The sequence below is a fragment of the Cupriavidus sp. genome (assembly GCF_057315035.1).
In genome coordinates this window covers 1-42434 of sequence record NZ_DBHKYV010000059.1, presented here as the reverse complement: position 1 = coordinate 42434, position 42434 = coordinate 1, and the positions used below count along the sequence as shown (strand labels likewise).

Sequence of the window (42434 nt, the reverse complement as noted above, 5' to 3'; positions counted from 1 at the left end):
CTCCCCCGCCCCTCTCCCGCCATGCGGGAGAGGGGAGAAGACCGTCGGTGTTCACGCGACTCGACAACTCAGTCGTCGTAGTTGGGCGGCAGTTCGGGGAACAGGATTTCGGTAAAGCCGAAGCGCGTGAAATCCTTGATTCGCATCGGGTACAACACGCCGATCAGGTGATCGCATTCGTGCTGCACCACGCGCGCGTGAAATCCATCGGCCACGCGCTCGATCGGGTTGCCCATCATGTCGAAGCCCGCGTACCTGAGCTTGGTATGGCGCGGCACCACGCCGCGCAGGCCCGGCACCGACAGGCAGCCCTCCCAGCCTTCTTCCATCTCATCCGACAACGGTTCCAGCACCGGGTTGATCAGCACGGTCTTCGGCACGGTCGGGGCATCCGGATAACGCGGATTGCGATCGAAGCCGAAGATCACCACCTGCAGGTCCACACCAATCTGCGGCGCGGCCAGGCCGGCGCCATTGGCATGCTCCATGGTGTCGAACATGTCGTCGATCAGCAGGCGCAGTTCGGGCGTATTGAACTGCGTCACGGGCCGCGCCTTCTGCAGCAGGCGCGCATCCCCCATTTTCAGAATCTCGCGAATCATTGCGCGTCTCCGTTTGCGGCCGCACCGGCATCAGCCAGCAGCTTGAGCATGCCGTCCTCGTCCAGCACCGGCACACCCAGCGTCTGGGCCTTTTCCAGCTTGCTGCCTGCTTCGGCGCCGGCCACCACATAGTCGGTTTTCTTCGACACCGACCCTGCCACCTTGGCCCCGGCGGCCTCGAGCTTTTCCTTCGCATCCTCGCGCGACAACGTCGGCAGCGTACCGGTCAGCACCACGGTCTTGCCGGCCAGCGGCAACGGCGCACGTGCCGTGGGCTCGGTTTCCGTCCAGTGTACGCCTGCGGCGCGCAGCTGTTCGATGACCTCCACGTTGTGCGCTTCGGCCAGGAAATTGGCAATGGATTGGGCCACCACGGGGCCGACGTCGTTGACTTCCAGCAAAGCAGCCTCATCAGCGGCCAGCAGGTTATCGAGCTTGCCGAAATGCCTGGCCAGGTCCTTGGCCGTGGCCTCCCCAACGTGGCGAATACCCAGCGAGAAGATAAAGCGGTTCAGCGTGGTCTCGCGCGATTTTTCGATTGCCGCCACCACGTTGGCGGCCGACTTGTCGGCCATGCGGTCCAGCGCGGCCAGCTTGGCCACGCCAAGCTTGTAGAGATCGGCCGGGGTATGCACGATGCCGTGGTCGACCAGTTGCTCCACCACCTTGTCGCCCAGGCCTTCGATATCCATGGCGCGGCGTTGCGCGAAATGCAGCAACGCCTGCTTGCGTTGCGCCGCGCAGATCAGCCCGCCGGTACAGCGTGCAATGGCTTCACCTTCCAGACGTTCCACATGCGACCCGCATACCGGACAAACCGTCGGCATCACGAATGCGCGGGCATCGGCGGGACGGCGCTCCAGCACCACGGCCACCACTTCCGGAATCACGTCGCCGGCGCGACGCACGATCACCGTGTCGCCGATATGCACGTCCTTGCGGCGGATCTCATCCTCGTTGTGCAGCGTGGCATTGGTAACGGTCACACCGCCGACGAACACGGGCGCCAGTCGCGCCACGGGCGTGATGGCCCCGGTGCGGCCAACCTGCACCTCGATGTCCTCGACCGTAGTGGTCATTTCCTGCGCCGGGAACTTATGTGCCAAGGCAAAGCGCGGTGCGCGCGAGACAAAACCAAGCTGTTCCTGTTCGGGAATCGCGTTGACCTTGTAGACCACGCCATCGATGTCATACGGCAACTGGTCTCGCCGCTCGCCAATCTCGCGGTAGAACGACAACAGTCCTTGCGCGCCCTTCACCACGCGACGCTCGTTGCATACCGGCAGGCCCAACTTGGCAAAGCCATCCAGCATCACGCCATGCGTGGGCGGACGATCCGCACCCTGCAGTTCGCCAAGGCCGTAGGCAAAGAACGATAGCGGACGCTTGGCCGTGATGCGCGGATCGAGTTGGCGCAAGCTGCCGGCGGCCGCGTTGCGCGGATTGACAAAGGTCTTCTCGTCGGCCTGCGCCTGGCGTTCGTTGAGGCGATCGAAATCGGCGCGATACATGAACACCTCGCCGCGCACTTCGAGCACGGCCGGAGCCTGGCCGCGCAACTTCAGTGGAATGGCCTTGATGGTCCGCACATTGGCGGTGACATCCTCACCGGTTTCGCCATCGCCGCGCGTGGCGGCCTGTACCAGCTTGCCGTCTTCGTATCGCAGCGACATGGCCAGGCCATCGAACTTCAGCTCGCAGGAATACTCGACCGCGTTATCCGCGGCTTCGGCGGCACTGAACAGGTCGTCGGCAGGCGCAGCGGCCGCGGTGCGGCCCAGCCCCTGCGCGCAACGACGGTCGAAGCTGACCACATCCTCGTCTTCAAAGCCGTTGTTGAGCGACAGCATCGGCACGCGATGGCGCACCGTATCGAACGCCGACAGCGGTGCCCCGCCCACACGCTGCGTGGGGGAATCATCGGTCAGCAGTTCGGGATGCTCGGTTTCCAGCGCCTGGAGTTCGCTGAACATCGCGTCGTAATCCGCATCGGGAATCGTCGGCGCATCGAGCACGTAGTACTGGTAGCTATGGCGTTCCAGTTCGTTGCGCAGCCATTGCACGCGTTCCGCGGGCGACGCATCGGCCGGCAATGCGGCGGCCGGCGCGGCAGCCGGAGCCGGCGCGCCGTGTTGCTTGGCGGTCATGACTGGCTCCGGTTACAGGCTGAACAGGCGGACAGCCACTGGCGATCCGGCCGGCATGCCACGCGCTTCAAGCTTTTCGTAAAGCTTTTCGAGGTGGTTGAAGATCGCCACGAATGACGCTTCGGTCAGCGGACGCAGATTGTCGTCCACCAGTTGCGCGCCCATGCGCTGCGCCAGGCTGTAGCCATACTCGCAGACGGTCTTGAACGGCTTGATCGACTGCGGCGCTTGCGGTACGTCCAGCAGCAGCGTGATCTGGCGGCCCGCGTTCAACGTCAGGTCATCGCGCAGGAAGTTCGTTTCGCCAAACTGCAGCGTGAACAACGGCTTTTGCACGCCGTCGGCACCCGGTTCGTAGCGGATGAAACGCGTACCGTCGCGCGAGAGTACCAGCCCGTCCTGCGTGGCCACGGTCTGCACATAGGCGGCGGACCATGGCGCGCCATCGGAGATCACATTGACGCCAAGTTGCACGTCGGCGCCAGCGGCAAAGCCGTCGAGCTCACGCGCATTGGCAACCGTTTCCGTCATGTCGGGCAAGTCGGCCGAAGCATCGAGCGATTCGGCCAGCGCTTCCACGGCATTGACGAACTCGGAAAACTCGAGCGCGTTGAGTGGGCCACTGCGGTTGGCCAGTTGCACGGCTACCTGCAGATCTTCGTACTGATGGCCGGCGGTCACGGCTTCCCAGGCATTGGTTTCCGCGCGCAAACCCTCGATATGCACCTGCTTCGTGCCCGCGCGCCGCAGGCGGCCCGTCAGCGGCAGGATACGGTCGCCCGAGGCCTTGCGTTCCAGATGCATCGGCACGATGCAGTCGATCAGCGGATCGATCACGGCCGCTGCCGGCTGGCCGTCCATGACGTTGGATTCGGCTGCGGGCGGCGCCTTCGGGGCAGGCTGCGGAGCAGCCGTGCTGGCGGCCTCCGCATGCGCGTCGGCTTCGGCATGCGCCATGGCGGGTGCCGCGGCAACCGCAACCTCGTCGGCCACGATTTCGTCGGCATCGGCGGTACTTGCGGCGGCATGCGCCGCCGCCGTGGCGGTGGCCACGTCAGACGGACTGTCCGTCTCGTCGTGCATCACGCCCTTGCCAGCCTCGCCAAGCGTGGGCTCGCGCCGCGCAATATGCTCGGGCGGTGGCGTTTCCTTGAGCTTGGCCTGCGTCTCGGGCTGGATGGTCTTGCCCACCACGGGCTCGCGCATCGGCGGCAGGTCGTCCTCCGGCATCAGCGGCCGCACGCGGCGCGCCTTGTGGATCTGCCAGCGGTTATAGGCCACCAGCAACAGGAGCAATACAACACCAGCGATGATCAGTGCGTTCTGCAGTTCCATCTTAAGCGGCCTCCGCCATCGATACGGCTGCATCCATGTCCACCGCCACGATCCGCGAGACGCCCTGTTCCTGCATCGTCACGCCAATCAGCTGATGGGCCATCTCCATCGCAATCTTGTTGTGGGAAATAAACACAAACTGCGTCTTGTCCGACATGCGCGCCACCATATTGGCGTATCGCTCCGTATTGGCGTCGTCCAGCGGCGCGTCCACCTCGTCCAGCAAGCAGAACGGTGCCGGGTTCAGCTGGAACATCGCGAACACCAGCGCAATCGCGGTCAGCGCCTTCTCGCCACCGGACAACAAGTGAATGGTCGAATTCTTCTTGCCTGGCGGCTGCGCCATCACCTGCACACCGGCATCGAGGATTTCCTCGCCGGTCATGATCAGCCGTGCCTGCCCGCCGCCAAACAACGACGGGAACAGCTCGCCGAAATGATAGTTGACCTGGTCGAACGTGCCTTGCAGCAGCGCACGCGTTTCCTGGTCGATCTTGGCGATCGCATCTTCAAGCGTATTGATGGCATCGGTCAGGTCGGCCGACTGCGCATCAAGGAACGTCTTGCGCTCGCGTGCCGCGGCCAGTTCGTCCAGTGCGGCCATGTTGACCGGACCCAGCGCGTTGATCGCATTGTTCAGGCGCGTGACTTCGCCTTGCAGGTACGATGGCTTCAGGTCGGCGGTCAGCTTCTCGGCCAACGCGGCTTCATCCACTTCGGCCGTCGTCAGTTGCTCGGTGAACTGTTCCTGGTTCAGGCGTGCGGCCTGCTCCTTGAGCTGGCACTCGGTGATACGGTCGCGCAGCGGCTGCAGGCTGCGCTCGGCGGCCAGGCGCTGTTCGTCGAACTGGCGTAGTTGGGCCGACAGCGCATCGAGTTCGATACGCGCCGCGGACAGCTTCTGCTCTTTCTCGGCGCGCACTTCCAGCGCTTCATGCAGGCCGGTATTGGCGGTCTGCTCGTTGATGGTTTCAAGCTCGGCGCGCGCATTTTCCAGCGATTCGGCAATGCGTTCGCTCTGGTCGGCTGCCATCTGGATATTGCGGCGCAGCTCGTCGATACGTCCGGCGAGGTTGCGCTCGGCAAACACCGCTTCCTGCGAGGCACGTTCAAGATCGCGCAGCTGCTGGCGCGCGCCAGTCAGTTTGGCATCCATGGCATCGAAAGCCATCTGCTGATCTTCGTGCGATGCCTGCAGCTCGGCCAGCTGGGTATCGTGAAGTTCGAAGCTGGCTTCGGATTCGGCACGAATGGCGCGTTGCTCGTCGATCTGCGCATCGATCTCGGACAGTTCCTCACGGATCTGGTTGCTACGGGCCGAGAATCGTTCCATGGCCTGCGACAGCTTGAGCACATCCATCTGCAGCGTGTGCACGCGGCGCGTGGCCTGTTCGGCGCGGGCGCGGGCTTCGATCAGCTGGGTGCTGGCGTGCGTGTACGCTGTTTCGGCGCGTACCGACTGCGACTTCGCCTCGTCGGACAGCAGCATCTGCGCACGCGACTGTTTCTGCAGGTTCTCGATTTCCTGCTCGCGCGCCAGCATGCCGGCCTGTTCGGAATCGGCCGCGTAGATCTGGATGGCATTGCGGCCCACCAGATGGCCTTCGGCCACCACGAACTGGCCGCCTTCAGGCAGCGTAGTGCGGGCGGCCAGCGCCTGCGACATATCGGTGGCCGTATAGATATCGGCCAGCCAGTCCTGCATCACCGCACGGATGCCGGGCTCGGTGATCTGTACCAGCGACATCAGCGGACGCAGTCCCGCCGGGGCTTCTACCGGACGCGCGGCGGGCGGCGGCGTGTAGAACGCGAGCTTGGCCGGCGGGGCGTCGGACAGGAAGGCCTTGACCCAGTCGAGGTTCGACACCTCGAGTGCCGCAAGCTTTTCGCGCAGCACCGATTCCAGCGCGTTTTCCCAGCCCGGCTCGATGTGGACCTTTTTCCAGAGACGCGGCAGTTCGGCCAGCCCATGGCGTTCCAGCCACGGCTGCACCTTGCCATCGGTCTGGACACTTTCCTGCAACTGGCGCAGCGCGGTCAGGCGCGCTTCCAGCGAGGCGATTGCGGACGCTTCGCCCTGCACGCGCTCCTGCGCAGTACGGCGCTCGGCATCCAGGCGTGGCACGGCCTCTTCGCTGTCCATCAGCACGGCCTGGGCTTCCTCGAGCGTGGCTTCCTGCTCGGCCAGATCCATGCGCAGCTCTTCGAGCCGCACCTCGTCAGGGCGATCGAGCCCCTTTTCCTCGCCCTGCAGGCGTTCCTTGCGCTGCTCCAGCTGCTGCAGCATCTGGTTGGCATTGCGCTGGTGCGCGGCCTCTAGCTTCAGTGCCTGCTCGGCCTGCATGATGCCGCCACGCTGGTCGTTCAGCATTTGCTGGGCATCGCGCCATTGCGCTTCGAGCGTCGGCAGCTCATCGCTCTTTTGCGCCACGGTGTCCTGCGACTCGATCGTGCGCGCTTCGGCGAGCGCCAGGTTTTCCTCGGCCTCGGCCAGTTCCTCGTTAGCCTGGTCGGCCTTGCCCTGCCATTGCTCGCGTTGCGTGGTCAGTGCGGCAACCTGGGCCTGCAGGCGATTGCGCGATTCCACCACGTAGCGGATCTCGGCTTCGAGCTTGCTGACCTCGGCATTGGCTTCGTACAACGCACCCTGCGCGACGTGCATGCCGTCGGATGCGGCATAGTGTGCCGCGCGCATCGTTTCGAGCTCGGCTTCCACATGGCGCAACTGCGCGGTCTGGGCTTCGAGGTCGATCTGTGCCTGGTCGATGGCCCGCGCGTGGCGTTCCTGCTCGGTCTGGGCTTCACGCTTGCGCAGCAGCCACAACAGGTGCTGCTTTTCCTCGCCATCGGCCTGCAGTGCCTTGAAGCGCTGCGCCACCTCGGCCTGGCCTTCGAGCTTTTCGAGATTGGTGCCCAGTTCGCGCAGGATGTCTTCCACGCGCGTCAGGTTTTCGCGCGTGTCGCCCAGGCGATTCTCGGTTTCGCGGCGGCGCTCCTTGTACTTCGACACACCGGCGGCTTCTTCCAGGAAGATGCGCATGTCATCGGGCTTGGCCTCGATGATCCGCGAGATCATGCCCTGCCCGATGATCGCGTATGCACGCGGCCCCAGGCCGGTGCCCAGGAAGATGTCCTGGATGTCCTTGCGGCGTACCGCCTGGTTGTTGATGTAGTACGACGAGGTGCCATCGCGCGTCAGCACGCGCTTGACGGCCACTTCGGCGTATTGGCTCCATTGGCCGGCGGCGCGGCCTTCGGCATTGTCGAACACCAGTTCCACGCTGGCCCGTCCAGCCTGCTTGCGCGCGGTCGAGCCGTTGAAGATCACGTCCTGCATGGATTCACCGCGCAGTTCCGACGCACGTGACTCGCCAAGCACCCAACGCACCGCATCGATGATGTTGGATTTACCGCAGCCGTTGGGACCTACGATGCCGACCAGCTGGCCAGGCACTTGAAAATTGGTGGGATCGACGAAGGACTTGAAGCCCGCCAGTTTGATCGATGACAGTCGCACGTTGTCGTGTGGTTTGGGCGATACGCAATTGGAAATGTCGGGCCAATGCCGGAGCACACGGCCAAGCGTGACGCCCGCGCCGCAAACTACCCCCGGTGCCCGGTAGATTGGGGCTAATCATACCATCGCCAATCCGCTCTCCGGCCGCTTTATCGACCGTTGCACGCACCACGAAGCGGTCCGTGACGGCTCCCGAAAAGCCTTGTACTTCCGTAAGTTGCATGCATTGCTGCAAGCACTTTCTAGCCAGGATTCGCGTTTCTGGAAACCATCGGCCCGGCGAATCCGCAAGAAACTTCTTAGGGTAAGTGCTAGTCTCTGACAATGCCTGCGTGATCCCGGAGGCCTCTCCGGCAAGCGCTCTCGCCGCCGCTCCGCCATGATCGGGCGTGTACCCGGGCAAAGCGGCCAGTCTGAAGCCATTGCAGCAGCCTGGAGGAACCAGCATGACCCCAACGCAACCGGCCGAACGGCCGGCTGACCTGCCGTGGTCGGTATCCGAGATCGACTACGAGGCCATCGACGTTGACCGTGTGCGCGATAATCGCACCCTGTTCTACTTGCTCGCCGCCGCATCGTTCATTGAAAGCGGCTCCGATACCTACGCGGGCAACCTTGCCGCCTACTACGCGGACATTCCCGAAGCCGCCGCCTGGTTGTCCCACCACTGGGAAACCGAGGAACTGCAGCACGGCCTGGCGCTGCGCCGCTATGTGGCGCATGTCTGGCCCGGGTTCGACTGGGAGCGGGGCTACCGGCGTTTCTTCGAGGATTACGGCAAAACCTGCTCGATCGACAATTTCGAACGTTCGCAGGCGCTGGAAATGGCCGCCCGCTGCGTGGTGGAAACCGGTACCGCCACCTACTATCGCGCACTGGAGCAGGCCAGCGACGAGCCGGTGTTGCGCGACCTGACCCGCCGCATTGCCAACGACGAGGTTCGCCACTACAAGCACTTCTACCGCTATTTCAATACGCTGTGCGACCGCGAACAGTTGGGCCGCACCCGGGTGCTGGGCGCACTGGCGCGTCGTCTGCTGGAAATCAAGAACGAGGACGCCGAAATTGCGCTGCGCAATGTGCTGCGCATCGAACAGGACCGCGAGGACGTGCCGGAACACGAGGTGCGCGCCCTGAATTCGCGCTGCAGCGCCGTGGTGCGGCGGCATTTGCCGATCGAAATGACGGTCAGGATGCTGCTGCGGCCACTGCACCTGCATGCCCGGTTCGAGAGCTTCGTGCGCCGCCCGATCGTGGCCATGGTGTCGCGCGTGATGCTGTATTGACCTGCTGCATGGGCCGCCGCCGGCAACCCGGCTGCCAGGCACCCGGTGGTACGCGGCATTCCTTTATAATGCTGCGTTTCAACCGCCCCGCCGCCTGCCACCGTGAATCCGCGCCTCGACCTGCTCCAGACCTACCCTTTCGAGAAACTGCGCGTGCTGGTGGCCGACGTGAAACCCGCCGACAAGCCGGCGATCAGCTTCGGCATTGGCGAACCCAAGCACCCGACACCCCAGTTCATCAAGGATGCGATGACCGCATCGCTGTCCGGACTGGCCGTCTATCCGGCCACGGCCGGCACCGACGCGCTGCGCCAGTGCATCGCCGGCTGGCTCGAGCGCCGCTACCATCTGCCGCGCGTCGATGCCGCCACCGAGGTGCTGCCGGTCAGCGGGTCGCGCGAGGCGCTGTTTGCCTTTGCGCAAACCGTGGTGGACCCCAGCAAGCCCGATCCGCTGGTGTTGTGCCCGAATCCGTTCTACCAGATCTATGAAGGCGCGGCGCTGCTGGCCGGCGCGCGTCCGGTCTTCGCCAACAGCGATCCGGCTCGCAATTTCGCACCGGCCTTCGACCAGATCGATGCCGATGTCTGGCCCCGCGTGCAACTGCTCTATGTCTGCTCGCCGGGCAATCCCACCGGTGCCGTGCTGTCGCTGGAAGACTGGAAGCAGTTGTTCGAACTGTCGGACCGCTACGGTTTCGTGATCGCCTCCGACGAGTGCTATTCCGAGATCTATTTCGACGAGGCCACCCCGCCGCTGGGCGCGCTGGAAGCCGCCCATCAGTTGGGCCGGGGCTTCGAGCGCCTGGTGATGTTCTCGAGCCTGTCCAAGCGCTCCAATGTGCCGGGCCTGCGTTCAGGTTTCGTGGCCGGCGACGCCGCGATCCTCAAGAAATTCCTGCTATACCGGACCTACCACGGCGCCGCGCTGAACCCGGCCGTGCAGGCCGCCAGCGTTGCCGCGTGGAGCGATGAAGCCCATGTGCGCGAGAACCGCTCGGCGTACGTAACCAAGTTCGCCGCGGTCACGCCGATGCTGGCCGAAGTACTCGATGTGGCGCTGCCCGATGCGGCGTTCTACCTGTGGGCCGATGTTTCACGCACCGGCCTGACCGATACCGAGTTCGCCGTGCGCCTGCTGGCCGAGCAGAACGTGGCCGTACTGCCGGGTAGCTACCTGGCGCGCGACGCCCATGGCATGAATCCGGGCAAGAACCGCGTGCGCATGGCGTTGGTGGCCACCCCCGACGAATGCCTGGAGGGCGCGCGCCGGATTGTTGAATTCTGCAAGTCGCTGGGCTGAACCGGCGCATCGCATCACCCTGTTTCACCGATCGAACGTCCCGGTGCCCGGGCGCACGCTTCCGGCACCGCATTCACAAACATCACCACTGAGAACACCATCATGACGCAAGCACTGCAAGCCCTGATCGACCAGGCATGGGAAGACCGCACCAGCCTGTCGCCGAAGTCCGCGCCGAACGATATCCGCGAAGCCGTGGCCAACGTGATCTCGCAACTCGACGCCGGTTCGCTGCGCGTGGCCGAGAAGCAAGGCAAGGAATGGATCGTCAACCAGTGGGTCAAGAAGGCCGTGCTGCTGTCGTTCCGCCTCGAAGACAATGCGCCGATGAGCGCCGGCGGTTTCGCCCAGTTCTACGACAAGGTGCCGACCAAGTTCGCCAACTGGAGCGGTGACGACTTCGCCAAGGCCGGTTTCCGCGTGGTGCCGCCCGCCGTTGCCCGTCGCGGTTCCTTTATCGCGAAGAACGCCGTGCTGATGCCGTCGTACGTGAACATCGGCGCCTATGTGGATGAAGGCACGATGGTCGACACCTGGGCCACCGTCGGTTCGTGCGCACAGATCGGCAAGAACGTGCACCTGTCCGGTGGCGTGGGCATCGGCGGCGTGCTGGAGCCGCTGCAGGCCAACCCGGTCATTATCGAAGACAACTGCTTTATCGGCGCGCGCTCGGAAGTGGTGGAAGGCGTGATCGTCGAAGAGAACTCGGTGATCTCGATGGGCGTGTACCTGGGCCAGTCGACCAAGATCTACGATCGTGAAACGGGCGAGATCCACTACGGTCGCGTGCCGGCCGGTTCGGTGGTGGTGGCCGGCAACCTGCCGTCCAAGGATGGCAAGTACAGCCTGTACTGCGCCGTGATCGTGAAGAAGGTGGACGCGCAAACCCGCGCCAAGACCAGCCTCAACGACCTGCTGCGCGACTGATCCACGGTAGTCACGCCGCACGTGCCGCCGGGCCAGCCCCGGCGGCGTGAAGCAACGCCCAATGCCATCCCTCCGCAAGCGACTCATGGCCCTCGACCCCGCCACCGTCAGCACCGTGCTCTCCCTGCTGCCCACCATTCTCGATCAGGCCAACAAGACCATCGAGAAGCTCAAGAAAGGCAAGCGCAAGGACGACGGCGCACCGTCTGACGCCGCGGAAGCGCGCGATCCGGCCGCACGCATCGCGGAGCTGGAGGCCACTGCCATGCAGCAGGCCGAAGCGGTCAAGCTGCTGGCCGAGCAACATGCGATCACGATCGAGGCCTTGCGCCGCGAGGCTGCGCGCCTGGACCGCCGCCTGCGCCTGATGACCGGCGTGGCCATGGCCGGCGTGGCGCTGGGCCTGGGCGGACTGGTGATCGCGCTCAACCTGCTGTTCCGTTAACCGTCGTCTTTTCTTCGTTCCGCGCCACCATGACCGTCCTGCTCTACGGCATTCCCAATTGCGACACCGTCAAGAAGGCCCGTACCTGGCTGGAATCGAACGGCGTCGCCTACACGTTCCACGATTTCAAGAAACAAGGCGTCGACGAGACGCTGCTGCTTGCGTGGCTCAAGCATGTGCCGCTTGCCACGCTACTCAACAAGAAGGGCACTACCTACCGCGCGCTGTCCGACGCGGACAAGGCGAAATCCGAGAGCGAAGCGGGAGCCATTGCGTTGATGCAAACCAGCCCGTCGCTGATCAAGCGCCCCGTGCTGGACCGCAACGGCAAGGTCAGCGTGGGGTTTTCCGCTGATGCCTACGCCTCGCTGTTCTAAAAGAATCCTGCAATACCCTGCCCCATGAATCCGACCCTTGCCCTGACCGAAGACCTGATGCGCCGCCGCTCGGTCACCCCTGCCGACGAAGGCTGCCAGGCCGTGCTGGAAACGCGCCTCAAGGCGCTTGGCTTTACCTGCGAGAACATCGTCAGCGGGCCCGACAGCTTCCGCGTGACCAACCTGTGGGCGGTCAAGCGCGGCACGCAGGGCACCGCGGGCAAGCTGCTGGCCTTTGCCGGCCATACCGATGTGGTACCCACCGGCCCGGTCGAGCAATGGTCGTCGGACCCGTTCGAACCCACGCACCGCGACGGCAAGCTCTATGGCCGTGGCGCGGCCGACATGAAGACGTCGATCGCCGGCTTCGTGGTGGCCTGCGAGGAATTCATCGCCCAGCATCCCGCTCACGCCAATTCGATCGCATTCCTGATTACCAGCGACGAGGAAGGCCCCGCACATGACGGCACCGTCAAGGTCGTGGAAGCGCTGAAGGCTCGCGGCGAACGTCTCGACTACTGCGTGATCGGCGAACCGACTTCGGTGGACACGCTTGGCGACATGGTCAAGAACGGCCGTCGTGGCTCGCTGTCGGGCAAGCTTACGATCAAGGGCGTGCAGGGCCATATCGCCTATCCGCACCTGGCGCGCAACCCGATCCACCAGGCGGCGCCTGCATTGACTGCGCTGGTCAACGAGACGTGGGACCAGGGCAACGAGTACTTCCCGCCCACGACATGGCAAATGTCGAATATCCACGCGGGCACCGGTGCCACCAACGTGATTCCGGGCCATGTGACCATCGACTTCAATTTCCGCTTCTCGACGGCCAGCACGCCCGACGGCCTGAAGGCGCGCGTGCATGCCATCCTGGACCAGCACGGCCTGGAATACACGCTGGACTGGACGCTCGGCGGCGAGCCGTTCCTGACGCCGCGCGGCGACCTGTCCGACGCACTGTCAGCCGCGATTGCTGCAGAGACCGGCGTGACCACCGAACTGTCGACCACGGGCGGTACGTCCGACGGCCGTTTCATCGCGAAAATCTGCCCGCAGGTCATCGAATTCGGCCCTCCGAATGCCAGCATCCACAAGATCGACGAGAACGTGGAAGTGCGCTTTATCGAGCCGCTGAAGAATGTTTACCGTGGCGTGCTCGAACGCCTGATCGCCTGATTTGCCGGAGCACCCGCGAGCCATGCCTACTCCCTCCCCCCTGAAGACCGTCCGCGACCTGCTGCGCCTGGCTGTTTCGCGTTTTACCGCGGCCCGGCTGTCGTTCGGACATGGCAGCGCCAACGCGTATGACGAGGCAGCCTATCTGGTGCTGCATACGCTGAGCCTGCCGCTCGACACGCTGGACCCATTCCTCGACGCCCGCCTGCTGCCCGAGGAAGTCGACGCCGTGCTCAAGGTCATCGATCGCCGCGTGACCGAACGCGTGCCGGCGGCCTACATCACGCATGAAGCGTTCATGCATGGCCTGCGCTTCTACGTGGATTCGCGCGTCATCGTACCGCGCAGCTTTATCGGCGAACTGTTGCAGGAAGGCCTGGAGCCGTGGCTCGGAGACATCGCGCAGATTGGCCCGGTACTGGAACTGTGCACCGGCTCTGGCTGCCTGCCGATCATTGCTGCGCACGTCTGGCCGAACGCGAAGATCGACGCCGTGGACATCTCGCCCGATGCGCTGGCCGTGGCGCGCCGCAATGTGGCCGACTACAAGATGGAGAATCGCATCGCGCTGCATGAAGGCGATCTCTATGCGCCCCTGCCCTCGGACGCGCGCTACGACGTGATCCTGACCAATCCGCCCTACGTCAACGAGCAGTCGATGCGCGAACTGCCGGCCGAGTACCTGGCCGAACCGCGCATCGCACTGGCCGGTGGCGACGACGGCATGGACATCGTGCGACGGATCATCGCGGGCGCGAAGAAACGCCTCAACCCGGGCGGCGTGCTGGTGGTGGAAATCGGCAACGAACACGACAACGTCGAAGCCGCATTCCCCGACCTCGACATCGTGTGGCTGTCGGTCAGCGCCGGTGATGACCAGGTGTTCCTGGTTACTTATGACGCCCTGCCCGACTGAGGCTAGTATCGCCCGAAGGCCTTCCGCCTAGGCATAGAGAAAGCGCGCCGTGGACCAGACCGGCGCGCTTTTTTCATGACGGCATTGCTGAGTTGCTACATGCCTCCGGGCCCCACCGAGTAGATCGTCCCGTTGGACGATACCTGGTAGTAATCGGCCCCTACGCCGACCCAGTGATGCCCCTTCTTCGGGGCGGGCAGGTTGTAGTCCTTGTACTTGTCGATCACGTATTGCCGGTCACGGAATTCCGTGGGCAGCTTGTCACCCTTTTGCCATGTCTTCGGCGAGTACGGCGATTGGGCGCCCATCGGCGACGCGCCCGACGGGCCTCCAGGCGCCATGGCGTCGGGGCGTTGTTGCTGCATGCCGCGCGGCGGCGGACCGCCACGGGCCGGGGGCATTGGTGTTGCGGACGGCGGCATGGCTCCGGCTTGACCCGGGGCAGGCATGGGGGTAGGACCCGAGGGTTGCATCTGACCCGGCATCGGTTGCTGCTGGGCCTGAGCAAACGGAACGGCAAAGATACCGGCGGCGACCAGGACGGCGGGTATTAACGTCTTCGTTTTCATCGTGATCTCCTCACAGATGGAATACGTCAGACTGCCCGCGAACCGGACAGTCCCAACCAAGCTTAGTAGCAAATGCAGGGCCTGCAGGCGCCGATATGCGCAGAGCATCCTTGCATGGGCGATTTTCCCCAATGAATTCAGCAAGTTGCCGGGCAAGTTCGGGCCTCGGCACGCGCGTCGCAATAAGCATTTCGAGCTATCTCACCCGGTAGTTTTGGCATGCATGCCGTGTAGCAACTTCCGGTTGAGCCGTGCTGCGGCGCGCCACAACTTTTTCTTGCGGCGTCCGGAAATGTCGCCTAGAAATTGGTCTGACCGCTTGACCATTTGTCCGCTGCCTGCCTTGGATTGCCCATGCCGCTTCAGCAGATCGAACCGCGTCGCCTATATCGCCAGATTGCCGACCAGCTACGCCGGCTGATCGAAAGCGGCGAATTTCCCGTTGGCGCACGCTTGCCACCCGAGCGCGATCTCGCCGCGCAACTGGGCGTATCGCGCCCATCGGTGCGCGAAGCGCTGATCGCACTTGAAGTCGAGGGCCTCGTGGAGGTGCGCATGGGGTCCGGCATCTACGCCTGCGCAGCCGATGCCACGCGCATGGCCACGCTGGCCGGCAGCATCATGGCGGCACCGCCGCTCGATGTCATCCGCGCGCGCCAGACCATTGAAGGCGAAATGGCCGCCAATGCCGCCCGCCACTGCAGCCCTGCCCTGCTTGCCGCGCTTGCCGAGTCGATCGTGTTGATGGAAACGGAAGCCGGTGGCGGCAATATTCCGGTGCGCGGCGATCGCGCGTTTCACCTGCGCATTGCCGAGGTATCCGAGAACGCGGTGCTGCAACGTCTGGTTGCAGAGCTGTTCGACGAACGCCACAACCCGCTGTTCGCCCAGTTCGGCAACCACTTCGAGAACGCCGAGAGCTGGGCCGCGGCAATTGCCGAACATCGGGCCGTCGTGGATGCCATTGCCTCGGGCTCGCCCGATGCCGCGCGTACCGCCATGTGCGACCACCTCGAACTGTCCCACAACCGCTTCTATGCGGCATGGCCCGGCAATACGAAAGACGTGAAAATTCTGAGCGAGGAATCGTGATGTCCCTGACCTGCCATATCCACGCGAGCGAAGACCTGCGGTTCACCGAGATCGAGCCGATCGCCCCCGGCCCGCACCACGTGCTGGTGCGCCTCGGCGCCGCCGGTATCTGCGGATCGGACCTGCATTACTACTTCCATGGCAAGGTCGGCGCGTTCGTGATCCGGGAACCGCTGACGCCCGGGCATGAAGCCTCGGGCATTGTTGAAACGGTAGGCAGTGCTGTCACGCGAGTAGCGCCGGGCATGAAGGTAGCCATCAACCCGTCGCATGCCTGCGGCCAGTGCGACTATTGCCGGGCCGGGCGCGACAATCTGTGCCGCAACATGCGTTTCCTGGGTAGCGCCAGCGTCTTCCCTCATGTGCAAGGCATGTTCCGCCAGCATTTCCTGATGCATGAGCAGCAACTGACCCCGGTCGATGCTGATATCTCGCTGGGCGAACTCGCGTTTGCCGAACCGCTTTCCGTGGCCTTGCACGGCGTGAATCGCGCGGGCGAACTGCTTGGCAAGACCGTGCTGGTCACCGGCGGCGGCACGATCGGCAGCCTGACCGTGATGGCCGCGCGGCTGGCCGGCGCCGCGCGGATCATTGTCTGCGACATCGCCGAACGGCCGCTTGAAGTCGCACGTTCGGTCGGTGCCGACGAGACCATCCTGACCACACAGGTAGCGGCCAGCGAATTGCAGGATATTGCCGATGTCAGCCTCGAAGCTGCCGGCAGCGCTGCCGCGCTGGGCACCTGCCTCGGGGCCACACGCCGTGGTGGCCGCATCGTGCAGGTGGGCACGCTGCCCGCTGAAGGCCTGCATTTCCCGGCCAACAGCATCATGGCGCGTGAACTCGACTACGTTGGTGCGTTCCGCTTCGGCCGCGAGTTCGACTGGTCGGTGCAGTACCTGACCAGCCGCCGGCTCGATGTGCGGCCATTGCTGTCCGCACAGTTGCCGCTGGCGCAAGCCGTGGAGGCATTCCACCTGGCGGCTGACAAATCCCGCAGTACCAAGGTGCAGTTGACTGGCTGAGGTTTGCCTCGCGCCGACCGGTCACCCCGAAAAAGGCCGGCGGCATTTCCACCGAAGAAAGGAGACACCCATGATGCAACATCGTCGGCAGTTCTCGCGCGTGCTCGGTGCGGCCCTGCTGTTGGCCGCCGCCACGCTGTCCACGCCCACCCTGGCCCAGCAGGCGCCAATCAAACTCAAGTGGGCACATGTCTATGAAACGTCCGAACCATTCCACAAATGGTCGGTATGGGCCGCGGACGAGATCAAGAAGCGCAGTAACGGCAAGTACCAGATCGACGTATTCCCCGCCTCGCAACTGGGCAAGGAGAACGATATCAACCAGGGCCTGGCAATGGGCACGGTGGACATGATCATCTCGGGCTCGAGCTTCGCGGCCAAGTCGTTCCCGCGCATCGGCGTGACCTACTACCCGTACACGTTCCGCAGCCCCGCACATCTGCTGGCCTATACCAAGAGCGATATCTACAAGGAACTGACCGCCGGATACGAGCAGAAGACCGGCAACCATATCGTGGCCACCACGTACTACGGTACGCGCCAGTCCACGTCGAACAAGGCCTTCTCGCACTGCACCGAGATGAAGGGTCTCAAGATGCGCGTGCCTGACGTGCCCGCCTACCTGGCCATGCCGCGAGCATGCGGCGTCAATACGTCGCCGATTGCATTTGCCGAGGTCTACCTGGCATTGCAGAACGGCACGGTCGAGGCGCAGGAAAATCCGCTGACGACGATCGAGGCAAAGAAGTTCTACGAGGTACAGAAGTACATCGTGCTGACCGGCCATATCGTCGACCACCTGAACACGATCGTCTCCGGCACGCTCTGGAAGAAGCTGTCCGAACCGGAGCGGAAGATGTTCACCGAGGTCACGCAGGAGGCCGCCGCCAAGGCCACTGCCGATGTCGAGGCGCGCGAAAAGGAACTCGTGGCCGTGTTCAAGCAGAAAGGCATCACGGTGACGGAGGTCAGCATCCCCGAGTATCGCGACGCCGTGCTCAAGAACGTGAGCGTCGAATCGCAGGGCTATCGCAAGGCCGACTGGGAAAAGATCCAGGCCGTGCAGTGATATGACCACTGACGTTCCGCTCCCCTCTCCCGCAGGCGGGAGAGGGGAGCAAACCAACGGAGATTCCGATGGAAATGCGTTCCCAAACCATGCATGGCGATGCCCGCGACACCGAAGGCGCCCCGCACATGACCTCCGTCGAAGAAATCGTCCACACCTTCGAGGAAGCCGACGCGCAGCCGGTTGACCTGTCGGGCTACGCCGCCGAAGACTGGTTCACGCTGGGCCTGTTCTGGGTCATGACGTTCCTGGTTTTCCTGCAGTTCTTCACGCGCTATGTCATGAATGACTCGCTCGCGTGGACCGAGGAACTGGCTACCTATTGCCTGATCGGCGTGGTGTTTATCGGCGCCTCGATGTGCGTGCGCAAAAGCCGCCATATCCAGGTGGACCTGCTCTACCGCTACCTGCCGCATGGCCCGGCGCGGGTGCTGTCGACGCTGGTCGATATCCTGCGCACCGCGTTCCTGGCCTACGCGGCGTGGCTGGTCTGGCGTTATATCGGCATCGTCGGCGACGAGCCGATGACCACCATCGAATGGAACAAGAGCCACGTGTACTGGATCACGCTGGCCGGCTTCGCATTGATGACCGCACGCTCGCTACAGGTAACGTGGCAGAACTGGCGCAATGGTTACTCGATCCTGGAACGCCCCGAAGCGTTCGAATCGTTCGACGACTGAGGAGCAGCGCGCATGTGGATCCTGATTGCATCGTTTCTACTGTTGATGCTGGTGGGCATGCCGGTAGCCGTGTCGATGGCGCTGGCGTCGCTGTTCTATATCTGGGCCAGCGGCTCCGTGCCCGACGTGATCCTGGCGCAGCGCATGATTGCCGGCGTGGAAAGCTTTCCGTTGCTGGCCGTGCCGTTCTTCATCCTGGCCGGCAACCTGATGAACGTGGCGGGCATTACCGGACGCATCTACAACTTCGCGGTGGCACTGGTCGGCTGGATGCGTGGCGGCCTGGGCCACGTCAACATCATCGGCTCGGTGATCTTCTCCGGCATGAGCGGTACGGCCATCGCCGATGCGGCCGGACTGGGCACCATCGAGATCAAGGCGATGAAGGACCACGGCTATGAGACCGAGTTCGCGGTCGGTGTCACGGCCGCGTCAGCTACGCTGGGCCCGATCATTCCGCCGTCGCTGCCATTCGTGATCTACGGCATGATGGCCAATGTGTCGATCGGCTCGCTGTTCCTGGCCGGCATCGTGCCCGGGCTGGTGCTGACGCTGTTCATGATGGCCACCGTGGCGTGGATCGCGCACCGGCGGGGCTGGGGTGGCGATACCGCGTTCTCGTGGAAGCTGCTGGGCGCGGCCACCGTGGAAATCATGGTCGTACTGGCCTTCCCGCTTGGTATCTGGCTGGCTGTAGAAGCCGGTGTATCCACCAATATGGCCGCGATGATCGCGCTGGTGGTATTGCTGGCGCTGGACTGGTACTTCGATTTCTCGGCCGTGATGGCGCTGATGGCGCCGGTGATCCTGATCGGCGGCATGACGCTGGGCTGGTTCACCCCGACCGAAGCCGCGGTGGCGGCCGTGATCTGGGCGTTGTTCCTGGGCCTGGTGCGCTACCGGTCGATGACGATGCGCGCACTGGCGCGCGCCACGCTCGATACCGTCGAGACCACTGCATCGGTGCTTTTCATCGTCACGGCCGCATCGATCTTCGCGTGGTTGCTGACCACCAGCCAGGCCGCGCAGGCGCTGAGCGATGCAATCCTGGGCTTCACGCACAACAAGTGGGTGTTCCTGCTGCTGGCCAATGTGCTGATCCTGATTGTCGGCTGCTTTATCGACACCACCGCCGCCATCACGATCCTGGTACCGATCCTGCTGCCGATCGTGCTCAAGCTCGGCATCGACCCGATCCACTTCGGGCTGGTCATGACGCTGAACCTGATGATCGGACTACTGCACCCGCCGCTGGGCATGGTGCTGTTCGTGCTGGCGCGCGTGGCCAAACTGTCGGTGGAACGCACCACGGTGGCCATCCTGCCGTGGCTGATACCGCTGTTCCTGACGCTGATTGCCATTACCTACGTGCCACAGATCACGCTGTGGCTGCCACAACTGGTGGGATCGAAATGACCACCGTCACGACTATCGCGACTATCGCGACGATCGAGATGACCACGCCAACCAAGGAGCCATTCATGTCGCAACGACTTGCCGGCAAGATCGCACTGGTCACGGCAGCCGGCCAGGGTATCGGCCGCGCTACCACCGAAGCCTTCCTGCGTGAAGGCGCACGGGTGATCGCCTGCGATATCAACGCAGAGACGCTCGCGGAACTCGCGACGCTGCCCCATTGCACGACCCGGCGGCTCGACGTGACCGATGGCGCCGCCGTCGAGACGGCCGCGCGCGAGATCGGCCGCATCGACATCCTGTTCAATGGTGCCGGCTTCGTGCATCACGGCACGATCCTTGAATGCGACGATGCAGCGTTCGACTTCTCGATGAACCTCAACGTGCGCGCGATGTACCGCATGATGCGCGCCTTCCTGCCCGCCATGCTCGATGCGGGACGTGGCTCGATCATCAACATGGCATCGGTGGCCGGCAGCATCAAGGGCGCGCCGAACCGCTTTGTCTATGGTGCGAGCAAGGCGGCCGTGATCGGCATGACCAAGGCCGTGGCGGCGGACTTCATCACGCGCGGGATTCGTTGCAACGCGATCTGCCCCGGCACCGTGGAGTCGCCCTCGCTGCGGCAGCGCATCGGCAACCAGGCCAGTGCCAGCGGCAAGTCGCTGGCGCAGGTGGAGGCCGATTTTGTCGCGCGCCAGCCGATGGGCCGCATCGGCACCGCCTCCGAGATTGCCGCGCTGGCCGTCTATCTGGCGTCCGACGAATCGGCGTTCACCACCGGCACCGCGCAGGTCATTGACGGTGGCTGGTCCAACTGACACCCGGAGGCGCGCATGCCAGCCGCACCCGCCGTTATCCGCATTCATCCCGACGACGATATCGTGATCGCGTGCCGCCAGTTGCTGCCCGGCACCGTGCTGCATCAGGAAGGCGTGACCGTGGCCAGCATGGTGCCGCCCGGCCACAAGGTGGCGGTGCATGCGATTGCCAGCGGCGCGCCGGTGCGCCGCTACAACCAGATCATCGGCTTTGCCAGGCAGGACATCGCACCGGGCCAGCATGTGCATACGCACAACCTGGCCATGGGCGACTTTGCGCGCGACTATGCGGCTGGCAGCGATGCCCGTATCACGCCCAAGGCCAACGCGCTTGCCACGTTCGATGGCATCGTGCGGGCCGATGGCCGTATCGCCACGCGCAACTATATTGGCATCCTGACCTCGGTGAACTGCTCGGCCACGGTGGCGCGCGCCATTGCCGATCAATTCCGGCGCGATATCCATCCGGAGGCGCTGGCACCGTATCTCAACGTCGATGGCGTGGTCGCGCTGACGCACGGCGCCGGTTGCGCCACCGACAGCGAGGGCGAAAACCTGCGCGTGCTGCGCCGTACGCTGGCCGGCTATGCACGCCACCCGAACTTTGCCGCGGTACTGGTGGTTGGCCTGGGCTGCGAAACCAACCAGATCGATGCGCTGCTGGCCGAGCCCGGCCTGTCCTCGCTGGCCGATGGCCCGCGCTTCCACAGCTTCAATATCCAGGACACCGGCGGCACCGCAAAGACCGTGGCGCGCGGCGCGGGCGTGGTGCGGGCGCTGCTCGACGACGCCAATCGGGTGACACGCGAGCCGGTATCGGCCAGCCATCTCGTGGTCGGCCTGCAATGCGGCGGCTCGGATGGCTATTCGGGCATTACCGCCAATCCGGCACTTGGCGCGGCGGTGGACCTGCTCGTCGCACAGGGCGGTACCGCGATCCTGTCCGAAACGCCCGAGATCTATGGTGCCGAACACCTGCTCACGCGGCGTGCCGTATCGCCGGCGGTGGCCGAACGCCTGATTGCACGGATCCGCTGGTGGGAGGACTACACCGCGCGCAACGCGGGCAGCATGGACAACAACCCGTCGGCCGGCAACAAGGCCGGTGGCCTGACCACGATCCTCGAAAAGTCGCTCGGGGCCGTGGCCAAGAGCGGCACGACCAACCTGGTCGAAGTCTATGAGTTTGCCGAACCGGTGCGCGCGCATGGGCTGGTGTTCATGGATACGCCGGGCTATGACCCAGTATCGGCCACCGGGCAGGTGGCGGGCGGCGCAAACCTGATCTGCTTTACCACGGGGCGCGGTTCGGCTTATGGCTGCGCACCGTCGCCGTCGCTGAAGCTGTCGACCAACAATGCGCTCTGGCAACGGCAAACCGAGGATATCGATATCAACTGCGGCGACATTCTCGACGGCGCGGCAACGGTCGCCGAGAAAGGCGCCGCGATCTTCCGGCTGATGCTCGACACGGCGTCGGGCCGCAAGACGCGCAGCGAGATCCACGGCTACGGCCAGAACGAGTTCGTGCCCTGGGCGCTGGGTGCCGTCATGTAGTACCGAATGTCCCGTCATTACGCTTGCCTTCTGGAGACCCTGCATGAAGATCACCAACGCGCGCGTCATCGTCTGCAGTCCCGGGCGCAATTTCGTCACGCTCAAGATCGAGACCGACGAGGGGCTGACCGGCATTGGCGACGCCACGCTCAATGGCCGCGAACTGGCCGTGGCCAGCTACCTCGAAGATCACGTGATGCCGTGCCTGATCGGGCGCGACGCGCACCAGATCGAGGACATCTGGCAATACCTGTACCGCGGTGCCTACTGGCGGCGCGGCCCGGTCACGATGAGCGCGATTGCCGCGGTCGATACCGCGTTATGGGACATCAAGGCCAAGGCCGCCAACCTGCCGCTCTACCAGTTGCTAGGCGGCAAGAGCCGCACCGGCGTGATGGTCTACGGCCACGCCAACGGCAGCGACATCGCCCATACCGTGGAAGAAGTGCTGCGCTACAAGGAGCTGGGCTACAAGGCGATCCGCGCGCAATCGGGGGTACCGGGCCTGAACAAGGTCTATGGCGTATCGCGCGACCGGCTGTTCTACGAACCGGCCGATGCCAACCTGCCGAGCGAACACGACTGGAGCACCGAGCGCTACCTGGACCATACCCCGAAACTGTTCGACAAGGTGCGCGATGCCGTGGGTCCCGACATCCACCTGCTGCACGATGTGCATCACCGCCTGACGCCAATCGAGGCCGGCCGGCTGGGCAAGTCGCTGGAACCGTTCCGCCTGTTCTGGATGGAAGACGCCACCCCGGCCGAAGACCAGCGCGCCTTCCGGCTGATCCGCCAGCATACGGTCACGCCGCTGGCCGTGGGCGAGATCTTCAACAGCATCTGGGACTGCAAGACGCTGATCGAGGAGCAGCTGATCGACTATATCCGTGCCACCGTGGTCCACGCGGGCGGCATTACCCATCTGCGCCGGATTGCCGACTTCGCGGCCATGCACCAGGTGCGCACCGGCTGCCATGGCGCCACGGACCTGTCGCCGGCCTGCATGGGCGCGGCGCTCCATTTCGACCTCTGGGTACCAAATTTCGGCATCCAGGAATACATGCGCCATACTGAGGAGACCGACGCCGTTTTCCCGCATGCCTACTCGTTCCAGGATGGCATGCTGTATCCGGGTGACGCGCCGGGCCACGGCGTCGACATCGACGAGAAGCTTGCGGCAAGGTATCCGTACCAGCGCGCCTACCTGCCCGTGAACCGGCTCGCACATGATGGCACGCTGTGGCATTGGTGAAACGCCCGGCCAGGAGACAAGCATGAGCGATATCGAACAACTGCCACGGCTGAATCCGTCACACCTTCGCGCGCTACCCGCCTCCGTACGCCAGCCAACCTATCCACGCGAGCGTCTGCGCGCCGGCATCGTTCACCTCGGTATCGGCGCATTCCATCGCGGCCATCAGGCCGAGATCACCGAGGCGGCCATCGAGGCTGGCGGCGAGGATGGCCTGCAATGGGGCATTATCGGCGTGTCCTTGCGACGACCGGATACGCGCGATGCCCTGAAACCGCAGGACGGCCTCTATACGCTGTCCCTGCGCAGTGCATCAGATGAGTCGCTACAGGTCATTGGTGCGGTGCTCGACGTGCTGGTGGCCGAGGAAAACCCCGAGGTCGTGCTGGACCGGATTGCCCATCGGGACACCCGTATCATCAGCCTGACCGTGACCGAGAAAGGCTATTGCCACGACCCGGCCACCGGCGAATTGAACCGCGCCGAACGCGAAATCGTCGAGGATCTGTCCGGTGCCACCCATCCAGTCACGGCAATCGGCTACCTGGCGCGCGGCCTGCAACGCCGCATGGAACGCGGACTGGGGCCGGTCACGCTGGTATCGTGCGACAACCTCGCCAGCAATGGCGATACCCTGCGCCGCGTGCTGCTGGCGTTCTGCGCGGAAATCGATCCGGCATTGCAGCACTGGGTGGATACGCGCTGCACCTTCCCGAACACCATGGTTGATCGCATCGTGCCGCGGACCACGGTCGACGACGTGGCGCGTGTATCCACCGCACTGGGCCTGTACGACGCGTGGCCGGTGGTCGGCGAGCCGTTCTTCCAGTGGGTCATCGAAGACCGCTTTGCGGCCGGGCGGCCGCGCTGGGAAGCTGGCGGCGCGCAGTTCGTCGAGCAAGCCAAGCCATTCGAGGTGCTCAAGCACCGGTTTGTCAACGGCAGCCAGTCGATGATGGCGTATCTGGGCGTTCTGGCCGGCTGGCCCACCACCGACCGCGTGATTGCCCAGCCCGCCGTGCATACGTTCATCTCCGAGACGATGGCACGCGAAACGCAGCCGACGCTGCCCGCGCTGCCCGGGCTCGACGTGGATGCCTATCGCGCCAGCCTGCTGCCGCGCTTCACCAACCCGGCGCTGGGCCACCGCACGCGCCAGATCGCGATGGATGGTTCGCAGAAGATTCCGCAACGGCTGCTGGCCCCGATCCGCGACCGCATCGCGGCCGGCCAGCCATTCCCGCGCCTGGCGCTCGGCGTGGCCGCGTGGCTGCATTTCCTGCGCGGCTACGATGAGGCGGGCAATGCGTTTGCGATCGAGGATCCACTCGCGCAACCGCTGGCCGCGGTCATGGCAGAGGCCGCGCGTCATACCGAAAAGCTGTTCGATGCCCTCGCGCGCGAACGGGAGCGCGTGCGCATCATTGCCGGCTATGCCCCGGTGTTTGGCGACCTGGCGCAGTCGCAGGTGTTTGTCGACGCCGTGGCCTTGCAGCTCGAAACGCTGTGCGCCCACGGCGTGACCGGTGCGCTCACGCGCGTGAACAGCGCATAAGCCGCAGGCCCTGGCCTGACGCCAGCGCACGCGACGCATGCGCTGGCGTCATGGCCACATGCGCAGATTTCGTTTCTCGTGTCACGACGACGCCCCTAACATCGGCCAGAGCCTGCCAGCAATGGGCTGGCCAGTGTGTGGTGCCAAAGGGAGAGAGAGACATGCAAGCCAGCGCCCCCGCCTATGCGGACACGGGACCCCGGATCGGGGCCAGTCAACGCCGCCGCGCCATCATCGCCACGGTGATCGGCAATGGCCTCGAATGGTTCGACTTCACGGTGTACAGCTTCTTCGCCGTGATCATCGCCAAACTGTTCTTTCCCACCGGCAACGAACTGTCTTCACTGCTGCTGGCGGTGGCCACGTTCGGCGTGGGCTTCTTCATGCGGCCCGTGGGCGGCATCATCCTGGGCGTCTATGCCGACCGCGTGGGCCGCAAGGCGGCACTGTCGCTGACCATCCTGCTGATGGCCGCCGGTACCACGCTGATCGGCATTGCACCCACCTATGACCAGATCGGCGTGTTCGCGCCGCTGCTGATCGTGATTGCGCGCCTGATGCAGGGCTTCTCCGCCGGTGGCGAGATGGGCGGTGCCACCGCCTTCCTGACCGAATATGCACCCGAGCAACAGCGGGCCTACTATTCGAGCTGGATCCAGGCCAGCATCGGCGTAGCCGTGCTGCTGGGCGCCGCGGTCGGTACCTTCGTGACCTCCACGCTGAGCCCGGAGGCCCTCAACAGCTGGGGCTGGCGACTGCCGTTCCTGATCGGCATGATCATCGGCCCGGTCGGCTTCTATATCCGTCATAACCTCGAAGAGACGCCGACCTTCCAGGCCACCACCGACAAGACCGATTCCCCGCTGACCGAAGTGCTGCGCGACTATCCGCGCCAGACCGCGGCCAGCTTCTCGATGGTGATCCTGTGGACGGTCTGCACCTACGTGCTGCTGTTCTACATGCCGACCTATGCCGTGAAGGTGCTCAAGGTGCCGCAGTCCACCGGCTTCGTCGCCGGCATGGCCGGTGGCATGGCGATCATGGTGTTTGCCCCGATCGTCGGCATGATGGCCGACCGTTTTGGCCGCCGCGGCCTGCTGTCGGGCGCCGCCGTGCTGATCTTCGTGCTGGCGTGGCCGATGTTCGCGTATATCAACCACGCGCCGGGGCTGGCCTCGCTGCTGGTGTTCCAGATCGTGTTCGGGGTGCTGATCGCCGCCTATACGGGCCCGATCCTGGCTGCCTTCTCGGAACTGTTCCCGGCCAAGGTGCTGTCGACGGGCCTGTCGGTGGCGTACAACCTGGCCGTGACGATCTTCGGTGGTTTCGCGTCGTTCTTCATCACCTGGCTGATTGCCAGCACCGGCAGCACGATGGCGCCCGCCATCTACGTGATGATCGCCGCCGCCATCAGTTTCTGTGGCACGCGCCTGGTGCGCGAGCCCGCCTATCTGCAAAAGAAGTAAGCCACGATGACCCAGATTCTGCTTCAGGGCGGCAACGTCCTTGACCCGGTACGCGGTACGCTGTTGCCGCGCCATGATGTGCTGATCGACGGCGAGCGTATCGTCGAAGTGTCGGGCACGCCTATCCATGCCCCGCAGGCACGCGTAGTCGATGTAACCGGCAAGACCGTGATGCCGGGCCTGATCGACCTGCACGTGCATGTGCTGGCATCGCTGGCCAACCTGGGCCTGAACGCGGTGCAGCCCAATGTACTGGTGGCGTTCCGCGCCATGCCGATCATGTGCGGCATGCTTGAACGCGGCTTCACCACCGTACGCGATGCCGGCGGTGCGGACTGGGGCCTGTCGCAGGCCGTGGCCACGGGCCTGATTCCCGGACCGCGCATCTTCCCATCGGGCAAGGCGCTGTCGCAGACCGGCGGCCATGGCGACTTCCGCCCGCGCTCCGATACGCTGGAGCCCTGCTCGTGCGCGTTCCGTGCCGGTGCAATCGCACGCGTGGCCGATGGCGTGGATGCGGTACGCCTGGCCGTACGCGAGGAAATCCAGAAAGGTGCCACGCAGATCAAGATCATGGCGTCGGGCGGCGTGGCATCGCCGACCGACCCGATCGGCAACACCCAGTACAGCGAGGACGAGATCCGGGCGATCGTGGCCGAAGCCGAGGCCGCACAGACCTACGTGATGGCTCACGCCTACACGGGCCGCGCAATCACGCGGGCGATTCGCTGCGGCGTGCGGACCATCGAACACGGCAATCTCGTCGATGCCGCAGCGGCACGCGTGATGCGCGAGCATGGCGCCTATGTGGTGCCGACGCTGATCACGTATGACGCGCTGGCCCGCGATGGTGCGCGCCTGGGCCTGCCCGCCGATTCCGTTGCCAAGATCGAGACGGTTCGCCAGGCCGGTCGCGATTCGCTGGCCATCTATGCCGAGGCTGGCGTACCGATGGGCTTCGGCTCCGATCTGCTGGGCGAGATGCACCAGTACCAGTCCGAGGAATTCCTGATCCGTGCCGAACTGCTCGGCAATGTGGAAGCGGTGCGCTCGGCCACCTCGATCGCGGCGGAAATCCTGCAGCGTGAAGGCGAACTGGGTGTGATCAAGGCCGGTGCGATTGCCGACGTGGTGGTGGTCGATGGCGATCCGCTCACCGATATCGGCGTGCTCGCGGGGCCGGATGCGCGCATTACCATGGTGATGCAGGCGGGACGGATTCATAACGACAACGCGTAACCGTGTTTTTCTCCCCTCTCCCGCATGGCGGGAGAGGGGCCGGGGGAGAGGGCAAACGCGTCAATCAACCAATCTCCTTTGGCACCGCTCTTGCATCTATCATTGGCATCAACTCCCCGCCAATGATTCACACCGATGCGCATCACCCCGCTTCCCCCCCTGCCCTGCCTGGTCGCCTTCGAAGCGGCGATGCGCCATGGCAGCTTTACCCGGGCCGCCACCGAGCTCCATCTCACGCAGAGCGCAATCAGCCGGCAAATCGCGCAGCTTGAACGATTCCTGGGCAAGAAGCTGTTTATCCGCGAGCCGCGAGCGTTGCGGCTAACCGTCAGTGGCCAGCAGTATGCGGAACAGATCCAGCGCCTGCTGGTCAGCTGCGCCGAAGCCACCGAAGATGTGATGAAGCGCAAGGGCCGGGTCGAACTGACCGTGGCCTGCTCCTCGGGCGTGGCGGTGCTTTGGCTGACGCCGCGCCTGGCCGCGTTTCGCGCGCGGCATCCCGACTTCCGCGTACGGCTGGTCGTCAATGACAGCCTGGCGTCGCTGTCAGGCACCGATTTCGATATCGGGCTCTACTACCTCAGGGAAGGCGCGCCGAGCGGCATGGCGGCACAGCGGCTCTATGACGAAGAGGTTTTTCCGGTCTGCGCGCCGTCCTATCTCGATGGCCGCGAACTCAGCGTGGCCGCGATGCCGAAAGAATCGTTGCTGGTGCTCGAAGACGCGCAGCGCATCTGGATGTCGTGGCCGGCATGGTTTGCGCGCAATGGCTTGCGCGAGTCGCGCTTCGAGCGCGAGCTCGTGGCCAATACCTATCCGGTCCTGGTGCAGATGGCCATCGAAGGCCAGGGCATCGTGCTGGCATGGCGCCATATGATCGACCGTTGCCTGGCGGCGGGCCTGCTGGTGCGCGCCTGCCAGGCCAGCGCCTCGCTGGGCGGCGGGTACTACGCGGTATGGCCGCGCGATCGCGCCGAGCCGGCGGCAGCGCGCGCATTCCGTCAATGGCTGATCGAGGAAAGCGGCGCCGACGCCTGAACTAGACCGCCAGCGCCTTGCGCACCGCGTCGGTCACCTGGGCGACCACACCTTCGCGCCAGTCGTCGGCATCGCCATAGAACGCCGTCCACATGGCTTGCCGGATCAACGCACGCTGGTTTTCATCGGCATCGGGATGGATATGCAGCCAGTGGTCGCCACGCAGCGCATCGAGCACCTCGGTCAGCGGCAAGGTGCCGAATTCGAGCGCAATGCCCGCGTAGTCGATTGACGGCAAGGTCTGCGGCACGGCCAGCCACGCCAGTCCGGTCAGGTTGGCCGAGGTCGACGAGCCATCGTAGATCGACGTCACGCTGCTGCCCCAGATCGCGCGTGTCAGACCAAGTTGGCTGGCCTGGTTCGGCCCCATGTAGATCGGTTCCCCGTACCCCCAGGGCCCGAGTCCGGTATGGACATCGACCCAGCGCAGCACGCCGCGCCCAGCGCCAAAGCGCGCCAGGATGCGGCGCAAGGTGTAATTGCTCCAGGTTGCCTTCTGGCCACCGAAGAACATGCCGGCGCGGTCCTGGTATTGCCCGGCGCTGACCGCCGCCTGATACCAGTCCATGCCCTTCTGGGCCACGGTCTTCATCAGTTCCGCGTGCTCTTCGCACGACGGTGGCCACTGCGACGGCAGCAGCAGCGGCGCCACTTCCGCATACGCTGGATTCAGCGGCAACGGCTGGTCGAAATCCATGAAGTTGCGATTCAGGTCGACGTTGTCCTCGTTGACCCGCCGCAGGTAAGAGAAGCCGTAGGGATTCACGGCATGCACCAGCATCAGCGCAAATCCGGCGCGCCGGCAATCGGCGTGTAGCGCGGTATCGGCCAGCATCGCCACCTGCGCACCCGAGCCGCAGAAACCCTCGGCGCCATGTGTGCCCGATGTCACCAGCAGCACGCGCTGAGCGTCGGCGGCGCCGATCCATGCAACATCCATGGCCAGCGTCTCGCCTTCAAGGCCAACTTGGGTAGGATGGGGAAATTCAGTCAGCGTGGCACCGCACGAACGTGCGGCATCTAGAAACTTCTGGCGCGCTTCGGCATAGCTACGCGCAAAGTACCGGACGGAAAGGCTGGCAGGCATGGCGGCATGGGCCTGGGCCGAGTGGGGATGCCCTCAATGTAACGCCAATCCGGCATCGAGCGCCACCACCGCCTAGAACCGCCCGCCGGATTCGGCTTCGTCGGGCCATGCCGAACGGAACGCATGCGGATGCATGACAATCCCGGCAGCCTCGATCTGCGCGGCGGACAGCACCAGATGTCTGGCCAGCCAGTCATGCAGGCTGCGCAGGAAACGTATGCGGTCCACCCGATTGGACGCTGCGATCAGCCATTCCAGCTTGACATGCGCGGTGTAGACGTCGAGCAGGTTCAGGCTCTTGAGCTTGGGCGGTGTGGTGGCACTGCGCTCGATTGCCAGCACGCGCTGGACCTGCGCATGCGTCAGCGGGCGTCCCGCGGCAATCTGCTGGTACAGGTCGTCCAGTGCGGGAAACCGCACGGTCGGCTGCACGCGTGGCACGCTGGCCACCTTCTCCATGCGCAATACGACGTAGCAGGTCGCTGCGTTGCGCCGTTCCAGTTCCAGTTCCGCGGCAGTCGGCTTGCGGCGTGGCAAGGTATCGAACTGCACATCGGCAAGCTTCACGGCATCGCGCGCGGTGTAGTCGGGGATCTGGTCGAGCATGCCCGGCACGGCCAGCGTGGCGCGTGCGCATTCGAGGCCAAACGGATATTCCTGGCCATCGGGGCCACGCAGGATCCATGCGTGGCCTTCCGGAAAGCCATGATGCCGCCCGCCCTTGCTGCTGCGCGCGTGGCAGCGCGTGGTGGACGGATCGGCAAAGTCCTTGCGAACGGGGATCCAGCTCCCGTGCATGGGTGAAGTCATGGATGTGGCAGATGCAAATGGGGAATCGGCCGCCATTGTCCCATTGTTTGCCTACCTCTCCCCAACTTCTACTTGAGCATGAACGACATTGCCGAGCAGCAGTTCAGCATGCGCACCGCGGCCTGTACGGTCGGTGCGGTAAAACATAGCGTCACGCCGTCCACACGTTCGAACGTGGGCCATTGGCAGAACAGGTCGGCGTGCGCCGTGGTCTGCGTCTGCAAACGGCACGTTACCGGACCGGAAAGTTCGAAGCAGCGCGCCTGTGGATGTGCGATGGCATCGCGCGTGGCGGCTTCCGCGGCACTGGCAATCGCCTCGCACGCAGCGGCTGGCGACAGCGTCGTACCGCTGCCCTGCCCGCCGGCGGTCTTGGTCTGGACGTAGCGCACCCACGGCATCAGCGGCTGCGTCTCGGCAACGAACACGTCGTCGCCGCTGGCCATCAGCACCGGCACATCGAACTCGCCGGCCAGCGCCGCGTAGATGCCGGCTTCGCCCAGTTCCATTCCATTGAGCCAGACGCGCGCAAACGCGCCGCTGTTGATCGTGTGCGCCAGCACGCCGCGACTTTGCGCGCGGCCGTGGTAGCCGATCATGAACACACCGTCGCAGTCCTGTTCGACGCCCGCCACCATGCTCAGGTAGCGCGGCTTGCCCAGCACCAGTTGGGCGCGCGGGTCGATGCGGTCGGGCAGCAGGTTGCGGAAGCCGCCATGCGAATCGTTGACCAGCACCTCGCTGGCGCCGCCGGCAAACGCGCCTTGCACGGCCGCGTTGGCCTCGGCCGTCATCCAGGCGCGGGCGCGTTCATATTCGCCGTTGCCGGCTCGGGTCTGCTCGGCATGGAACACGCCGGCCACGCCCTCGATATCTGCGGAAATCAGGATCTTCATGCGGTCAGGTCTTGCAGTACTTCACGCAGCGCGCTGCGGCGGTGGCCATCACGGCCATGCACGGTCGTGGCATGCCACAGTGCGTGGACGATGGCCTGCTCGACACTGTCCGCGGCAGCACGGAATAGCGGATCGAGCTTCGATTCATGCATCATCGGCAAAGCCGGCATTGGCGCGTCGGCCAGGTGCGGCACGGTATAGGCAGTGGAGAATGCCAGCACGATATCGCCCGAGCCATGGCCGTAGACCGAGCCGGTGCGCGCCAGCCCGGTGCCGGCACGCAATGACAGCCGGCGCAACTGGCGTGCATCGAGCGGGGCATCGGTCGCCACGATCATGATGATCGAGCCCTTCTCGGCTTCGGCAGCCTGTTTCAGGCGTGCGTCCAGCTCGGCGCCAAGCGGCCGGCCGGCAAGGATCAGCGATTCGGGCGTACCGAAGTTCGACAATACCAGCGCACCGACCGTATAACTGCCAGCCACGCGCGAGGCGGTGCCGATGCCGCCCTTGACGCCGAACGACGACATGCCACGCCCCGCCCCGACGGCACCCTGTGCAACTTCCGCACCGGCGGCCGCCAGCGCGGCATCGTAATGCTGGGCGTGCACGGCCATTGCCTGGATATCGTTCAGGTAGCCGTCATTGCATTCGAACACCAGCGGATTGACGGTGGGCCACTGCCGGCCGATCTCGGGATTCCCTGCAATCGCGGCACGGATCTGCGCCTGGGCAAGTGCGCCAACCGAGAACGTGTTGGTCAGCGCGATCGGTGTTTCCAGCACCCCGAGTTCTTCGACCTGCACCAGACCGATGCTCTTGCCAAAGCCATTGAGCACGGTCGCGGCGGCAGGCACCTTGTCCAGGTAGACATTGCCCGCATGCGGACGGATCACCGTCACGCCGGTCTGGCAGTCACCATCGGCCAGCGTGCAGTGCCCCACCGTAACGCCGGCCACATCGGTAATCGCATTGCGCGCGCCGGCCGGCAGCACGCCAACGACAGGAGCCTCGGCCAGCATCAGCGACGGTCGATCTTCGGGTCCAGCGCGTCGCGCAGGCCGTCGCCAAGCAGGTTGAACGCCAGGACGGTCAGGAAGATTGCCAGGCTCGGGAAAATGGCCACGTGCGGTGCGGTCACCATGTCCGCGCGCGCTTCATTGAGCATCGCGCCCCACTCGGGCGTGGGCGGTTGCGCGCCAAGGCCCAGGAACGACAGGCCAGCGGCGGTAATGATCGACGTGCCGATCCGCATCGAGAAATAGACCACGATCGACGACACGGTACCCGGCAGGATATGGCGCGTCAGGATGGTCCAGTCCGATGCGCCGATGCTGCGTGCCGCCTCCACATAGGTCAGGCCCTTCAGCATCAGCGTGTTGCCGCGTACCAGGCGCGCAAACGCGGGCACGCTGAACACCGCCACCGCGAAGATCACGTTGACCATGCCGTTGCCGAGAATGGCCACGATGGCGATGGCCAGCAGGATGCCCGGGAACGCGAACAGCACGTCGCAGATACGCGTGACGATGCGATCCCACCAGCCTTCGTAATAGCCGGCCATCAGACCCAGCACGGTGCCGATGATGGCACCAATGATGACCGAGAAGAAACCGGCGGCCAGCGAGATACGCGTGCCAGCCAGGATGCGGCTGAAGATGTCGCGGCCCAGCGAGTCGACGCCCATCCAGTGCGCCATCGACGGTCCGGCATTGAGCGCGTCATAGTCGAAGAAATTCTCGGGGTCGTACGGCACGATATGCGGCGCCAGGATGGCAACCAGCACCAGCAACAGTACGAATGCACCAGCGGCCAGCGCCAGATGCTGCTTGCGGAACTTGCGCCAGAATTCGGTCCAGGGCGTGCGCACGGCCTCGGGAGTCGCGGTCGATGCTGCGGCGGCGGACGTGGAAAGCTCTGTCATGTCGGCCTCCTTACTTGTAACGGATGGTGGGGTTGATCACGGTGTAGAGCATGTCCACCACCAGGTTGATCATGATGAATTCGAGCGAGAACAGCAGCACTTCGGCCTGGATCACGGGGTAGTCGCGCATCTCGACGGCGTCCACCAGCAGGCGGCCCAGCCCCGGCCAGTTGAAGACCTTCTCCACCAGGATCGAACCACCCAGCAGGAAACCGAACTGCAGGCCCATCATCGTCACCACGGGGATCATCGCGTTGCGCAGCGTGTGCTTGATCACCACCACGGTTTCGCGCACGCCCTTGGCGCGCGCGGTGCGCACGAAATCTTCCTGCAGCACCTCGATAAACGAGGCACGCGTAAAGCGCGCCATCACGGCGGCCACGGCCGCACCCAGCGTCAGCGACGGCAGGATGTAGTGCTTCCAGCTATCGGCGCCAATCGACGGCAGCCAGCCCAGCTGGACCGAGAATACTTCCATCAGCAGCATGCCCAGCGCGAAAGCCGGAAACGAGATGCCGGACACGGCCAGCGTCATGCCCAGGCGGTCGGGCCATTTGTTACGCCACACGGCGGAGCTGATGCCGATGGCCATGCCGAATATCACGGCCCAGACCATCGACGACACCGTCAGGTACAGCGTGGGCAGGAAGCGCTCGCCAATTTCCTCGGAAACCGGGCGCTTGGAGCGCAGCGAAGTACCAAACTCTCCACGGAGCGCATTGGTGAAGAAATGCACGAACTGCTCGTGCATCGGGCGGTCCAGCCCAAGATCCTTGCGCACCAGGTCCACGGTAGCCGAATCGGCTTCCGGGCCCGCGGCCAGCCGCGCCGGATCGCCGGGCAGCAGATGGACGAAGAGAAACACCAACACTGCCACGATCAGCATCGTCGGTATCACGCCCAGAACTCGTTTGAGGAAGTAATTCAGCATCCTGACACCAGAAAAACCAGAAAACAGAAATCGAGACCGGCGGCCGCCCGCCCTTTCACCCCGCATGCACGGGCGGGCGGCCTCACGGCTTACCGCTTGTATTTACAGCTTGTTATGGGAACTGCCTTACCGCGACTGCTACCACTTCACTGCTCCCCTCTCCCGCGAGCGGGAGAGGGGTTGGGGGCGAGGGCGTGAGGTTCAAATTGCGACTTGTCTCAGCTTGAAACCTTTACCCTCTCCCCCGCCCCTCTCCCGCAGGCGGGAGAGGGGAGAAAACCGACAGCTTTTTACAGCCTTACTGCTTGATGTCGATCTCGTCGAAGTTGAACGAGCCGTCGGGCATCACGTAGGCACCGGTCAGGCGCTTCGAGCGTGCATATACGATCTTCTCGGTCACCAGGAACGCCCACGGAGCATCCTTCCAGATGCGTTCCTGCGCGTCCTTGTACAGCTTCGACTTCTCTGCGCGATCGGTCGTGCGCAGCGCGCCGGCGATATCGGCATCGACCTGATCGTTCTTGTAGTACGCGGTGTTCAGCAGCTTCGGCGGCATCGATTCGGAAGCCAGCAGCGGGCGCAGCGCCCAGTCCGACTCACCGGTCGACGACGACCAGCCCACGTAGTACATGCGCACGCCAGCGTCCTCGGGCTTCTGCACCGACTCCACACGCTCCACGCGCTGGCCGGCTTCCAGTGCCTGCACCTGGGCCTTGATGCCCACCTGCTGCAGCTGCTGCTGCACGAACTGGATCACCTTTTGCGCGGTCGTGTGGTTATAGGCCGACCACAGCGTGGTTTCGAAACCGTTCGGGTAGCCGGCTTCCTTGAGCAGCTCGCGTGCCTTGGCCGGGTCATACGGCCACGGGCCCAGCTTCTCGGCGTAGTCCACGCCCTTCGGCACCACGCCCTCGGCCGGAATCGCATGGCCGGCGAACGCCACCTTGATCAGCGCTTCCTTGTTGATCGCGTAGTTGATGGCCTGGCGCACCTTCGGGTCATTGAACGGCTTGACCATGGTGTTGAAAGACAGGTAGCGCTGAATGATCGACGGCGAGTCGATCAGGTCCACCTTGGGGCTGGCCTTGAGCACGGCAGCCTGCTCGAACGGAATGCTGAACGCAAAGTCGGCCTCGCCGGTCTGCATCACGGCCGAACGCGTGTTGTTGTCCACCACCGGCTTCCACGTGATGGTGTCGATCTTCGGATAGCCGGTCTTCCAGTAGCCGGCAAACTTCTTGCCCTTCAGGTAGTCGGTCTGCTTCCATTCGACGAACTCGAACGGACCGGTGCCCACCGGGTGGAAGGCGATCTCCTTGCCGTATTTCTTGAGCGCGGTCGGGCTGATCATCACGGCCGACGGGTGGGCCAACACGTTGATGAACGGCGAGAACGGCTCCTTGAGCGTGACGCGCGCGGTGTACGGATCCACCACTTCGGTCTTGGCCACGCGGTTGAACAGCGTGTAGCGCTTGAGCTTGTTGGCCGGGTCGGTCACGCGGTCGAAGTTGGCCTTGACGGCCGTGGCGTCGAACGTGGTGCCGTCGTGGAACTTGATGTTCTTCTTGAGCTTGAACGTGTAGACCAGGCCGTCCTTGCTCACGTCATAGCTTTCGGCCAGTACGTTGACAAGCTTCAGGTCCTTGTCGAAACCGAACAGGCCCTGGTAGAACGACTTGGTGGCCGCCTGCGACAGCGTGTCGTTCGCATCGTACGGGTCCAGCGTGGTGAACGTGGAATACACGGCCATCACCGCCTCCTTGGCGGCAAAGGCCGGCGCGGCCGCCAGCATACCCATGGCGCCCACTGCGGCAGCACCGGCCATCAGCCGGAAAGAAACCTTCGACATCTCTTTTTCTCCTCTCGGGAAATTCAAGGACTTCAAGACAACAACATCAGTAGGCACCGCCAATGGCGTGCCGGGCTACGTAATGACCATGCGCACCGCTACCTGCGACCGCCACCAGCGGCTGCACCACCGGTTCGTCGCCGACCGCGCGGATCGGGCTCGGGATTTCATCGGACAACGGCTCGCGCTTCACGTGGCGACGCGCCGGGTCGGCAATCGGCACCGCGGACATCAGCTTCTTTGTGTACGGGTGCTGCGGATTCTCGAAGATGGCGCGACGCGGACCAATCTCGACGATCTGGCCCAGGTACATCACGGCCACGCGGTGACTCACGCGTTCCACCACGGCCATGTCATGCGAGATAAACAGGAACGCCACGCCGAGTTCGCGCTGCAGATCGAGCATCAGGTTGACGATCTGGGCCTGGATCGATACGTCCAGCGCCGACACCGATTCGTCGGCCACCACCACCTTGGGATTCAGCGCCAGCGCACGCGCGATGCAGATCCGCTGGCGTTGCCCACCCGAGAACTCGTGCGGATAGCGCGATGCATGCGCGGGGGTCAGGCCAACCTTTTCGAGCAGCCAGGCCACGCGCGCTTCGGCCTCCTTGCCGCTGGCCACCTTGTGCACCAGCAGCGGTTCCATGATCGAGTAGCCCACCGGCACGCGCGGATCGAGCGAGGCGAACGGATCCTGGAAAATGAACTGGATATTGCGGCGCAGTGCCTGCAGCGCCGGGCCCTGCATCTTGCTGATGTTCTGGCCCGCGAATTCGATGGTCCCGCTTTGCGCATCGACCAGCCGCAGCAGCGAGCGTCCCGTGGTGGACTTGCCGCAACCCGACTCGCCCACCAGTGCCAGCGTTTCGCCGGGATACAGATCGAAGCTGACCTGCTCCACCGCATGCACGCGGCGCGTGACCTTGCCGAACAGGCCGCCCGGCACGTCGAAACGCGTGACCAGGTCGCGCACGCGCAGGATCGGCGCGGCATCGGCCGGCACGGTGTCCTGCGGCAGTTCCTTGACCGGCGCGGCCGCGTCGTTGGCCTGCACCAGCGGGAAGCGCGACGGCAGGTCGGTACCCGACATCGCACCGAGCTTCGGCACCGCCGACAGCAAGGCCCGGGTGTAAGGGTGCGCGGGCGCGTGGAACACGTCGTCGGACGTGCCCTCTTCCACTTTCTCGCCGCGGTACATCACGAGCACACGGTTGGCCACCTCGGCCACCACGCCCATGTCGTGCGTGATAAAGACCACACCCATGTCCATTTCGGACTGCAGGTTGCGGATCAGTTGCAGGATCTCGGCCTGGATCGTGACATCGAGCGCGGTCGTCGGTTCGTCGGCAATCAGCAGCGCCGGCTTGCACGACAACGCCATGGCGATCATTACGCGCTGGCGCATGCCACCCGACAACTGGTGCGGGAAGCGGTCCAGCACACGACGCGCCTCGGGAATACGCACCAGTTCGAGCATGCGCAGGGCTTCGGCACGCGCGGCGGCCTTGCTCTTGCCCTGGTGCAGGCGGATCGATTCCGCGATCTGCTCGCCGACCGGGAACACCGGATTCAGCGAGGTCATCGGTTCCTGGAAGATCATCGCCACATCGGCGCCGCGTACGGTGCGCAGCGTCGATTCCGGGGCCTTGGCCAGATCCAGCACCTCGCCGCCACGACGACGCAACAGCATGCTGCCGCTGGCAATCTTGCCGCCGCCGTGTTCCACCAGGCGCATCAGCGCCAGCGACGTCACGGACTTGCCCGAACCCGATTCACCCACCACGGCCAGCGTCTCGCCACGATCGACGTGGAACGACAGGTTGCGCACCGCTTCGACCGTCCGTTCGGACGTGGCGAAGCGGACCGTTACGTTGTCCACCGCCACCACGCGCTCGGGTGGCAGCACAATGCCCTGCTTTGAAACTGTAGTCGCCATATCAGCCGTAGATCCAGACGTTGACCGGGGCGCCCACGCGGGCCACGCCGCGATACATGCCTTCGGTGTTGAACGGCAACGTGACGTTGCCCGCGCGATCGACCGCGATCAGGCCACCGCGGCCATGAATGGCCGTCAGCTTCTCCATGACCACGCGCCGCGCAGATTCCTCGAGCGTCAGCCCCGCATAGCGCATCTGGGCCGATACGTCGAAAGCCGCCACGGTGCGGATGAACATTTCGCCGGTGCCGGTGGCCGATACGGCCGCCACGTCGTCGGCATAGCAACCGGCGCCCAGCACCGGCGTATCGCCCACGCGGCCCACCTGCTTGTTGGTGACGCCGCCGGTGGACGTTGCCGCCGCCAGGTTGCCGTGGATGTCGCACGCCACGGCGCCGACCGTGCCGAACTTGGTGTCGGCATCGAGCGGATCCGCACCCTCGGACTGGACGGCCTTGGCCGCCAGCGCTGCCGCATCGTGATCGAGCAAGGCCATGCCGGCCGTGGCACGCGCCCGTTGCCATTGGTCGTGGCGCGCCTGCGTGAAGTAGTATTCCGGCGCCACGAGTTCCAGGCCTTGGGCTGCGGCAAACGCCTCGGCACCGTCGCCCGCGAACAGCACGTGTTCGCTATGTTCGAGCACCGCGCGCGCGGCCAGCACCGGATTGCGCAGCCGCTTGACGCAGGCCACCGCGCCGGCATTCAGCGTGGCGCCATCCATCACCGATGCATCGAGCTCGTAGGTGCCGGCGTGCGTCAGCACCGCGCCCCTGCCAGCGTTGAACAGTGGACATTCCTCGAGCAGGCGCACCGCTTCGGTCACCGCGTCGAGCGCGCTGCCGCCGTCGGCCAGCACGCGCTGGCCAGCCAGCAGCACCTGTTCCAGCGCGGAGGTGTATTCGCTTTCGCGGTTGGCGTCCATGGCCGCACGGGTAATCGTGCCAGCGCCGCCGTGGATGGCGATAACAGCTTGTGACATAGGTCCTTCTACTTCTCTACTTCAATCGGAAGACTTCGATGCAGCGCGGTCTTCGCGCGCACCGGGCGCGCCGTAGAGCCACGGCAGCAGGAATTCGGTCATCTCGGCGGCGGCCTTTACGGAGCGCGCCGAACGGTAGGCCACGGCACCACACAGCGCTTCGATCAGCGCCAGCACCGTGGCATCGGAATTGGCCGACAGGCGGTTGCCGGCGTTGGCATACAGCGCGATATCGGCCAGCGGTGCCAGCGGCGAGGTCGGGCCATCGGTCAGCGCCAGCAGGCGTCCGCCGTGTGCTTTTACGCGCTGCGCCAGCACCATCGAATCGGCCACGTAACGCGGAAATGCGATCGCAATCACGAGGTCCTGGGGTGTCAGCTTGAACAACTGGCGCGCCGCATGCGAAGCACCGCCCACGGTGGACACCGACGTCACCATGCGGCAGTGCATTTCCAGGCCATGCTGCATCAGCCCCGACAGGAAGCCGCTGGCACCGAAGCCCATCACATAGACCCGTTCGGCGCCCAGGATTGCATCCACGGCGCGCTCCACCGATCCGACGTCGAGGTTGCGGCGCGTGGATTCAAGATTGCGGGCACCGTCATCGAGCGCGGCGGCGAATACCTCGCCCACCGTGGTCGGTCGCGCCAGCTCGTCGCGCAGGCGTTCGACCGGCGCCAGCGTGGCTTCGAAGCCGCGCACCAGTTCGGCACGGAACTGCGGATAGCCCTCGAAACCCAGCGCCTTGGCAAAGCGGTTGGCCGTGGCCACCGACACCTCGACCGCCGTGGCGAATTCGTCGATGCGCATGGTGGCCGCGCGAAACAGGTTGTCCAGCACATAGTTCGCCATGCGCTGGTGCGCGGGCGTGAGCGTGGGCAAGGCACGGGCAATGCGTTCGGAAATCGTCTGGCCGTCGGGCATGTCAGGACGTCAAAAGGGTTCAAGGGCCGGTTCAAGGGCCGCCGGCGCACCAATCTGGCACCACCTTAGGCAAACGGCTATGAAAAGGCACTTTCGCAGTGCAGCAATCCATGTAAATAAATTTACACGCAAATGCTGTGCCCGGCGAAGCCAAAGTGCACGATTAGGGGAAATCCCTCAATACATGCGTGCGGACATGCAAGCGATCTGAAAGCCAGCCGGGTGGATCGCGGCGGCTTCGGGGGTCTGGCGCGCTACAATGCCCGCCTGCCGAAAGAACCGTTTTCCTGCCTTCCTCGTGATCCGAATCGACCAGCTTGTCCTCCAGCGCGGCACCAAGGTGCTGTTCGACCACACCAGCGTGACGCTCAACCCTGGCGAGCGCGTGGGCCTTGTCGGCGCCAACGGCAGCGGCAAATCCACGTTGTTCTCGATGCTGCGTGGCGAGTTGCACCCGGACGGCGGCGATCTGTTCGTACCCGCGCAGTGGCGCATCGCCCACGTGGCGCAGGAAACCCCGGCGGTCAGTCGCACCGCGGTGGAATACGTGATCGACGGCGACACGAAGCTGCGCGAAATCGAGGCCAGCATTGCCGCCGCGCAGGCCAGCGGCGATGGTTCGGCCGAGGGCGAAGCCCATGCCGCGTATGCCGATGCCGATGGCTATACCGCCGCGGCGCGCGCCGAGGCGCTGCTGCTGGGGCTGGGTTTCACGCTGCCGCAGGTGACGCAGCCGGTGGCATCGTTCTCGGGCGGCTGGCGCATGCGCCTGAACCTGGCGCAGGCGCTGATGTGCCCGTCAGACCTGCTGCTGCTGGACGAACCGACCAATCACCTGGACCTCGACGCCATTGTCTGGCTCGAAGACTGGCTGGCGCGGTATCCGGGCACGCTGGTGATGATCTCGCACGACCGCGAATTCCTGGATGCGATCTGCACGGTCACGGTGCATATCGAGAACCAGCAACTGAAGCGCTACGGCGGCAACTACACGTTGTTCGAAACGATGCGGCTGCAGCAGATGGCGCAGCAGCAGGCGGCGTACACGCGCCAGCAGAAGGAAATCGCGCACCTGGAATCATTCATCACGCGCTTCAAGGCCAAGGCCACCAAGGCGCGCCAGGCACAGAGCCGCGTCAAGGCATTGGAAAAGATGGAACGGCTGGCCCCGGTACATGCAGCCGCCGGCTTTGCCTTCGAATTCCGCGAACCCGATTCGGCGCCCAACCCGATGATGGTGCTCGATAGCGTGGACTGCGGCTATGCCGAAGCCGAGCCGCCGGTCACGATCCTGCACAACCTTGCGCTGTCGATCCAGAATGGCCAGCGCATCGGCCTGCTTGGCGCCAATGGCCAGGGCAAGTCGACGCTCGTGAAAACGCTGGCTGGCACACAGGCGCCGCTCAATGGCACGGTACGGCTCGGCAAGGGTCTGGTGATCGGCTATTTTGCGCAGCACCAGTTGGAAACGCTGCGCGACCATGACTCGCCGCTGCAGCACCTGGCACGGCTGGCGCCAGACGTGCGCGAGCAGGAACTGCGCGATTTCCTGGGCAGCTTCAATTTCCGCGGCGACATGGCCACGTCGTCAATCGAGCCGTTTTCCGGCGGCGAGAAGGCGCGGCTGGCGCTGTCGCTGATCGTCTGGCAGAAGCCAAACCTGTTGCTGCTCGACGAACCGACCAACCACCTGGACCTCGACACCCGCGAAGCGCTGACCATGGCGCTGGCCCAGTTCGAAGGCACGCTGATCCTGGTATCGCACGACCGGCACCTGCTGCGCGCCACGTCCGACCAGTTCATGCTGGTGGCCGACGGCACGATCCGCCCGTTCGATGGCGACCTCGACGACTACCGCGACTGGCTGTTGCAGCAGGCCGCCGCCAAGCGCAACGCGGCGGTGGCAAGCCATGCCGCCGAAGCGGCACCGAGCGTCAACCGCAAGGACCAGCGCCGCGCCGAGGCCGACGAACGGCAACGGCTGTCGGTACTGCGCAAGCCGCTGACCAAGGAACTGGAAAAGGTGGAAAAGCGCATGGCCGTGCTGCAGGACGACAAGACCACGGTCGACGCGTTCATGGCCGAATCCTCAAGCTACGAGGAAGCCAACAAGTCGAAGCTGATGGAGATGCTCAAGCGCCAGGGCGAAGTCACGAGCGAACTCGATCAACTCGAGGAACGCTGGCTGGAACTGCAGGAACAGATCGAGCAGATAGAGTGAAGGCTTGAATTTGTGATGGTTTGACTCCCCTCGCCCACGCAGTGGGAGAGGGGTTGGGGGAG

General features: G+C 64.5%; 35 protein-coding genes. 20 read left to right on the top strand and 15 right to left on the bottom strand.

The window, feature by feature from the left end:
- Positions 1-68: 68 nt before the first annotated feature.
- The 4 genes from def to smc are packed head-to-tail and all read right to left on the bottom strand — an operon-like array spanning position 69 to position 7601.
- Entirely contained in the window at positions 69-602 is a 534-nt protein-coding gene (def, locus tag ACO550_RS37170) for a peptide deformylase (protein WP_485995135.1), read from the bottom strand.
- The gene (gene ligA / locus ACO550_RS37165) at positions 599-2749 is read right to left on the bottom strand and encodes an NAD-dependent DNA ligase LigA (RefSeq protein ID WP_485995134.1); all 2151 of its coding nucleotides are present in this window, start codon (positions 2747-2749) and stop codon (positions 599-601) included. Before ligA ends, def begins: the two co-directional genes overlap by 4 nt.
- Positions 2750-2761: 12 nt before the next feature.
- Positions 2762-4084, bottom strand: a complete 1323-nt coding sequence (locus ACO550_RS37160; RefSeq protein ID WP_315597507.1) for a cell division protein ZipA C-terminal FtsZ-binding domain-containing protein — start codon at positions 4082-4084, stop codon at positions 2762-2764.
- Position 4085: 1 nt separating this feature from the next.
- On the bottom strand, positions 4086-7601 hold the full coding sequence (gene smc / locus ACO550_RS37155; protein WP_315597508.1) for a chromosome segregation protein SMC: 3516 nt from the start codon (positions 7599-7601) through the stop codon (positions 4086-4088).
- 446 nt (positions 7602-8047) lie between these two features.
- On the opposite strand from smc, the gene ACO550_RS37150 reads away from it, so the two are divergent.
- The 7 genes from ACO550_RS37150 (at position 8048) to prmB (ending at position 14030) form a co-directional block, all read left to right on the top strand.
- The gene (locus ACO550_RS37150) at positions 8048-8887 is read left to right on the top strand and encodes a ferritin-like domain-containing protein (protein WP_315597509.1); all 840 of its coding nucleotides are present in this window, start codon (positions 8048-8050) and stop codon (positions 8885-8887) included.
- A 102-nt stretch (positions 8888-8989) separates the two neighbouring features.
- Positions 8990-10189 carry a succinyldiaminopimelate transaminase gene (dapC, locus tag ACO550_RS37145; RefSeq protein ID WP_315597510.1) on the top strand — a complete coding sequence of 400 codons (1200 nt, stop codon included), beginning with the start codon at positions 8990-8992 and terminating at the stop codon, positions 10187-10189.
- A gap of 102 nt (positions 10190-10291) precedes the next feature.
- Positions 10292-11116, top strand: coding sequence for a 2,3,4,5-tetrahydropyridine-2,6-dicarboxylate N-succinyltransferase (gene dapD / locus ACO550_RS37140; RefSeq protein WP_315597511.1), 825 nt, complete (start codon positions 10292-10294; stop codon positions 11114-11116).
- Positions 11117-11177: 61 nt separating this feature from the next.
- Positions 11178-11561: a hypothetical protein gene (locus tag ACO550_RS37135; RefSeq protein ID WP_315597512.1), complete on the top strand. Its 384-nt coding sequence runs from the start codon at positions 11178-11180 to the stop codon at positions 11559-11561.
- A 29-nt stretch (positions 11562-11590) separates the two neighbouring features.
- Positions 11591-11938 (top strand): Spx/MgsR family RNA polymerase-binding regulatory protein, encoded by a 348-nt coding sequence (locus ACO550_RS37130; protein WP_315597513.1) that lies wholly within the window; start codon positions 11591-11593, stop codon positions 11936-11938.
- A gap of 24 nt (positions 11939-11962) precedes the next feature.
- The gene (gene dapE, locus ACO550_RS37125; RefSeq protein ID WP_315597514.1) at positions 11963-13114 is read left to right on the top strand and encodes a succinyl-diaminopimelate desuccinylase; all 1152 of its coding nucleotides are present in this window, start codon (positions 11963-11965) and stop codon (positions 13112-13114) included.
- 22 nt (positions 13115-13136) lie between these two features.
- Positions 13137-14030, top strand: coding sequence for a 50S ribosomal protein L3 N(5)-glutamine methyltransferase (gene prmB, locus ACO550_RS37120; RefSeq protein WP_315597515.1), 894 nt, complete (start codon positions 13137-13139; stop codon positions 14028-14030).
- A 95-nt stretch (positions 14031-14125) separates the two neighbouring features.
- Here the strand turns inward: prmB and ACO550_RS37115 are convergent, their stop codons facing one another.
- Complete coding sequence (locus tag ACO550_RS37115; protein WP_485995133.1) at positions 14126-14452, bottom strand: RcnB family protein; 327 nt, start codon at positions 14450-14452, stop codon at positions 14126-14128.
- A gap of 501 nt (positions 14453-14953) precedes the next feature.
- On the opposite strand from ACO550_RS37115, the gene ACO550_RS37110 reads away from it, so the two are divergent.
- From ACO550_RS37110 to ACO550_RS37055, 12 genes are all read left to right on the top strand, one after another.
- On the top strand, positions 14954-15691 hold the full coding sequence (locus ACO550_RS37110) for an FCD domain-containing protein (RefSeq protein ID WP_315597516.1): 738 nt from the start codon (positions 14954-14956) through the stop codon (positions 15689-15691).
- Positions 15691-16716, top strand: coding sequence for an alcohol dehydrogenase catalytic domain-containing protein (locus ACO550_RS37105; protein ID WP_315597517.1), 1026 nt, complete (start codon positions 15691-15693; stop codon positions 16714-16716). The genes ACO550_RS37110 and ACO550_RS37105 overlap by 1 nt, the downstream gene beginning before the upstream one ends.
- Before the next feature lie 70 nt (positions 16717-16786).
- The gene (locus ACO550_RS37100) at positions 16787-17785 is read left to right on the top strand and encodes a DctP family TRAP transporter solute-binding subunit (RefSeq protein ID WP_315597518.1); all 999 of its coding nucleotides are present in this window, start codon (positions 16787-16789) and stop codon (positions 17783-17785) included.
- A gap of 68 nt (positions 17786-17853) precedes the next feature.
- Positions 17854-18468, top strand: coding sequence for a TRAP transporter small permease (locus ACO550_RS37095; protein WP_485995132.1), 615 nt, complete (start codon positions 17854-17856; stop codon positions 18466-18468).
- Between the two features lie 12 nt (positions 18469-18480).
- Positions 18481-19884, top strand: coding sequence for a TRAP transporter large permease subunit (locus ACO550_RS37090; RefSeq protein ID WP_315597519.1), 1404 nt, complete (start codon positions 18481-18483; stop codon positions 19882-19884).
- 65 nt (positions 19885-19949) lie between these two features.
- On the top strand, positions 19950-20705 hold the full coding sequence (locus ACO550_RS37085) for an SDR family oxidoreductase (protein WP_315597538.1): 756 nt from the start codon (positions 19950-19952) through the stop codon (positions 20703-20705).
- A 15-nt stretch (positions 20706-20720) separates the two neighbouring features.
- Positions 20721-22262 carry a UxaA family hydrolase gene (locus tag ACO550_RS37080; RefSeq protein ID WP_315597520.1) on the top strand — a complete coding sequence of 514 codons (1542 nt, stop codon included), beginning with the start codon at positions 20721-20723 and terminating at the stop codon, positions 22260-22262.
- A gap of 43 nt (positions 22263-22305) precedes the next feature.
- Positions 22306-23517, top strand: a complete 1212-nt coding sequence (gene manD, locus ACO550_RS37075) for a D-mannonate dehydratase ManD (RefSeq protein ID WP_315597521.1) — start codon at positions 22306-22308, stop codon at positions 23515-23517.
- A 22-nt stretch (positions 23518-23539) separates the two neighbouring features.
- On the top strand, positions 23540-25072 hold the full coding sequence (locus ACO550_RS37070) for a mannitol dehydrogenase family protein (RefSeq protein WP_315597522.1): 1533 nt from the start codon (positions 23540-23542) through the stop codon (positions 25070-25072).
- A 161-nt stretch (positions 25073-25233) separates the two neighbouring features.
- Complete coding sequence (locus tag ACO550_RS37065) at positions 25234-26538, top strand: MFS transporter (protein ID WP_315597523.1); 1305 nt, start codon at positions 25234-25236, stop codon at positions 26536-26538.
- Positions 26539-26544: 6 nt separating this feature from the next.
- The gene (locus tag ACO550_RS37060; RefSeq protein ID WP_315597524.1) at positions 26545-27777 is read left to right on the top strand and encodes an amidohydrolase family protein; all 1233 of its coding nucleotides are present in this window, start codon (positions 26545-26547) and stop codon (positions 27775-27777) included.
- Between the two features lie 135 nt (positions 27778-27912).
- Positions 27913-28815 (top strand): LysR substrate-binding domain-containing protein, encoded by a 903-nt coding sequence (locus tag ACO550_RS37055; RefSeq protein ID WP_315597525.1) that lies wholly within the window; start codon positions 27913-27915, stop codon positions 28813-28815.
- Between the two features lies 1 nt (position 28816).
- Here ACO550_RS37055 and ACO550_RS37050 read toward each other — a convergent pair whose 3' ends face one another.
- The 10 genes from ACO550_RS37050 to ACO550_RS37005 all read right to left on the bottom strand — a co-directional run bounded on the left by ACO550_RS37050 (position 28817) and on the right by ACO550_RS37005 (position 40151).
- Positions 28817-29902, bottom strand: a complete 1086-nt coding sequence (locus ACO550_RS37050) for a DUF2817 domain-containing protein (RefSeq protein WP_315597526.1) — start codon at positions 29900-29902, stop codon at positions 28817-28819.
- Between the two features lie 72 nt (positions 29903-29974).
- Positions 29975-30712, bottom strand: coding sequence for a hypothetical protein (locus ACO550_RS37045; protein ID WP_315597527.1), 738 nt, complete (start codon positions 30710-30712; stop codon positions 29975-29977).
- A 68-nt stretch (positions 30713-30780) separates the two neighbouring features.
- The gene (locus ACO550_RS37040; protein WP_315597528.1) at positions 30781-31608 is read right to left on the bottom strand and encodes a M55 family metallopeptidase; all 828 of its coding nucleotides are present in this window, start codon (positions 31606-31608) and stop codon (positions 30781-30783) included.
- Positions 31605-32627, bottom strand: coding sequence for a P1 family peptidase (locus tag ACO550_RS37035; RefSeq protein WP_315597529.1), 1023 nt, complete (start codon positions 32625-32627; stop codon positions 31605-31607). The genes ACO550_RS37040 and ACO550_RS37035 overlap by 4 nt, the downstream gene beginning before the upstream one ends.
- Positions 32627-33529 (bottom strand): glutathione ABC transporter permease GsiD, encoded by a 903-nt coding sequence (gene gsiD, locus ACO550_RS37030; RefSeq protein WP_315597530.1) that lies wholly within the window; start codon positions 33527-33529, stop codon positions 32627-32629. The genes ACO550_RS37035 and gsiD overlap by 1 nt, the downstream gene beginning before the upstream one ends.
- Positions 33530-33539: 10 nt before the next feature.
- A complete protein-coding gene (gsiC, locus tag ACO550_RS37025; RefSeq protein ID WP_315597531.1) occupies positions 33540-34460 on the bottom strand; it encodes a glutathione ABC transporter permease GsiC in 921 nt (306 codons plus the stop codon).
- A 298-nt stretch (positions 34461-34758) separates the two neighbouring features.
- The gene (gsiB, locus tag ACO550_RS37020; protein WP_315597532.1) at positions 34759-36309 is read right to left on the bottom strand and encodes a glutathione ABC transporter substrate-binding protein GsiB; all 1551 of its coding nucleotides are present in this window, start codon (positions 36307-36309) and stop codon (positions 34759-34761) included.
- A gap of 46 nt (positions 36310-36355) precedes the next feature.
- The gene (locus ACO550_RS37015; RefSeq protein WP_315597533.1) at positions 36356-38248 is read right to left on the bottom strand and encodes a dipeptide ABC transporter ATP-binding protein; all 1893 of its coding nucleotides are present in this window, start codon (positions 38246-38248) and stop codon (positions 36356-36358) included.
- Position 38249: 1 nt separating this feature from the next.
- A complete protein-coding gene (locus tag ACO550_RS37010; protein ID WP_315597534.1) occupies positions 38250-39227 on the bottom strand; it encodes an isoaspartyl peptidase/L-asparaginase in 978 nt (325 codons plus the stop codon).
- 21 nt (positions 39228-39248) lie between these two features.
- The gene (locus tag ACO550_RS37005) at positions 39249-40151 is read right to left on the bottom strand and encodes an SIS domain-containing protein (RefSeq protein WP_315597535.1); all 903 of its coding nucleotides are present in this window, start codon (positions 40149-40151) and stop codon (positions 39249-39251) included.
- A 298-nt stretch (positions 40152-40449) separates the two neighbouring features.
- Here ACO550_RS37005 and ACO550_RS37000 point away from each other — a divergent pair, with 298 nt between their 5' ends.
- Positions 40450-42372, top strand: coding sequence for an ATP-binding cassette domain-containing protein (locus ACO550_RS37000; RefSeq protein ID WP_315597539.1), 1923 nt, complete (start codon positions 40450-40452; stop codon positions 42370-42372).
- Positions 42373-42434: the final 62 nt, after the last annotated feature.

What these genes read in the sequence shown, in the direction of transcription:
- def (WP_485995135.1), bottom strand. Translation starts at nt 602, where the DNA reads ATGATTCGCGAGATTCTGAAAATGGGGGATGCGCGCCTGCTGCAGAAG.
- ligA (WP_485995134.1), bottom strand. Translation starts at nt 2,749, where the DNA reads ATGACCGCCAAGCAACACGGCGCGCCGGCTCCGGCTGCCGCGCCGGCC.
- ACO550_RS37160 (WP_315597507.1), bottom strand. Translation starts at nt 4,084, where the DNA reads ATGGAACTGCAGAACGCACTGATCATCGCTGGTGTTGTATTGCTCCTG.
- ACO550_RS37150 (WP_315597509.1), top strand. Translation starts at nt 8,048, where the DNA reads ATGACCCCAACGCAACCGGCCGAACGGCCGGCTGACCTGCCGTGGTCG.
- dapD (WP_315597511.1), top strand. Translation starts at nt 10,292, where the DNA reads ATGACGCAAGCACTGCAAGCCCTGATCGACCAGGCATGGGAAGACCGC.
- ACO550_RS37135 (WP_315597512.1), top strand. Translation starts at nt 11,178, where the DNA reads ATGCCATCCCTCCGCAAGCGACTCATGGCCCTCGACCCCGCCACCGTC.
- ACO550_RS37130 (WP_315597513.1), top strand. Translation starts at nt 11,591, where the DNA reads ATGACCGTCCTGCTCTACGGCATTCCCAATTGCGACACCGTCAAGAAG.
- dapE (WP_315597514.1), top strand. Translation starts at nt 11,963, where the DNA reads ATGAATCCGACCCTTGCCCTGACCGAAGACCTGATGCGCCGCCGCTCG.
- prmB (WP_315597515.1), top strand. Translation starts at nt 13,137, where the DNA reads ATGCCTACTCCCTCCCCCCTGAAGACCGTCCGCGACCTGCTGCGCCTG.
- ACO550_RS37115 (WP_485995133.1), bottom strand. Translation starts at nt 14,452, where the DNA reads ATGCCGCCGTCCGCAACACCAATGCCCCCGGCCCGTGGCGGTCCGCCG.
- ACO550_RS37110 (WP_315597516.1), top strand. Translation starts at nt 14,954, where the DNA reads ATGCCGCTTCAGCAGATCGAACCGCGTCGCCTATATCGCCAGATTGCC.
- ACO550_RS37105 (WP_315597517.1), top strand. Translation starts at nt 15,691, where the DNA reads ATGTCCCTGACCTGCCATATCCACGCGAGCGAAGACCTGCGGTTCACC.
- ACO550_RS37100 (WP_315597518.1), top strand. Translation starts at nt 16,787, where the DNA reads ATGATGCAACATCGTCGGCAGTTCTCGCGCGTGCTCGGTGCGGCCCTG.
- ACO550_RS37095 (WP_485995132.1), top strand. Translation starts at nt 17,854, where the DNA reads ATGGAAATGCGTTCCCAAACCATGCATGGCGATGCCCGCGACACCGAA.
- ACO550_RS37090 (WP_315597519.1), top strand. Translation starts at nt 18,481, where the DNA reads ATGTGGATCCTGATTGCATCGTTTCTACTGTTGATGCTGGTGGGCATG.
- ACO550_RS37085 (WP_315597538.1), top strand. Translation starts at nt 19,950, where the DNA reads ATGTCGCAACGACTTGCCGGCAAGATCGCACTGGTCACGGCAGCCGGC.
- ACO550_RS37080 (WP_315597520.1), top strand. Translation starts at nt 20,721, where the DNA reads ATGCCAGCCGCACCCGCCGTTATCCGCATTCATCCCGACGACGATATC.
- manD (WP_315597521.1), top strand. Translation starts at nt 22,306, where the DNA reads ATGAAGATCACCAACGCGCGCGTCATCGTCTGCAGTCCCGGGCGCAAT.
- ACO550_RS37070 (WP_315597522.1), top strand. Translation starts at nt 23,540, where the DNA reads ATGAGCGATATCGAACAACTGCCACGGCTGAATCCGTCACACCTTCGC.
- ACO550_RS37065 (WP_315597523.1), top strand. Translation starts at nt 25,234, where the DNA reads ATGCAAGCCAGCGCCCCCGCCTATGCGGACACGGGACCCCGGATCGGG.
- ACO550_RS37060 (WP_315597524.1), top strand. Translation starts at nt 26,545, where the DNA reads ATGACCCAGATTCTGCTTCAGGGCGGCAACGTCCTTGACCCGGTACGC.
- ACO550_RS37055 (WP_315597525.1), top strand. Translation starts at nt 27,913, where the DNA reads ATGCGCATCACCCCGCTTCCCCCCCTGCCCTGCCTGGTCGCCTTCGAA.
- ACO550_RS37050 (WP_315597526.1), bottom strand. Translation starts at nt 29,902, where the DNA reads ATGCCTGCCAGCCTTTCCGTCCGGTACTTTGCGCGTAGCTATGCCGAA.
- ACO550_RS37045 (WP_315597527.1), bottom strand. Translation starts at nt 30,712, where the DNA reads ATGACTTCACCCATGCACGGGAGCTGGATCCCCGTTCGCAAGGACTTT.
- ACO550_RS37040 (WP_315597528.1), bottom strand. Translation starts at nt 31,608, where the DNA reads ATGAAGATCCTGATTTCCGCAGATATCGAGGGCGTGGCCGGCGTGTTC.
- ACO550_RS37035 (WP_315597529.1), bottom strand. Translation starts at nt 32,627, where the DNA reads ATGCTGGCCGAGGCTCCTGTCGTTGGCGTGCTGCCGGCCGGCGCGCGC.
- gsiD (WP_315597530.1), bottom strand. Translation starts at nt 33,529, where the DNA reads ATGACAGAGCTTTCCACGTCCGCCGCCGCAGCATCGACCGCGACTCCC.
- gsiC (WP_315597531.1), bottom strand. Translation starts at nt 34,460, where the DNA reads ATGCTGAATTACTTCCTCAAACGAGTTCTGGGCGTGATACCGACGATG.
- gsiB (WP_315597532.1), bottom strand. Translation starts at nt 36,309, where the DNA reads ATGTCGAAGGTTTCTTTCCGGCTGATGGCCGGTGCTGCCGCAGTGGGC.
- ACO550_RS37015 (WP_315597533.1), bottom strand. Translation starts at nt 38,248, where the DNA reads ATGGCGACTACAGTTTCAAAGCAGGGCATTGTGCTGCCACCCGAGCGC.
- ACO550_RS37010 (WP_315597534.1), bottom strand. Translation starts at nt 39,227, where the DNA reads ATGTCACAAGCTGTTATCGCCATCCACGGCGGCGCTGGCACGATTACC.
- ACO550_RS37005 (WP_315597535.1), bottom strand. Translation starts at nt 40,151, where the DNA reads ATGCCCGACGGCCAGACGATTTCCGAACGCATTGCCCGTGCCTTGCCC.